50 protein-coding genes and 1 pseudogene (2 of these 51 cut by a window edge) are annotated in these 57,103 nt (G+C 68.6%); 19 read left to right on the forward strand and 32 right to left on the reverse strand.

From position 1 onward, the window contains the following. The 5 genes from Aco04nite_RS41870 to Aco04nite_RS41890 all read left to right on the forward strand — a co-directional run. Positions 1-2,134, forward strand: partial view of a DEAD/DEAH box helicase gene (locus tag Aco04nite_RS41870; RefSeq protein WP_213002723.1) — the 3' portion only. Its footprint begins 869 nt before the window's first position; 2,134 of the gene's 3,003 nt are visible here — the last part of the coding sequence; the start codon falls outside the window, past its left edge; it ends in the stop codon at positions 2,132-2,134. 102 nt (positions 2,135-2,236) lie between these two features. Further along, positions 2,237-3,130, forward strand: coding sequence for an SWIM zinc finger family protein (locus tag Aco04nite_RS41875; RefSeq protein WP_213002724.1), 894 nt, complete (start codon positions 2,237-2,239; stop codon positions 3,128-3,130). 167 nt (positions 3,131-3,297) lie between these two features. Next, positions 3,298-4,902, forward strand: a complete 1,605-nt coding sequence (locus Aco04nite_RS41880) for a beta-1,3-glucanase family protein (protein WP_213002725.1) — start codon at positions 3,298-3,300, stop codon at positions 4,900-4,902. Between the two features lie 1,000 nt (positions 4,903-5,902). Next, positions 5,903-6,859 carry an aldo/keto reductase gene (locus Aco04nite_RS41885; RefSeq protein ID WP_213002726.1) on the forward strand — a complete coding sequence of 319 codons (957 nt, stop codon included), beginning with the start codon at positions 5,903-5,905 and terminating at the stop codon, positions 6,857-6,859. A 2-nt stretch (positions 6,860-6,861) separates the two neighbouring features. Further along, entirely contained in the window at positions 6,862-7,656 is a 795-nt protein-coding gene (locus tag Aco04nite_RS41890; RefSeq protein ID WP_213002727.1) for an inositol monophosphatase family protein, read from the forward strand. Positions 7,657-7,770: 114 nt separating this feature from the next. Here the strand turns inward: Aco04nite_RS41890 and Aco04nite_RS41895 are convergent, their stop codons facing one another. The 5 genes from Aco04nite_RS41895 to Aco04nite_RS41915 all read right to left on the reverse strand — a co-directional run bounded on the left by Aco04nite_RS41895 (position 7,771) and on the right by Aco04nite_RS41915 (position 12,454). Beyond that, the gene (locus tag Aco04nite_RS41895; protein ID WP_213002728.1) at positions 7,771-9,255 is read right to left on the reverse strand and encodes a COG1361 family protein; all 1,485 of its coding nucleotides are present in this window, start codon (positions 9,253-9,255) and stop codon (positions 7,771-7,773) included. A 77-nt stretch (positions 9,256-9,332) separates the two neighbouring features. Continuing rightward, positions 9,333-10,184, reverse strand: a complete 852-nt coding sequence (locus Aco04nite_RS41900; protein WP_213002729.1) for a menaquinone biosynthetic enzyme MqnA/MqnD family protein — start codon at positions 10,182-10,184, stop codon at positions 9,333-9,335. Next, positions 10,181-11,458, reverse strand: coding sequence for an MFS transporter (locus tag Aco04nite_RS41905; RefSeq protein ID WP_213002730.1), 1,278 nt, complete (start codon positions 11,456-11,458; stop codon positions 10,181-10,183). Before Aco04nite_RS41905 ends, Aco04nite_RS41900 begins: the two co-directional genes overlap by 4 nt. A 46-nt stretch (positions 11,459-11,504) precedes the next feature. Next, on the reverse strand, positions 11,505-12,092 hold the full coding sequence (locus Aco04nite_RS41910) for an ArsR/SmtB family transcription factor (protein ID WP_213002731.1): 588 nt from the start codon (positions 12,090-12,092) through the stop codon (positions 11,505-11,507). A gap of 41 nt (positions 12,093-12,133) precedes the next feature. Next, positions 12,134-12,454, reverse strand: a complete 321-nt coding sequence (locus tag Aco04nite_RS41915) for a helix-turn-helix domain-containing protein (RefSeq protein ID WP_213002732.1) — start codon at positions 12,452-12,454, stop codon at positions 12,134-12,136. 497 nt (positions 12,455-12,951) lie between these two features. Between Aco04nite_RS41915 and Aco04nite_RS41920 the strand changes: the two genes are divergently transcribed. Then, the gene (locus Aco04nite_RS41920) at positions 12,952-14,970 is read left to right on the forward strand and encodes a HelD family protein (protein WP_213002733.1); all 2,019 of its coding nucleotides are present in this window, start codon (positions 12,952-12,954) and stop codon (positions 14,968-14,970) included. Here the strand turns inward: Aco04nite_RS41920 and Aco04nite_RS41925 are convergent, their stop codons facing one another. Next, positions 14,971-15,393, reverse strand: coding sequence for a GNAT family N-acetyltransferase (locus Aco04nite_RS41925; protein ID WP_244876684.1), 423 nt, complete (start codon positions 15,391-15,393; stop codon positions 14,971-14,973). Positions 15,394-15,542: 149 nt separating this feature from the next. Here Aco04nite_RS41925 and Aco04nite_RS41930 point away from each other — a divergent pair, with 149 nt between their 5' ends. After that, positions 15,543-16,292, forward strand: coding sequence for a VOC family protein (locus Aco04nite_RS41930; protein WP_213002735.1), 750 nt, complete (start codon positions 15,543-15,545; stop codon positions 16,290-16,292). Positions 16,293-16,297: 5 nt separating this feature from the next. Here Aco04nite_RS41930 and Aco04nite_RS41935 read toward each other — a convergent pair whose 3' ends face one another. The 5 genes and pseudogenes from Aco04nite_RS41935 to mqnE form a co-directional block, all read right to left on the reverse strand. Beyond that, positions 16,298-16,864, reverse strand: coding sequence for a TetR/AcrR family transcriptional regulator (locus tag Aco04nite_RS41935; RefSeq protein ID WP_213002736.1), 567 nt, complete (start codon positions 16,862-16,864; stop codon positions 16,298-16,300). 63 nt (positions 16,865-16,927) lie between these two features. Beyond that, a pseudogene (locus Aco04nite_RS41940) lies at positions 16,928-18,217 on the reverse strand (M14 family metallopeptidase); the annotation flags it as partial. Between the two features lie 249 nt (positions 18,218-18,466). After that, complete coding sequence (locus Aco04nite_RS49335) at positions 18,467-18,874, reverse strand: DUF4229 domain-containing protein (RefSeq protein WP_244876685.1); 408 nt, start codon at positions 18,872-18,874, stop codon at positions 18,467-18,469. Between the two features lie 12 nt (positions 18,875-18,886). Further along, positions 18,887-19,264: a hypothetical protein gene (locus tag Aco04nite_RS41950; protein ID WP_244876686.1), complete on the reverse strand. Its 378-nt coding sequence runs from the start codon at positions 19,262-19,264 to the stop codon at positions 18,887-18,889. A gap of 228 nt (positions 19,265-19,492) precedes the next feature. Continuing rightward, a complete protein-coding gene (gene mqnE / locus Aco04nite_RS41955) occupies positions 19,493-20,662 on the reverse strand; it encodes an aminofutalosine synthase MqnE (protein WP_203836816.1) in 1,170 nt (389 codons plus the stop codon). Between the two features lie 244 nt (positions 20,663-20,906). On the opposite strand from mqnE, the gene Aco04nite_RS41960 reads away from it, so the two are divergent. Then, positions 20,907-22,562, forward strand: a complete 1,656-nt coding sequence (locus tag Aco04nite_RS41960; protein WP_213002739.1) for a C40 family peptidase — start codon at positions 20,907-20,909, stop codon at positions 22,560-22,562. A gap of 995 nt (positions 22,563-23,557) precedes the next feature. On the opposite strand, the gene Aco04nite_RS41965 is transcribed toward Aco04nite_RS41960, so the two are convergent. Both Aco04nite_RS41965 and Aco04nite_RS41970 read right to left on the reverse strand, forming a co-directional pair. Next, positions 23,558-24,475: a hypothetical protein gene (locus Aco04nite_RS41965; protein ID WP_213002740.1), complete on the reverse strand. Its 918-nt coding sequence runs from the start codon at positions 24,473-24,475 to the stop codon at positions 23,558-23,560. Positions 24,476-24,664: 189 nt separating this feature from the next. Continuing rightward, entirely contained in the window at positions 24,665-25,012 is a 348-nt protein-coding gene (locus tag Aco04nite_RS41970; RefSeq protein WP_213002741.1) for a hypothetical protein, read from the reverse strand. Between the two features lie 226 nt (positions 25,013-25,238). On the opposite strand from Aco04nite_RS41970, the gene Aco04nite_RS41975 reads away from it, so the two are divergent. The 3 genes from Aco04nite_RS41975 (at position 25,239) to Aco04nite_RS41985 (ending at position 28,426) form a co-directional block, all read left to right on the forward strand. Further along, complete coding sequence (locus tag Aco04nite_RS41975) at positions 25,239-25,463, forward strand: hypothetical protein (protein WP_213002742.1); 225 nt, start codon at positions 25,239-25,241, stop codon at positions 25,461-25,463. Between the two features lie 241 nt (positions 25,464-25,704). After that, complete coding sequence (locus tag Aco04nite_RS41980; protein ID WP_244876687.1) at positions 25,705-27,651, forward strand: DEAD/DEAH box helicase; 1,947 nt, start codon at positions 25,705-25,707, stop codon at positions 27,649-27,651. A gap of 154 nt (positions 27,652-27,805) precedes the next feature. After that, positions 27,806-28,426: a putative glycolipid-binding domain-containing protein gene (locus Aco04nite_RS41985; RefSeq protein ID WP_213002743.1), complete on the forward strand. Its 621-nt coding sequence runs from the start codon at positions 27,806-27,808 to the stop codon at positions 28,424-28,426. A 6-nt stretch (positions 28,427-28,432) separates the two neighbouring features. Here the strand turns inward: Aco04nite_RS41985 and Aco04nite_RS41990 are convergent, their stop codons facing one another. The 3 genes from Aco04nite_RS41990 to Aco04nite_RS42000 all read right to left on the reverse strand — a co-directional run bounded on the left by Aco04nite_RS41990 (position 28,433) and on the right by Aco04nite_RS42000 (position 31,591). Then, positions 28,433-29,764 (reverse strand): gluzincin family metallopeptidase, encoded by a 1,332-nt coding sequence (locus Aco04nite_RS41990; RefSeq protein WP_213002744.1) that lies wholly within the window; start codon positions 29,762-29,764, stop codon positions 28,433-28,435. Between the two features lie 295 nt (positions 29,765-30,059). Next, complete coding sequence (cds1, locus tag Aco04nite_RS41995) at positions 30,060-31,139, reverse strand: L-cysteine desulfhydrase Cds1 (protein WP_213002745.1); 1,080 nt, start codon at positions 31,137-31,139, stop codon at positions 30,060-30,062. Further along, a complete protein-coding gene (locus Aco04nite_RS42000) occupies positions 31,136-31,591 on the reverse strand; it encodes an Lrp/AsnC family transcriptional regulator (protein WP_203836808.1) in 456 nt (151 codons plus the stop codon). The genes cds1 and Aco04nite_RS42000 overlap by 4 nt, the downstream gene beginning before the upstream one ends. A gap of 232 nt (positions 31,592-31,823) precedes the next feature. Here Aco04nite_RS42000 and Aco04nite_RS42005 point away from each other — a divergent pair, with 232 nt between their 5' ends. Then, positions 31,824-32,105, forward strand: coding sequence for a BldC family transcriptional regulator (locus Aco04nite_RS42005; protein WP_213002746.1), 282 nt, complete (start codon positions 31,824-31,826; stop codon positions 32,103-32,105). Here the strand turns inward: Aco04nite_RS42005 and Aco04nite_RS42010 are convergent. The 5 genes from Aco04nite_RS42010 to Aco04nite_RS42030 are packed head-to-tail and all read right to left on the reverse strand — an operon-like array spanning position 32,078 to position 36,779. Beyond that, on the reverse strand, positions 32,078-32,722 hold the full coding sequence (locus tag Aco04nite_RS42010; RefSeq protein ID WP_213002747.1) for a UbiX family flavin prenyltransferase: 645 nt from the start codon (positions 32,720-32,722) through the stop codon (positions 32,078-32,080). The genes Aco04nite_RS42005 and Aco04nite_RS42010 overlap by 28 nt on opposite strands. A 24-nt stretch (positions 32,723-32,746) precedes the next feature. After that, positions 32,747-33,895 (reverse strand): hypothetical protein, encoded by a 1,149-nt coding sequence (locus Aco04nite_RS42015; protein ID WP_213002748.1) that lies wholly within the window; start codon positions 33,893-33,895, stop codon positions 32,747-32,749. Continuing rightward, complete coding sequence (locus tag Aco04nite_RS42020; protein ID WP_213002749.1) at positions 33,876-34,403, reverse strand: SigE family RNA polymerase sigma factor; 528 nt, start codon at positions 34,401-34,403, stop codon at positions 33,876-33,878. The genes Aco04nite_RS42015 and Aco04nite_RS42020 overlap by 20 nt, the downstream gene beginning before the upstream one ends. A 31-nt stretch (positions 34,404-34,434) precedes the next feature. Beyond that, positions 34,435-35,331 carry a menaquinone biosynthesis prenyltransferase MqnP gene (mqnP, locus tag Aco04nite_RS42025; RefSeq protein WP_213002750.1) on the reverse strand — a complete coding sequence of 299 codons (897 nt, stop codon included), beginning with the start codon at positions 35,329-35,331 and terminating at the stop codon, positions 34,435-34,437. Next, positions 35,328-36,779, reverse strand: a complete 1,452-nt coding sequence (locus tag Aco04nite_RS42030) for a menaquinone biosynthesis decarboxylase (protein WP_213002751.1) — start codon at positions 36,777-36,779, stop codon at positions 35,328-35,330. Before Aco04nite_RS42030 ends, mqnP begins: the two co-directional genes overlap by 4 nt. Before the next feature lie 145 nt (positions 36,780-36,924). On the opposite strand from Aco04nite_RS42030, the gene Aco04nite_RS42035 reads away from it, so the two are divergent. Beyond that, positions 36,925-37,785 carry a hypothetical protein gene (locus tag Aco04nite_RS42035; RefSeq protein WP_244876688.1) on the forward strand — a complete coding sequence of 287 codons (861 nt, stop codon included), beginning with the start codon at positions 36,925-36,927 and terminating at the stop codon, positions 37,783-37,785. A 7-nt stretch (positions 37,786-37,792) separates the two neighbouring features. Here Aco04nite_RS42035 and ccsB read toward each other — a convergent pair whose 3' ends face one another. The 6 genes from ccsB to hemL are packed head-to-tail and all read right to left on the reverse strand — an operon-like array spanning position 37,793 to position 43,801. Continuing rightward, on the reverse strand, positions 37,793-38,773 hold the full coding sequence (gene ccsB / locus Aco04nite_RS42040) for a c-type cytochrome biogenesis protein CcsB (protein WP_213002752.1): 981 nt from the start codon (positions 38,771-38,773) through the stop codon (positions 37,793-37,795). Then, positions 38,773-40,383: a cytochrome c biogenesis protein ResB gene (resB, locus tag Aco04nite_RS42045; protein ID WP_213002753.1), complete on the reverse strand. Its 1,611-nt coding sequence runs from the start codon at positions 40,381-40,383 to the stop codon at positions 38,773-38,775. Before resB ends, ccsB begins: the two co-directional genes overlap by 1 nt. Then, positions 40,380-41,174: a cytochrome c biogenesis CcdA family protein gene (locus Aco04nite_RS42050; protein WP_213002754.1), complete on the reverse strand. Its 795-nt coding sequence runs from the start codon at positions 41,172-41,174 to the stop codon at positions 40,380-40,382. Before Aco04nite_RS42050 ends, resB begins: the two co-directional genes overlap by 4 nt. Then, positions 41,174-41,737 carry a TlpA family protein disulfide reductase gene (locus tag Aco04nite_RS42055; protein ID WP_213002755.1) on the reverse strand — a complete coding sequence of 188 codons (564 nt, stop codon included), beginning with the start codon at positions 41,735-41,737 and terminating at the stop codon, positions 41,174-41,176. Before Aco04nite_RS42055 ends, Aco04nite_RS42050 begins: the two co-directional genes overlap by 1 nt. A 55-nt stretch (positions 41,738-41,792) precedes the next feature. Continuing rightward, on the reverse strand, positions 41,793-42,452 hold the full coding sequence (locus Aco04nite_RS42060) for a histidine phosphatase family protein (RefSeq protein ID WP_213002756.1): 660 nt from the start codon (positions 42,450-42,452) through the stop codon (positions 41,793-41,795). Further along, a complete protein-coding gene (gene hemL / locus Aco04nite_RS42065) occupies positions 42,449-43,801 on the reverse strand; it encodes a glutamate-1-semialdehyde 2,1-aminomutase (protein WP_213002757.1) in 1,353 nt (450 codons plus the stop codon). Before hemL ends, Aco04nite_RS42060 begins: the two co-directional genes overlap by 4 nt. 136 nt (positions 43,802-43,937) lie before the next feature. Between hemL and Aco04nite_RS42070 the strand changes: the two genes are divergently transcribed. Beyond that, entirely contained in the window at positions 43,938-44,264 is a 327-nt protein-coding gene (locus Aco04nite_RS42070) for an STAS domain-containing protein (RefSeq protein ID WP_203836795.1), read from the forward strand. On the opposite strand, the gene Aco04nite_RS42075 is transcribed toward Aco04nite_RS42070, so the two are convergent. Then, positions 44,235-44,831, reverse strand: coding sequence for a TetR/AcrR family transcriptional regulator (locus tag Aco04nite_RS42075; RefSeq protein WP_213002758.1), 597 nt, complete (start codon positions 44,829-44,831; stop codon positions 44,235-44,237). The two genes, Aco04nite_RS42070 and Aco04nite_RS42075, sit on opposite strands and share 30 nt — an antisense overlap. Positions 44,832-44,884: 53 nt before the next feature. Here Aco04nite_RS42075 and Aco04nite_RS42080 point away from each other — a divergent pair, with 53 nt between their 5' ends. After that, the gene (locus Aco04nite_RS42080) at positions 44,885-45,829 is read left to right on the forward strand and encodes a quinone oxidoreductase family protein (protein WP_244876689.1); all 945 of its coding nucleotides are present in this window, start codon (positions 44,885-44,887) and stop codon (positions 45,827-45,829) included. Here Aco04nite_RS42080 and Aco04nite_RS42085 read toward each other — a convergent pair whose 3' ends face one another. Beyond that, entirely contained in the window at positions 45,830-46,378 is a 549-nt protein-coding gene (locus Aco04nite_RS42085; protein ID WP_213002759.1) for a response regulator, read from the reverse strand. It lies immediately after the preceding gene. 2 nt (positions 46,379-46,380) lie between these two features. Next, on the reverse strand, positions 46,381-50,796 hold the full coding sequence (locus Aco04nite_RS42090; protein WP_213002760.1) for a hybrid sensor histidine kinase/response regulator: 4,416 nt from the start codon (positions 50,794-50,796) through the stop codon (positions 46,381-46,383). A 112-nt stretch (positions 50,797-50,908) separates the two neighbouring features. Here Aco04nite_RS42090 and Aco04nite_RS42095 point away from each other — a divergent pair, with 112 nt between their 5' ends. Genes Aco04nite_RS42095 through Aco04nite_RS42105 form a run of 3 tightly spaced genes read left to right on the forward strand, consistent with a single transcriptional unit; the run spans position 50,909 to position 54,175 of the window. After that, entirely contained in the window at positions 50,909-52,924 is a 2,016-nt protein-coding gene (locus Aco04nite_RS42095; protein WP_213002761.1) for a SpoIIE family protein phosphatase, read from the forward strand. A 1-nt stretch (position 52,925) separates the two neighbouring features. Continuing rightward, entirely contained in the window at positions 52,926-53,483 is a 558-nt protein-coding gene (locus tag Aco04nite_RS42100) for a dihydrofolate reductase family protein (protein WP_213002762.1), read from the forward strand. 41 nt (positions 53,484-53,524) lie between these two features. Beyond that, complete coding sequence (locus Aco04nite_RS42105) at positions 53,525-54,175, forward strand: dihydrofolate reductase family protein (protein WP_213002763.1); 651 nt, start codon at positions 53,525-53,527, stop codon at positions 54,173-54,175. On the opposite strand, the gene Aco04nite_RS42110 is transcribed toward Aco04nite_RS42105, so the two are convergent. Both Aco04nite_RS42110 and Aco04nite_RS42115 read right to left on the reverse strand, forming a co-directional pair. Beyond that, positions 54,165-55,058: a phosphotransferase gene (locus Aco04nite_RS42110; protein ID WP_213002764.1), complete on the reverse strand. Its 894-nt coding sequence runs from the start codon at positions 55,056-55,058 to the stop codon at positions 54,165-54,167. The genes Aco04nite_RS42105 and Aco04nite_RS42110 overlap by 11 nt on opposite strands. Then, a complete protein-coding gene (locus tag Aco04nite_RS42115; RefSeq protein WP_213002765.1) occupies positions 55,058-56,233 on the reverse strand; it encodes an FAD-binding oxidoreductase in 1,176 nt (391 codons plus the stop codon). Before Aco04nite_RS42115 ends, Aco04nite_RS42110 begins: the two co-directional genes overlap by 1 nt. 194 nt (positions 56,234-56,427) lie before the next feature. On the opposite strand from Aco04nite_RS42115, the gene Aco04nite_RS42120 reads away from it, so the two are divergent. Continuing rightward, positions 56,428-57,103: the 5' portion of a S9 family peptidase gene (locus Aco04nite_RS42120; protein WP_213002766.1), read on the forward strand. 1,412 nt of this gene lie beyond the right edge of the window; the window shows 676 of its 2,088 coding nt (coding positions 1-676); it begins with the start codon at positions 56,428-56,430; its stop codon lies beyond the right edge, outside the window.

A 57,103-nucleotide genomic window follows, 5' to 3' on the forward strand; every position in this document is an offset into this window, starting at 1 on the left:
TTTCGCCCTGCAGTCCGCCGAGGATCCCAGCCTCTACCTGCCCGCCGACGACCTGTGGACCGGCGAGCGCATGCCCGGGCTCACCGCTCGCGCCGACGAGACGCTGCTGGCCGGGCTCGGCCGCGCCGTGCGCCTCTTCCCCGCGATGCACGCCGCCCTGCTCGAGGCCCAGCCTAGCGCCATGGAGCTGAGCACCGCCGAGGCGCACGAATTCCTGCGTCAGGCGGCGCCGTTGCTGCAGGCCGCGGGCTTCGGGGTCCAGCTGCCGACCTGGGCCGGGCGCAAGGCCGTCGGATTGAAGCTGACCACCCGGACCAAGAGCACCACGCCGTCCGGCAAGGCCGCCGCGAGCTCCGGGTTCGGCCTCGACGAGCTGGTCTCGTTCCGCATCGACCTGGTGATCGGCGAGAGCACGGTCACCCCCGAGGAGCTGGCCGAGCTGGCGCGGCTCAAGGTGCCGCTGGTCCGGGTGCGGGGGCAGTGGGTCGAGCTGGATGACCGGCAGCTCGCGGCGGCGCTCAAGGCGGTGTCCCGGCGGCGCGAGGGCGAGCTGACCGCCGGTGAAGTGCTGCAGCAGGTGGTTGACGGGGGCGAGGAGGACCTGCCGCTCGTCGAGGTGGACGCGGAGGGGCTGCTCGGTGACCTGCTCTCCGGTGACGCTGAGCAACGGCTGGCGCCCCTGGCCACGCCCAGCGGCTTTCGGGGGGTGCTCCGGCCGTACCAGGAAAGGGGTCTGTCCTGGCTGCACTTCCTCACCCAGCTGGGGCTCGGCGGGGTGCTGGCCGACGACATGGGCCTCGGCAAAACCGCGCAGACCCTGTCACTGCTGCTCACCGAGCGCGACAACGGTGGTAAGCCGGGCCCCACGCTGCTCATCTGCCCGATGTCGCTGGTCAGCAACTGGCAGAAGGAAGCCGCACGCTTCGCACCCTCGCTGCGGGTCGAGGTGCATCACGGCGGCACCCGCAAGCGGGACGCGGAATTCCGGGAGCTGCTGGAACAGTCCGATGTGGTCGTCACCACCTACGGCACCGCGCTGCGCGATCTGGGCACTCTCCGCGAGGTCCAATGGGGACGCATCGTCTGTGACGAGGCACAGGCGATCAAGAACAGCGGGACCCGCCAGGCCCAGGCGGTCCGGTCCATCCCGGCGCGGACCAGGCTCGCTCTGACGGGTACGCCCGTGGAGAACCACCTAGCCGAACTGTGGTCCATCATGGAGTTCGCCAACCCCGGCCTGCTCGGCTCCGCGAAACGGTTCCGGAAAAGATTCCAGGAGCCCATCGAGGTACGCGGTGACGCCGACGCGACCGCAGCGCTCAAGCGAGCCACGGGCCCGTTCGTGCTACGCCGCCTCAAAACCGACAAGTCGATCATCTCGGACCTGCCGGAGAAGAACGAGATGAAGGCGTGGTGCCGGCTGACCGCGGAGCAGGCCACGCTTTACCAGGCAGTCGTCGAGGACATGCTCTCGGTGATCGAGGGCAGCGAGGGGATCCAGCGGCGCGGCAACGTGATCGCCGCGATGACCAAGCTCAAACAGGTCTGCAACCACCCCGCACACCTGCTCAAGGACGGATCCCGGCTGCCGGGGCGCTCGGGCAAGCTCGATCGGCTCGAGGAGCTGGCACAGGAGATCATCGAGGACGGCGACAAGGCGCTGATCTTCACCCAGTATTCGGAGTTCGGGACGATGCTCCAGCCGTACCTCGCCGCGCAGCTCGACCGGCCGGTGCTGTGGCTGCACGGCGGGCTCTCCAAGGCCAAGCGCGACGAGCTGGTGGACCGGTTCCAGAACGATCCCGAGCCGATGCTGTTCCTGCTGTCGCTGAAAGCCGCGGGCACGGGCCTCAACCTCACCGCCGCCAACCACGTCATCCACTACGACCGCTGGTGGAACCCCGCCGTCGAGGATCAGGCCACCGACCGTGCGTTCCGGATCGGGCAGTCGCGCAACGTCCAGGTCCGCAAGTTCATCTGCACCGGCACCCTGGAGGAGAAGATCGACGCCATGATCGAACGGAAGAAGGCGCTCGCCTCCTCCGTCGTCGGCACGGGCGAGGACTGGGTCTCCGAGCTGAACACCGACCAGCTGCGCGAACTGTTCTCCCTCGACACGGCGGCGGTGCGCTGATGCCGGCCTCCCTCCACCGCTACGGTGCGCTGATGCCGGCCTCCCTCCACCGCTACGGTCCGCTGATGCCGGCCTCCCTCCACACCGCGGCGGTGTGCTGACATGCCGGTCGACCCGGGCGGACGCTGGTTCGAGGGCGGTAGCGGCCCGATCCGCATCGACGGTGGCATCGCCGTGCGGGCCCAGCGCGGCAAGATCGGCTCCCAGTGGTGGTCGCGGCGCTTCGTCGACCTGCTCGAGAGCATCTGCCAGCCGGGACGACTCGGGCGCGGCCGGGCGTACGCGCGCAAGGGACAGGTCATCGACTTCGAGCTGACCCCGGGCCGGGTGTTCGGGCGGGTTCAGGGCTCGCGGCCGGACCCGTACGAGGTCACCATCACGATCCCCGCCTTCGACGACGAGCAGTGGGCCCAGCTCCTCGAAGCCCTCGGCGCCCAGGCGTTGTACCGCGCGGCGTTGCTGGCCGGCGACATGCCCCACGAGATCGTCGACGTGTTCGACGCCCACGGCATGCCGCTGTTCCCGCCCGACCTCGGCATGCACTGCAACTGCCCGGACTGGGGCGTGCCGTGCAAGCATGCGTCGGCGGTGCTCTACGTGCTGGCCGAGGCGTTCGACGACGATCCGTTCCTGGTCCTGGCCTGGCGGGGCCGCGACCGCGACGGCGTCCTGACCGCACTGCGCGGCCTGCCCGAACCGGAGGACGAGGTCGACCCGCTCGCGGTCGACGACGAGCCCCTCGAATCGCGCCTCGGCGACTTCTACTCTCCGGCGTTGTCACTGGGCCGCCTGCGTGAACGCCCATCCCGGACCACCACGCCCCCGGAGCTGTTGCTGCGGGTTCTCGACGCACCGCCGATCCGGGTACGCGCGATTCCCCTGGTCGATGTCCTGCGCCCCGCATACCGCGACCTGGCCGCCGCCGATTCCACCGCACCCGACCCCACTGCACCGACCCCGCCTGACCCCGGTCTCGCCTCGCCCGACCCCGGCTGACTCGGGTCTCGCCTCGCCCGACCCCGCCTCGCCCGGTCTCTCGGACCCGGTCGCGCTTCGCCAACTGCCTAGACATCAGTTCTTGTCTATTGACACGGAGTCTTAACAGTTCGATCCTGTGAGAGCGCTCTCCCCCTTGCGCGCACCCTCATCCCCGAGGAGTCTCCGTGCGTACAAAAAGAAGGCTCTTGCAGGCCGTCGCCGCCCTCGCGATGACCGTCCCAGCGGCCGTCACCGCCCTCTCATCCCCCGCCCAGGCAATCGGCCCCGCCCTCCTGCCGGTTACCGTCACCAACAACACCGGCCGCGGCGAAGCGACCTACCTCTACGTCATCGGCACCAACCTCAGCACCGGCCGCCTCGGATACGTCAACCAGGGCGGCACGTTCACGGCATGGCCCGCCGGGCAGATCCCACCCTCCCCGGCACCGGACGTGGCAATCGGCGGCCCCGGAAACGGCGGATCGACCACGGTGCAGTTCCCGCGCGGATTCTCCGGCCGGCTCTACTTCTCCTTCGGCACCAAACTGAAGCTGTTCCTCACCCCGGACGGATTCGTGCAACCGGCACCCTGGTCATCGGGAGACGCCAACCACGACATCCTGTTCGACTGGAGCGAGTTCACCTACAACGACGGCGGCCTCTGGCTCAACAGCACCCAGGTCGACATGCTCTCCGTCCCCCACGCCGTCTCCGTGACCGGCGCAAACGGCGCCACCTCCCGCGAGGGCGAACTGGTCAGCGACGGCCGCAACAAGGTCTTCAACGCGATCAAGGCCCAATCCGGCTGGGCGAACACCGTCTACACCCGCGCCGACGGCACCGTCCTGCGCGCCCTCGCACCCGGAAAAGCAGCCGGTGCGGGCCAGTTCAGCACCACTTATTACGACTCGTACATCACTTCGGCATGGAACGCCTACACCAGTAAAACTCTCACGGTGGTGCCGTTCGGCGACCAGCCCAACACCAAATACTTCGGGCGTACGTCCGGCAACGTCATGACCTTCACCAACACCTCCGGCCAGACGGTCACCTCGTTCAACAAGCCGTCCTCATCCTCGGTATGGGGCTGCGACGGCGACCTGTTCGCCCCGAACGACCTCGTCGTCGGCCCGATCGCCCGAACCCTCTGCGCCGCCCTCAACCGCGGCACCCTCGGCACGATCGACACCCAGCCGTCCACCAACGCGGCGCAGTTCTACCAGAACAACCCCGCGAACCAGTACGGCAAAATCATCCACCAGAACATGGTCGACGGTAAGGCCTACGCTTTCGCCTTCGACGACGTCGGCAACTTCGAATCCCTCGTCCACGACGGCGACCCCCGCTCCGCCGCCATCACCCTCACCCCCTTCGGCGCCGGCGGCGGCACCACCCCGCCCCCCAGCAGCGGCGGCGTCCCGGTCATCAACGACTGGAACGGCAAATGCGTCGACGTCCCCAACGGCAGCTTCGTCGACAGCGCACCCCTGCAGATGTGGACCTGCAACGGGTCTGCCGCCCAGGGCTGGAACTTCACCGGCGGGACTGTTCAGGCCGGGGGCAAGTGCATGGATGTTGCTGCGGGGTCGGTTGCCAATGGGGCGGCTATTCAGCTCTACAGCTGCAATGGCACCGGGGCTCAGCAGTTCGTTCTGTCCTCGGCGGGGGATCTGGTCAATGTCGCTGCTAACAAGTGCATCGATGTCAAGGACTGGAATGCTGCTGATGGGGCTCGGTTGCAGTTGTGGGACTGTGCTGGGACTGCTAATCAGAAGTGGCATAAAGGCTGATTGTTTCTCGCTGGTGGACGGGTGAGGGCCGGGGTCCCCAAGACAGGCTTCAAGGGCGTTTTTATGCCTGTCTTGGGAACCCCGGCCCTCACCCTTGCATGCGAGCCATTTCTGCTTTGACGTTGGTTACTGGGCGCTGGGTGCACGGCTGGGCTCTGCGTTCACCTTCTGCTTCTTGGTCTGGCTGCCGCGCTGGGGTTGGCGTCACTGCAGGCCTGGCAGCAGGCCCGGCTGAGTGGTGGGTCTTGCGACGCACCTCGCCGCTTCAGGTAAAGCATTCGGCGCACCCGCCACTGCCCCGCACGCGCCATTGACCAAACCCCGGGACAACTCACTGTGGGTTGCTCGTGCCCATGCCTTCGAAATCACGCGACCAACTCGCCGTGGACCACCCCACGCCCTCCACGGCAATGACGCGCCCACCCCAAAGCCTCACCGCCCAGTACCCCCGGCCCTCCCCCACACCCAAACACAAGCCCCACCTCAAAATTGACCGCCAACCCAAACCCCATACCTGATCGACAAAGAACCCCAAACCCACAACGAGCCCACACAAAGCCGCCACCAAAGAACCCAGAACCACGGCGTCCACGCGCGAGGCTGTCAACGGAGAGCACAGGACCACGGTGGGCACGCGCGAGGCTGTCAACGGAGAGCGCAGAACCATGATGGGCGGCGGCGGAGCGGTTTGCGGACTGCGCGACCGGCGAGGTACGTCGCGAGACCCACCACCCAGCTCGGCCCGCTGGCAGCCACCAAGGCTAGGCCGACCAAAGCGCGGCAGCCAGACCACAAAGCACGAGGTGGACGCGGAGGCCAAGCCATGCATCCAGAGCTCGGTGACCAATATCTGCGAGCGAGAGGCGTAGCGGCAAGGGTGGGGGCCTGGGTGGCCAAGACAGGCATAAAAACGCCCTTAAAGCCTGTCTTGGCCACCCAGGCCCCCACCCGTCCACCGCAACAATCCCACCCTCCAGCACCACGTCATAGGCTCGAAGACATGAGCGAAATGACCCACCGCCGCCTAGGCGCATCCGGCCTGGTAGTCAGCACAATCGGCCTAGGCTGCAACAACTTCGGCCGCAAGCTGGACCTGGACGGCACCCAGGAAGTAGTAGACGCGGCACTGGACGCGGGAATCACGCTGTTCGACACAGCTGACATCTACGGCACCCCGCACGGCGCTTCGGAAGAGCTGTTGGGGCAGGCGTTGAAGGGGCGCCGGGACCAGGTGGTGCTGGCGACGAAGTTCGGGATGGACATGGGGGGTATGAACGGCGCGGACCGGGGGGCTCGGGGGGCTCGGAGTTACATCGTACGGGCGGTGGAGGCTTCGTTGCGGCGGTTGGAGACGGATTACATCGATTTGTACCAGATGCATCAGCCGGATGAGGCGACTCCGATCGATGAGACGCTGGCGGCGCTCGATGATCTGGTGCGGGCCGGGAAGGTTCGGTATCTGGGGAATTCGAATTTTGCCGGGTGGCAGATCGCTGATGCTGACTGGACGGCGCGGGCTGATGGGCGGACTCCGTTTGTGAGTGCGCAGAATCAGTACAGCTTGTTGAACCGGCAGGTGGAGGATGAGGTCGCGCCTGCTTGCGAGCGGTTCGGGTTGGGGCTTCTGCCGTTCTTCCCGCTCGATAGTGGACTGTTGAGCGGTAAGTACCGGCGGGGGCAGAAGCCGGCTGCGGGGACGCGGCTGGCGACCGAGCGGCATCAGCGTTGGTGGGATGGTGCTGACTGGGACAGGATTGAGGCGCTCACCGAGTTCGGGCGGGAGCGGGGCCATTCCCTGCTGGATGTGGCCATTGCGGGGCTTGCCGCTCAGCCTGCCGTCAGCAGTGTCATCGCGGGGGCGACTTCGGCTTCGCAGGTGCAGCAGAATGCCGCCGCGGGTGCCTGGCAGTTGACCGCGGATGATCTCGCGGAGCTGTCCCGGGTTCTGGACGCATAGCGTTGGGCTCGGATCAGGAGCTTGTTGTTGCGGCGGCGGCTGCGGGGGCAGCGGTTGTGCGGGCTCGGTACGGCACGGAGATGGGCCGGGTCTCGAAGGCTGCGGGGGATTTTGCGACTGCCGCTGACCTGGAGGCCGAGCGGGTCATCGTCGACATGATTCGGGCTGCGCGGCCGTCCGATGGTGTTGTCGGTGAGGAGGGCGGACGGCAGGGCGGCGATCACGGGAATGGCCGAGAATGGCTTGTCGATCCGTTGTGCGGAACGCTGAATTACGCCGCGCGGACGATGCTGGTCGGGGTCAATGTCGCGCTGCGGGTGGGTGGGCGGACCACGGTGGCGGCCTGCGCCGATCCGTTCAGCTCCGAGATCTTCTGGTCCGATCAGACCCATGCCTGGGTACGCCGTGACGACCGCGACGAGCCCCTCACGCCGTCCCCGGCCTCGAATCTCGTGGACGTCAATCTGGACCCGCCGTTCCCGAACGATCCCGCGTTCCGCGCCGTTTCGTTGCTCGCCGATCGCCGTTTCGTGGACCGGTTCCGGCCCCGGGTGGTCTCGTCGACGCTGGCGGTGGCGTGGGTCGCGGCGGGCCGGCGAGCCGCTTACGTGACCGACGGCCATCTACGCGACAGCGTGCATTTCGCCGCGGGCATCGCGCTGTGCGAAGCGGCCGGCTGCGTCGTCACCGACATTCTCGGCGAACCGTTCCACGCCAGCTCTCGCGGTGGCTTGTTGGTGGCTGCCGATGCTGACACGCATGCGGCGCTTTTGATTCTCACCACTCCCGCAGAATGAAGGGCCCGGGGATCCGTTCTGGAGCGCTGGCTCCTTGGATCTCCGGGCCCGGCCTCGGCGGGAGCGACGATCTGCACCCCCCACCGAGCTACGACATCTGCATTTTGATTTTGCTCAGGCCACCGTCACGATTCGCCGGCGGCGGGCGACGTAGAACAGCACCCCACCTGCGAGGAGCAGTGCCGCACCGCCGCCTACGACGAAGCCGGTCGGGGCGCCGGTGACGGGAAGGCCGCCGCCCTCGCCGCCGGTGGAGAGCTCGACCTCGATGGCCGCGGTGTTGTTGGAGGCCTTGGTGTCCTGCGGGCCGGGTTCGATGGTGATGGAGCCCGGCTTGCTGGTGCCTTCGACCGTGCCGGAGAAGCTGAAGAACTGCTGCTCGCCCTTGTGGAGGCTTTCGAAGACGAGGCAGAGGTAGACGTGGTCGGCCGTCTTCTCGCAGCTGGGGTCGGTCTCGGTCGGGTCGATGCCGGCGGGGAGTTTGATCTCGGCGGTGGACAGCCAGCCCTGCATGATGCTCGCGGTCGCGGCCGGGCCGTCGTTGCGGATGCCGACCTTGATCGTGCGCTCGTCGCCGATGCCGCCGGTGAAGGTTGCGCCGAGGGCGACGCTGTCCGCCGGGTTCTTGCCGACGGTGATGAGGAACGAGGTGGCGTTGTCCCACTCGTTCAGCTCGTTCTCGTCGATGTCGTCGTTGTCGGCCAGGGCGCGGGCCTGGGCGAGCGGCTCGAGCTCGAGCTTGGTGCCGGCCGAGGTGGCTTCCGCTGCCTTGGCCGCCGAGTCGAGACCCAGCTCGTCGAGGTCGTTCAGGGCGAGGGCGAAGGCTCCCACGGCGTAGAGGCCCGGGCCGGGGGCGTCGGCGGCGACCTTGACCTTCATCGGTGTCCTGTCGGACAGCGTGAAGATCTGGTCACCCTCGATGGGCTGGTCGAAGAGGCAGACCGTGCCTTCGAGCTCGTCGACCTGCTCGCAGTTGGTGTACTTCGCCGGGAACGAGATGAAGTCGGCGCCGACCAGGACCACGCCGACGCCTTCCGCGGTCTTGTTGCCGGTGTTGCGGATCACGATCGGGATATCGGCGCTCTTGCCGGGCGCCAGCTTCATGTCCTTGATCGGGCTCAGCTCGAGGTCGATGCCGGTGCGGGTCGAGATGATCTGCACCTTGGCGGCCGCAGCCAGCGTGCCGGTCGAGTCCTTCGCCACGATTGTCAGCGTCTCGCCGAGTTTCGGCAGGGCGGCGGTCGGGCTGACGGTGAAGCTGAACTTCACCGCGGTGCCGTTCGCGTCGAGGTCACCGACCGGGCAGACGTTGTCGGTGCAGTCCTTCGGGGTGCTGAGGCCGATGCTCGCCGGGACCGGGTCGGCGAAGGACACGGTGACGCCCTTCGCCTTCTCCTCACCGATGTAGACGAGGTCGGCCTCGATCGTCTTCGACTTGCCGTCGACCGCGACGACCCGCTCGGGGACGTTGAGGAACATGCCGCCCGGGTCCGCCGGGATCGGGTCGTCGGCATAGGCGGGCAGGCCGGCCCCGGCGGTCGCCAGGGTGACGAGGACGAGGGGCAGCGCGAACCGACCCAACAAGCTGTGCAGACGCATGATCACCGGTTTCGATCAGGTGAGAGGTCCGCAGAGAGTAGGGGACGGGTCCGTATCGGCGCTACCCCGTTCCGGTCCTATACCTGGGCGAAAAGCGGGCCGTCGTCGGGGAGAGCAGGCGCTTCGCCCCGTTCCGCGGCGCGGCGGGCGAATTCTCGCAGGCCGGCGATCTGCCGCTCGCCCAGCGAGAAGTCGAGGGCGCGGAAGTAGGTGGCGAGGGTCTCGGCGTCGAAGGGCTCCCAGCGGGCGGCCGCCTCGGCGACGTTGTCCAGCTCGTCGAGGCAGAGGTCGCGGGAACGCTGGAAGGCCTCGTGCACGTCCTTGACCACGCCGGGGTTGGCCGCGGCGAAGTCCTTGCGCACGGCCCAGACCGCGAAGACCATCGGCAGGCCGGTCCACTCACGCCAAGCCTCGGCGAGGTCGGTGACCTCCAGCCCCATTCCCGGCGCTTCGTAGAGGGCGCGCAGGGCCACGTCGCCGATCAGCACGGCGGCGTCGGCCTCGAGCAGCATCTGGTTGAGGTCCGGCGGGCAGCGGAAATACTCCGGCTCGGCCTTGAACCGCTCGCTGAGCAGCATCTGGGCCAGCAGCACGCCGGTGCGCGACGTGGCGCCCAGAGCGACCGGCCGGCCGTCGAGCTCGTTCAGCGGGCGGGTCGAGACGATGTTGACCGAGAGCACCTTGCCATCGCTGCCGACCGCGAGATCGGGCAGGAGCAGCAGCTCGTCGGCGTGCCGCAGGTATTCGACCAGGGAGATCGGCCCGATGTCGAGGTCACCGGCGACCAGCAGCGCGTTCAGCCGGTCCGGGGTGTCCTTGTAGAGATCGACGTCGAGCAGCGCACCCGAGCGCATGAGGCCCCAGTAGATCGGAAGACAGTTGAGGAACTGGATGTGCCCGACCCGCGGTCGTTGTACTGCGTCGCTCATGACCCGACGCTATCCCCGGCCGGTTGCGAGACACCTTGCTCCATCGGTCGCAAGCGAGGTATCTCACGTTCGGCCCGGCCAACCGACGCCGCTCCGGCCCGGCGAGCCGACATAGCTTCGGCCCGGCGAACCGGCACTACGCAAGCAATGACGGCGGCCAATCCGGCTAAGCCCGCGGCGGCCACCAGCGGCCGCGGCGCGAACAGCTCCAACAGCGGCCCACCCACGACAAATCCAATCATTCCGCCCGTCTGGGTTGCCGAACTGATCGTCGCCCACGCTCGCCCACGGACCGCTTCCGGGATCCGCTCGGCCACGACGACAGCCGTGCAGACATTGAGCCCGCCGTTGAAGGCGCCTCCCACCAGCCACAACGGCACCATCAACCAAGCGTTGGGTACGCCGGCCGCGGCCACCACCGCAAGACAGCACCCACCCATGAGGACGAGCGCCATCCGCACGTCGCCGCGCTTGGTGAGCCGCCCGAACACCAGGCTCCCCACCACGACACCCGCCGCCCAGGAGCCACTGATCAGACCGAACGTCGTCGTGGAGGCGTGCAGGGTCTCCCGGATGAAGAAGACCTCGATCACGTTGATCGCACCGACCCCCGCAACGGTCGCGGCCACGGCGAGAGTCATGACCGCGACGAGCCGGTCGTCACGCAAGCGCCATCGCGCGCCTGCGGTCCGTGGTGCCGCCTTCCCTCTCCGGGTACGCAGAAAGAGCCCGGCCGCCACCAACGACAGATAACTAGCCGCATCGATGAGCAGCGGAACCCGCACCCCGAACCTGCCCACGAGCACCCCGGCAAGCGCCGGCGCGATCAGCACCCCGAGGCTGAACGCGGTCTGGTTGATACCCCCGGCCCGCCCGACATCCTCGCGCCGCACCATCGCGGGCAGCAACGCCGCGAGGGTCGGCTGCGTGACCGCGAGCCCGCAGGAGAGCAGCGCCACCAGCGCGATGATGAGGATCGGCGTCCCGACAAAGGCGAGCACGGTGCAGACCGCCGCCTGAGCCACCCCTGCGACGATCAGCACGGTACGGCTGTCAACCCGATCGGCGATCCGCCCCGCGACCGGCGCGAGCAACGCAATCGGCGCGATCGCCGCCAGCATGAGCCCGGAGACGACGAGCCCGCCGGCACCGGCCTGCTGCAGCGCGAGCGCCAGAGCGGTCGCCGCGAGGAAGTCACCACAGACCGTGATCCCCCGCGCGGCAGCCGCGACGTAGACATCACCCCATCGCGAAGGCTCAGATGTGAAGGACATACTTCGAAGTTATTCCTTCACATCTGCGTACGCAAGAGGCCCGCGGCTACTCCTTCGGCGCCTCATCCGTCGGGAACGCCGCATATTGCAGAGCCACCACCCGGGCTCCCGGCGGCGGGTCGGCATTGCGCTCCCGCCGCAGATAAGGCTCGATCAACGCCTTGACCTGCGCGTTGATAGCCGTCAACTCCTCTAGGGTCACCAACAGCGTGGGCAGGTTGAGCTGAGCAGCCTCCCGCCACTCCCGCGGCTCCTCACCCTGCCGCTCCCACCACTCCTGCAACTTCGCAGCACTGCGCGCCACCCACACGTCAACCAGCGCCCGCTCGGCGGCCACGCTCTCGGGCTCATCGAAATCGGCATCGATGGACACCCCGCGGGCATTGCTCCGCCAGACCCGCTCCCGCCCGTCCCCCCGGCTCGGCGCCTGCTCCACCAGCCCCACCTTCGCCAACTCCCGAAGGTGATAACTAGTCGCACTAGGTGACAACCCCACCAGATCCGCACACTGCGTAGCGGTCACCACATCACCCGTACTCGTCAGATACTCCAAAATCGAGATCCGCGCCGGATGCGCCAGCGCCCGCATAACCTTCGGATCGGTGATGCGCGAAGTCCGCTGCTGCTCAGCCATCTCAGAATGATCCCCCGCTCCGCCCCGGCACCGACCCGGGGCTACGCCACTTTGAGCTGCTCATCGCCGAAATCGGCGATGAGCATCAGCGTCCCGCCGAGCGCGGAGATGTACCGACTGAGAACCTCCTGGGTCGAAACATCACCGGACTCGATCTGAGAAACCCTGGCGACCGAGATCCCCATCCGCGAGGCCACCTGTTCCTGCGTCATCTCCCGCCGCTTACGCAACTCCCCGAGGCGCCACCCACGGGCCTCATCCAGCATTTTGCCCACACCGGCCTCGAACCCCGCCGGCCCGCCTGCCGTCTCCACGGCACGAGCAAGATGATCCGTATCCCGCCACCGCTTGACACCACTCATCGCTGACGTCCGTCCAGTGATTCGCGCTCTGCCAAGTATGTGCTGTAGAGCCGCTCCGCCTCAGGAACAGCCTCCCGGTACCACCGTTTCCACTGGCCGGATTTATCCCCCGCCAACGGTGTCGACCAGCGGCCGACCTTCACCTGGGCCGTTCTGTTCCAGTACGAGAATCGCTTGATTGACCAACTGATGACTCTTCCTGTCCGCCTCATAGAGCTCATCGAGAAAGCGCTCCACCTGCGACGTCAACACGATCTCCCACTCCCACGCGGGCACCCTCCCCTCACTTAAGAATATTCTTAACACAGGGGGTTGTCGTGGAGCAAGTATGGTAAACGGGTCGCTGGGGTGGGTAGAGGCGGCGTACGCTGGTGGGCTCGCCCGCGGGGAACGCGCGCTTTCTCGTAACCGGGCACTGCCGACACCGCACCTTGACGGAGCGCCGGGCGGCCCAGGTCAGCTGAACCATCAGATACCGATGCCGAAAGGTTCCTCGGATGACGCTGCCTGCCCATACCGATCTCGATGATGATTTAGCCGCCGAACGCCGTCATCTCGTCGACTCCCGTGCCGCGTTGGGGCGCATGCGCGGGCGTGCCGAGTCACTGTTCTCCTCCGCCTCCGATGTAGCCGGGGACCCGTTCGCCGCGGAGACGCTGGGGCGGGCTCTGATGCGGCGGGTGGCGGATCTGGCCGATGATCCGACGACGCCGTTGTTCTTCGGCAAGCTCGATGTTGCCGAGACGGTGTACCACATCGGGCGCCGGCATGTGACCGACGATGCCGGGGAGCCGATGGTTCTCGACTGGCGGGCGCCGCTGTCGCAGTCGTTCTACCAGGCCAGTGTGAAGGATCCGCAGGGTGTCGCGGTCCGGCGCCGGTTCGGCTTCGTGAAGGGCGAGCTGACCAGTTTCGAGGACGAGCATCTGGACCGCGGTGAGGAGCTCGGCACGAGCAGCCGCATTCTGACGGCGGAGATCGAGCGGCCCAGGGTCGGGCCGATGCGGGACATCGTGGCGACGATCCAGCCCGAGCAGGACGAGCTGGTCCGGGCCGATCTGGAGACGTCCATCTGTGTGCAGGGCGCGCCCGGGACCGGCAAGACCGCGGTGGGTCTGCACAGGGCCGCATTCCTTCTGTACGCCCACCGCGAACGACTCCGTCGCACAGGAGTCCTCATCATCGGGCCGAACACCGCGTTCCTCTCGTACATTTCGGCGGTTCTTCCTGCCCTTGGCGAGGTGGAAGTCAAGCAGTCCACGGTGGACGGGCTGATTTCGCGCGTACCCGTCAAGGGGTTGGACAGTGAGGCAGCCGTCCTGCTGAAGCACGATCCCCGGATGGCCGCGGTGTTGCATCGGGCCCTGTGGGGGCGGCTGGCCGAGCCGACCGTGCCGATCATGGTGTCGGACGGCTCCTACCGCTGGCGCATCGACACCGAGCCGCTGCGCCGGATCGTCGACGAGGCGCGCCGGGAGGACCTGCCGTATGCGGTGGGCCGGGATCGGGTGCGGGCGCGCGTGGTCGCCCTGCTGCAGCGGCAGTCGGAGTACCGCACCGGTAACTCGCCGAACGAGACGTGGCTGAAGAAAATGGCGAAGATCGCGGCCGTACGCGAATTCCTCGACGCCGCCTGGCCCGCGGTGACCCCCGAGGCGCTGGTGGTCGACCTGCTCACCGACGCCGACCTGCTGGCTGCCTCCGCCGAGGGCATCCTGACCGCCGAGGAGCAGGCCACGCTGGTGTGGGCGAAGGTGCCGAAAACCGCGAAGTCGGCCCGGTTCAGCGCCGCCGACCTGTTGTTGCTGGATGAGGCGGCCGGGCTGCTGGAGCGGGAATCGAGCTTCGGGCACGTGGTCGTCGACGAGGCGCAGGACCTGTCCCCGATGCAGGCCAGAGCGATCGCCCGGCGCAGCGAGCACGGTTCGATCACGCTGCTCGGGGATCTCGCGCAGGGGACCGCGCCGTGGGCTGCCGCGCGATGGCAGGACACGTTGGAGCACCTGGGCAAGGCGGGGGCTGCGGTGGTGCCGTTGACGGTCGGTTTCCGGGTGCCGGATGTCGTGGTGGCGTTGGCGAACAAGTTGTTGCCGGCGCTCGGGGTTGACGTACCCGAGGCTGTCTCCCTGCGTCGCGACGGTGACCTGGCGATGGTGGCCGTGCACGACGCAGCCGAGGTTGACGCCGCGATGCTGGTGGAGGTGACCGCGGCGCTGGAACACGAGGGATCCGTCGCCGTCATCGCCGCCGACGCCTCGGTGGAGCGGGTGCGTGCGCATCTGCGAGCCGCCGGGCTGGAGGCCGCGACCCCCGAGGACGTCGACTCCGAGGCGCGCGTCACCGTGGTGCCCGCCACGATCGTGAAGGGCCTCGAGTACGACCACGTCGTCGTCGTGGAACCGGCCGAGATCGTGGCGGCCGAGCCACGCGGGCTGCACCGGCTCTACGTGGTCCTGACCCGTGCGGTGTCGGGGCTCTCCGTGGTCCACGCCGAGCCCCTGCCGTCGCCCCTCTAATTAGAGCTTCTTCACCCAGCGGGACCATTCCGGTTGCTGGTGGTAACCGTTGGCGGCCCAGATGCCGTGGGCGGCCGCGTTGTCGTCGAGGACCATGGCGTCGGCGCGGCTGCCACCCAGATCACGGAACCGCTGCTCGGCCGCGGCGATGAGCGCGCGGCCGATGCCCGCCCTGCGACGCGACGGGTCCACGGCGAGCCGGTAGAGGTGACAGCGCCAGCCGTCCCAGCCCGCGATGACCGTCCCGACGATGGTGTGATCTTCGACGGCAAGGATCAACGCCTCCGGGTCACGCTGGTGGATTGCCGCAAGCGCCGCGGGGGTGTCGGGCGGGCGGCTGTCGTTCTCGGCAGCCTCCCGCCAGAACGTCAGGACGGCGGGCAACTCGCCCATTTCGGCTGGTCGTAGCTTCAGATCCCGCACAGGGAATGATCTTAGGCTTGGGGTGTACAGATCGGCGGTTCGGTTTAACTTCCGACTGAGCCGCCCTCGGGCTCGCATCGTGGTGCGACGATCTACCCGTTCACCCCCGCATGCCGGGAGGAGCCCCGTATGCCTGAAGGAGCGAGGTTATGACCCAACCGATGCCCGGGGTCCCGAACTGGGTTGATCTGGGCACCTCCGACCTCGGCGACGCGATCCGGTTCTACACGCAGCTCTTCGGCTGGGAGGCCGAGATCTCCGGCGAGGAGTACGGCGGCTACACCACGTTCTACCTTGACGGACGGGCCACCGCGGGAGCCGGGCCGCTGTTCGGTGAGGGACAGCAGACGGCGTGGAGCACGTACATAGCCACGGACGACGCCGACTCGGTCGCGCTGCGGGTCGAGGCGGCCGGCGGCAAGGTCCTGGTGCCACCGTTCGACGTGATGTACCAGGGCAGGATGGCGGCGTTCCTCGACCAGTCCGGGGCACCGTTCAGCGTGTGGCAGTCCGGCACCATGAAGGGCGCCGACGTCTTCGACCTCCCGGGCGCGCTGACCTGGAACGAGCTGATCACCCGGGACGTGGAGGGCTCGGCCGCGTTCTACGGCGAGGTCTTCGGCTGGGTCGCCCGCGAGAGCAACGCCGGCGACTACATCGTGTGGGAGCACCGCGGCCAGACGATCGCGGGCCTGCAGCCGATGGACCACGCGTGGCCGCACGACCTTCCGCCACACTGGATGATCTCGTTCGCGGTCATCGACTGCGACGACTCGGCGGGCTACGCCCAGTCGCTGGGCGGACGTCTCGTCACGCCACCCGTGGACCTGCCCATCGGGCGCTACTCGATGATTCAGGACCCGCAGGGCGGCATGTTCTCGATCCTCCAGGCGGGCTGACGCCCCTATCTCGGCAGGCTCGCCGTGACCATGTCGATCAGCTGGTCGTAGCTGACGTCGATGTTCTCGGCCATCCCGAAGCCGCCGCCCGATTGCAGCGCAGCGAAGCCGTGCACCGCGGCCCTGAGCCGCCGCATCGCATGGACGGCCTGGGACTCGTCGAGTCCGTAGCCGCGCAGTACGGAGATGAAGACCTGCAGGAATTCCATGGCCGCCTCGGCCACTTCCGACGATTCTGCGGGAGTGTGCAGCGGGTCCAGGGGCAGGAGCGCGTACCAGCCGGGGTGTGCCAGGACGAAGGCGCGGTATTCACGCATCAGGGCTGCGACGGCGTCGTCCCGGCTGAGACCGAGGGCTGCGGCGCTCGCGGTGTGCGTCATCTTGCGCATGATCCGCGTCGACATCAGGTCGCGCAGCACCGCGAGGCTGCCCACGTGCTTGTACAGCGACGGAGAGGCGACTCCCGCGCGCTCCGCGACCGCTGCCAGGCTCAGCGCGTCGAGCCCTTTCTCGTCGACCAGGGCGAGCGCCAGATCCACCACGGCGTCGCGGTTCAGGCCGGCCTTAGGCACGGAGGTGACTACCTGTCATAGCCTTGAAGCTACGACAGGTAGCCATCCGCGTGCAACCTGTCAGCAGTACTGGGACTGCTTTCCGATCACCTTGTACGGGCAGTCGGCCGTCTCTGCCAACAGCAGCGCGGCTTCCTTGTTGCGGGTCGTCTCGCGGGTGATCACACTGCCCGGCGGGTAGAAGCCGCCGCCCGAGGAACTGGTCGGGTACATCTCGAAGGTGTAGGCGAAGATCTTGTGCGTACCCCAGAGATAGTCGAGCAGGTCACCGTCGGTGATGTAGAGAGCGCTGGACTGCTCCGGGGTGTAGTTGTTCGTCGCCGCCATCTGCCGGCCCAGCGTCGCGAACGTGTTGTTCTGATCGGCCGTCATGCCGGTCCCGGTGGGGGAATTGGTATACCCAAAAGGCCACAGGACCAGCTCTGAGTACGTGTGGAAGTCCATCGCCGCCTTGATCTGCTGGACACCGCCGACGACCCGACTGAGCACGAAGTCGCGCACCACCTTGGTCTCCGGGGCGGAGAACGCAGCCGTGCCGCGGTAGGTCTCCGACGAGGTGCTGCCCGAGGAACCACCGCAGCAGCCCCAGTTGTAGCCGTAGTTGCGGTTCAGGTCCGTCCCCACGTACGACGAACCGCTGTTGGGCTGCCGATTCTTCCGCCACGACCGGTAACTGCCCGTCGCGATGTCGTACTCCGCACCGTCCGGGTTGACCGACGGAATGATCCAGATCTCGCGACTGTCAACGACGCTCTTGACCCGGCTGTCGCTCGCATAGCTGCCCGTGTAGAGCTTCAGCAGGTAGAGGGCCATCTCCACCGTCAAATGCTCACGCGCATGATGATTCGCGTCGTAGAGGACCTCGGGCTCGCTCTCATCCGTCCCGACGTTGTCCGAGATCTTCACGGCCACGATGTCCCGGCCCTCGTACGTTTTACCCAGCACCCGCTTGCTGGCAATACTCGGATACTGCGCCACCACCGAGTTGACGTCGGCGATCATCTCCGCGTAGTTGTGGTAGGCCGCATCCCGGCTCGGGAAGTCCAGGATGGAAACGTCATCCACCTTCTGCACGGTGAAGCCGAGCGCCCGCAACGTCCGGACCTCACTGAGCGTGGCGGTCACTTCGACCACGGCGTGTTCGATACCGTCGATCGAAACACCGGTGCCGGCGATCAGGTTGCGCTGGTCGAGCGTCCGGACATCATAGATTTCGTACGCGGCCGAGCTGCCCGCCGTAGCGTTCGCGCCCGGGGTTGGCTGGGCCACCGCAGGCTCGGTGGTGGATGCTGCGATCAGGGCCAGACCGGCTGTAGCGGCGGCAACCAGACCGGTGACGCGTCGTCGTCTCACGAACGACCTCCGGGGGTGTCAGAGGAGTTCCATCCCCGTCACCACACCATCACGCATCGACGTCTGCCAATATGCCAATCTGCCCCGTACCCCGGCGTGATGCCCCCACAGCCCAGCTCAGCTTGTGCGGCTCAGCTTGTGCGACTCGGGTTGCGCGGCTCGGGTTGCGCGATTCGGCGTCGGCCGGTCAGCTTTTACTGCCGGGCGTGGCCGTCAGCCGCTCAAGCTGTGGGGCTCGGCGTCAGCTGCTCAGCTTTTGCTACCGGGCGTGGCTTCATTCTTGCTGGCCGGCGCGTCTTCGAGAACGTCGACTGGAGCGGCTTCGACTCTGTCGGCCGGCGTGGCTTTGAGTTTGTCGGTTTTGTCGGCCGTTGGTGCTGGCTCGGCAGCGCGGTCGCCTGCGGCTGCGGCGGCTTCATCACCGGCGAGCGCGGCTCGCAAACGGTCCTTCTCCGCCGTGCGCCGCTCCGCGACCGTGCCGAGCTGCTCGGCCATCTCGTTGCGCCACTTGGCGAGCAGGAAGTACGAGAAAGCCGCCGACGCGAGCAGCGCGATCATCGCCTTGACCAGGAAATTCAGCGGCACCGGCGTGAGCAACCCGAACACCACGACGAACAGTCCGAGACGGCCGAGCGTGTACTTGACGGCGGGACTCATCACCAACTCCTGTCAGCCCACGCGGTGGCTCAACCACCGCAGGCCGTAGAACCAGACCACGCAGTAGACAACCGTCAGCCCGAGCGCCCCGACGCCACCGCTGACAAGGTTGGGAAAAATCGGCGCCGTGAGCCCGGCCAGCGTCATCCCGACCGCAACCCCGAACCCGGCCGCGAGCACCGCGACAATGATCCGGTAAGCCCCGAACCCCGCCGCCCGGAACTCCTCGGTGAACAGCCAGACGGGCAGCACAATCGCGATCCACCCGCTGGCATCCCCGAACTCGGACGCCCGCACCAGCGACATCGCGCCCTCGAAGATCAGCAGAATGACCAGACCCGACACCAGCCCGGCCAGCGCCACCCCGAGCAGGTCCTGAACGGTCGCCAACCGACCATCCGCATCCCGGCGCGGTCGACGCGCACTCTCAGTCTCGGCCATGACCCCCAAAGGGTACGCCGCCCCCCCCACCAGCCCCGTCAGCCCCTGCCCCACGCCCGACGGCCCCTGCCCCACGCCCGACCGACCTTGCCCCACGCCCGACGGCCCGGAGTCCATGGGGACGCAAGGCCCCTGGCGCCGCCACCTCACGAGTGGCAGCGCCAGTGTTACCCCGCGTCAGGCCCAGACCTGCTGGGGTTCGCTACGGCGCTCGGCGAGGGAGATCGGCTTGTCGTACTCCCTGACGATTTCGTAGCGGGTGTTGCGCTCCACCGGCTGGTAGCCGGCGTCCCAGATCAGGTCGAGCAGGTCGCTGCGGTGCATCGTGTTGGGGGTGCCGTACGAGTCGGCGTCGTGGGTGATCTTGTATTCCACGACCGAGCCGTCCAGGTCGTCGACGCCGAAGTTGAGCGAGAGCTGGGCGACGGACAGGCCGTGCATGACCCAGAAGCATTTGACGTGCGGGACGTTGTCGAACATCAGCCGGGAGACCGCGAACGTCTTCAGCGACTCGGCCGGGGCCGCCATCGTCGTCTGCGCCTGGATCCGGTTACGGATCTTGCCGTCCGCTGAGTCGACGAAGTCGTGCTGGTAGCGCAGCGGGATGAAGACCGCGAAGCCGCCCGTCTCGTCCTGCAGCTCGCGCAGGCGCATAACGTGGTCGACCCGGTGGCGCGGCTCCTCGATGTGGCCGTAGAGCATCGTCGAGGGGGTCTTCATGCCCTTCTCGTGGGCGAGCCGGTGGATCCGCGACCAGTCTTCCCAGTGGGTGTTGTGGTCGACGATGTGCTGACGGACCTCCCAGTCGAAGATCTCCGCCCCGCCACCGGTCAGCGACTCCATGCCCGCGTCCATCAGCTCGTCGAGGATCTCGCTGGCCCCCAGGCCGCTGATCTTCTCGAACCACTGCACCTCGGTCGCGGTGAAGCACTTGAGCTTGACGTTCGGCAGCGCCGCCTTCAGCTCGCGCAGCACCTTGGGGTAGTAGCGCCAGGGCAGCGTCGGGTGCAGGCCGTTGACGATGTGCAGCTCGGTGAGCTGCTCGTCCTCCATCTCCTTGGCCTTGCGGACGGCCTCGTCGATGCGCATCGTGTACGCGTCCTTCTCGCCCGGCTTGCGCTGGAAAGAGCAGTATGCGCAGCTGGCGGAGCAGACGTTGGTCAGGTTGAGGTGCCGGTTGACGTTGAACATCACCCGGTCGCCGTTCATCTCGGTGCGCTTGTGGTGCGCGAGGCGCCCCAGCCAGGCGAGATCGTCGGAGTCGTAGAGGGCGATGCCGTCCTCGCGGGTCAGCCGCTCGCCGGCATAGACCTTGGCCTCGAGCTCGCGCTTCAATCCGACGTCCATCCGGTCCCCTTCTCACGCTCACGGTCCGATCCACGATCGCGGTGGAACCGGTGGATCGAGCCTACGTCCTACCTCCGACAGAAACATGGTCCCGGAGCTCGATGGGCGGCGCAGGTCACGTAAGTAGGGCAGGATTCTCAGGGTCCTTTCATGTTGAATCAATCGACAGCGGTACAGGTGTTGGGGTAAGACCTTTATGTGGCCGACCGTGCCGGTCGGCTGCCGGTTTTCGGGCAGGGAGCTCATGGCGATCAAGTGGCTGGGCCGACGCGGCATCGCGACTCGCGTGCGCCCCTGGTGGCGGCCCCTGGCGCTGTCCGCGGCTACCGCTGCGGCCATCGCTGCGCTGTTCAACCCCGTGCCCGCACTCGCTGCCCCGACCACACCACCGGCCATCCCCGGCGCTGTCCCCGACACCGGCACCAACCCGTTCGCCGCCGGCGGCACCATCACGATGCCCGGCGAGCAGACCAGCAGCACCACCCCGTCGACGACCACCCCGATCTCAACCGGCCTGGTGACGAGCCCCACGCTGAAGAAGATCGAGGCCGGTCGCACGGAGATCGCCCGGATGGGCGAGGAGCTCGCCAAGCTCCAGGAAGACCTCACCCTCGTCACGCAGCAGCTCACCACGGCCACCACCAAGGTCACCGACACCCAGACGGCCATGGCACAGGCCGAGGCAGAGGTCCGGGCCGCAGCAGCCACTTCTGTGCGCGACGCAGCAGCGCTCCCGCCCGGTGCACTCGGCTCCGGGTTGCAGGACCTCGACTCCCTCGCCCGCATCCAGCGCGGCGACTCGGCGAGCCAGCAGGCCGCCGCCCGGCAGCTGGACATCGTCAAGTCGGCGCATGAGAACGCGCTGCTCGAGCAGCAGGCGCTCCTCGCACGGCAGACCCAGGTCACCGCCGACCAGTCGGCGAAGCAGACCACGCTCACGCAGAAGAGCGCCGCCCAGCAGAAGCTCGAGCAGGACAACGCCACCGAGATCAACGCGGCCGACGCCGCCGAGGCAGCCCAGGACGCCGCGGTCGGCGCCGACTACCTCGCCGGCGAGGACAAGGGCCGCGGCGCAGACCCCCGCGCGCTCGCGGCGCTCAAGATCGCGCTGGCGCAGCGCGGCGACCCGTACGTCTGGTCGGAGGAAGGCCCGAACCAGTTCGACTGCTCCGGGCTGATGTATTACGCCTACCGCTCGGCCGAGGCGGGCAACTTCCCGCTGGTCCGGGTCTCCCGCGACCAGTACAACCAGACCAACGACAAGACCGTGGACCGCTACTCGCTGCTCCCCGGCGACCTGCTCTTCTTCAGCTCGTCCAACAGCTGGACAGAAATTCACCACGTCGCCATGTACGCCGGCGACGGCATGATGGTCGAAGCGCCGCGCACCGGCCTGGACGTGCGCCTGACCCCCGTGCGTTGGACCCGGCTCTTCGCGGCGACCCGCATCTACGGCTCGGTCGACGGCGCGGTCGAGGGCCCGGACCTCGGCCCGGCCGACCCGGAAACCCCGAGCGACCACACGCCGACGAAGCCCGGCACCCCCGCACCGACCACCTCGCCGACGAAGCCGCCGTCGACCACCCCGACGAAGCCGAGCACGTCGCCCACGCCGACCAAGACCAGCAAGCCCCCGACCACCCCGTCAACGTCACCGTCGACCACGCCGCCGTCAACGACACCGTCAACGACACCATCGACGACGCCGCCGACAACGACGCCGCCCCCGACGACAACACCGCCGACCACCACCGCGCCGTCGCCGGAGAAGTCGGAGACCACATCGCCGGCCGCCAGCTCCGAATCCACCAAGTCACCATCGGCGGAGACCTCCGAGTCGAAGGACACATCGCCGTCCGCCTCAGCCATCGAATCGGCGCAGGCAAAACAATCGAGCTGATCGGCCGACCACACTGCCGCTGGTCAGGCAGCAAATAGACACCTGATCTTCAGGCATGGACCGGTTGACGCCGGATGCGCACACGAGCGCTCATGTGGCACGGTAGTGACGAGCGCCCGGCATCCAGCTTGCCCGGCGTCCGATATATGACGTCGGCGCGCCACGTGGCGGCGATCGGGAGGACCCATGGACGAGCAGCAGACGAATCCGGACAGCGACGGCACAAAGTCACCCGCTGCAGGACCGTCCGGCTCCCGGCCGCAATCCGATCAGGGGTACGAATTCCCGCCACCCCCTGCCCCCGGAGCGCTCTGGGGCACCCCAGCCACACCCAGCACCACCAGCCCCACCCCCGCCGCGAGCACCGCCTACAACGCAGCGCCCAGCTCGGCCCCGGTGTCAGGCTCCGCCCGCGTGCCCAGCCCACCCCCCGCCTCGGGCCCGACACCTGCCAGCAGCTCGGCCCCGGTCTCAGGGTCAGCCAGTGTTGCCAACTCGGCCCCCACCCCCGGATCAGCCGCTATCGCCAGCCCCGCCCCCGCCTCAGGGTCAGCGACTGTCGGCAGCGCGGCGCCCACCTCAGGATCAGCCACCGTTGGCAGCGCGGCGCCCACCTCAGGATCAGCCACCGTTGGCAGCGCGGCCCCCGTCTCTGGGTCAGCCAGTGTTGGCAGCTCCGTGCCTGTCTCCGGGTCGGCTGGTGTTTCGAGTTCCGCGCCTGTCTCAGGGTCGGCTCGCGTGAATGCGCCGACGAGCCCGCCGCGCGCATCCAGTGGTTCTTCGCGGCCGACGAGCCTCGCGGGCATGTCCAAGCCACCCGCCGCTCCGAAGTCTGCTCCCTCGCTTCCGGCGTCGGCCTCTTCCGCCCTGTCCCTCTCCGCTTCGGCCCCGGGCGCCCCAGTCTCACCATCGCCCGCCGAACCGGTCCCGGGTGCGACCGCGTCGAAGACCCCCGCGACCCGGACCAGCGGTTCGGTCTACGGCGCCCGCCCCGCTCAAGCCCCGGAACCGGCAGCCTCCGAACCAACGATCCTGCAGCCAGCAACGGGAACCCCGTCGACCTCCCAGCCTGCGACCCCCCAGCCTGCGACCTCGTTGCCTGCGACCTCGTTGCCTGCGACCTCGTTGCCTGCGACCTCGTTGCCTGCGACCTCGTTGCCATCGAGCCCGAAGCCTGCGACCTCGTTGTCGAGCGCAGAGGTGTCCAGCCCGAAGTCCTCGAGCCAGGATTCCTCGAGCCAGGAGCTCCCGAACTCGCAGCCGCGGAGCTCGCAGTCCTCGACCCCGCAGTCTTCAAACCCGCAGCCGGCCGGTTCACAGTCGGCGGGTTCGCAGTCGTTCAGTGCCGAGGGGTCGCAGCCGGAGAAGCCCGAGCCGACCCGGCCCGAGCCCGGTAGTCCCGCTCCGGGGCATCCGCACCCGATCAGCCCGGAACCGAAAACTCCGGACCCAACCGAGCCCCCGACGCCACAGCGACCGGAGCCGAGCCCACCCGCGCCCACCCCGCCGGGTCCCGGGCCGTCGCCCGTGCCGACCCCACCCGTGCCGACCCCGCCCGTGCCCACCCCGCCAGGTCCTGGGCCGTCTCCCGTGCCGCCCGGCCCGAACCCGCCGAGCCCGCTTCCGCCCGGTCCGGGGCCGTCGCCTGTGCCACCGAGCCCGACGCCGCCGAGCCCGCTTCCGCCGGGGCCGGGGCCGTCGCCTGTGCCACCGATGCCTGAGCCGGTTCCTGCGCCGCGTCCCGGGCCCTCGCCGGTGCCGCCGGTTCCGACGCCTTCGCCCGTACCTCCCGGTCCGGGTCCTTCGCCCATCCCGCCGATGCCGTCCTTCCCGTCGACGGCGGCGTCGACGGCGCCGGCGACATCAGCGGCGACATCAGCGGCGGGTGATTCCGGGTCTGGTTTTCCGGCCAACGGCACCGGGCTGCCTTCCAGCGCGAGCCGTTCGTCCGGCCTGCCTTCCTACACGGTTCCGCCCACGGCGGCGCCGGCCAGTGAGGCGACCATGCCGTTCTCGGCGGCACCGTCGCAGGCGGGCCGGTCCAGTTCGGCGAACTACCCGTCGACGCCGTCCGATTTTCCGAACTCGGCACCGCCTTTCGGTCAGTCGCGAGCTGATTCGGCGCCGCCGGTTCGGCCTGCGTCGTCGCCGGTGTCCGGTCGGCCGTTCTCGCCGGCGAGTCGTAACTCGGTGCCTTCTGCCGAAGAGACCGCTGCGGCCTGGTCGCAACTCACCGCGGCCCAGTCAGCCGGGCAGGGCAGCGGGCAGAACAGCGGGCAGCAGTCGCACAGTTCGGCGGACTTCGCCGATCGCACCTCTGTGCTGCCGCCGTCGGCGTCCTCCACGCCCGCGGCCGATCGGACCATGGCGCTGCCGTCGGCTGCGGCGGGTGCTGACACCACCATGCCGATCTCGGCGGCGGGTCTGTCCGTGCCTGGCGACCGGACCATGCCGTTGTCGGTGGCCGGGGGGCACTCCGGGGACGAGACCGCTCCGTTCGGGTTAAATGCATCGGGCGGCTCTCGGCAGCCGTTCGGACAGCAGTCCGGGCCGGGTGGCGGCCCCTCCCGGGGGTCGACGACGTACGGGTCGGGTTCCGGACAAAGCGGGTCGGTGCCACAGCAGCGTGGCGATGCTCACGTGTACGGCGGCCTCGCGGATTACGCGCCCGCTGACATGACGATGCCACTGACGATGAACCCGGTGGACAACTCCGGCTCGCTGACCGGGCACATCCTGGCTCAGGGCTGGCGGGACACCCCGGATACGCAGCGCAAGGGCAACGTCAAGGTGGTCGTGGCCATGGTGGTTGTGCTGCTGGTGCTGGTCGGTGTGAGCCTGGCTTTCCTCTTCACCGTGGGCGATGCGTTCAGCGACATGATCGGTGGAGTTTTCTCGTAACCGGTTGTCGCGGGGGCGCTGTGCCCCTAAGCTGGCGGGATTGCGCCGAGGGTGAGTCTGCCCACTACCGGCGCGGAATGCGGGCAGTGTCCACGACGTTGACCCGTACACTGATGACAGTAATTGACCTGGCGTGCCCACGAGGCGCACGCCACGGGCGTTCTTGCGGGCAATTCAGCGGCGAGCTTCTCGTAGCCGCGGCGGGCCATTCGCGAGCATGCGCCCCCGTAGAGAGGTTCTCTTGACCACTTTCGCTGATCCCAGCACGTTCCCGTCCGTTTTCGACCAGTCCGACTCCCCCGCTGCCGACCCGACGACCGCAGACGTCGAGATCGTTGCCACCGAGGTGGAGACCCCCCAGACTTCCGGCGCGCAGACCGCCGACGCCCCCAAGACCGAGGACACCGCGCCCGTGACTGCTGAGACTCCGGCCGACACGACCGTGACCGCCGAGGTTGCCGAGGACGCTGCCGAGATCGAGATCGTCGAGGCCACCAAGAGCTTCGCCGACCTTGGCCTGCAGCCCGAGCTCGTGCGCGTGCTCAGCCGCGAGGGCATCACCACCCCGTTCGAGATCCAGGCCGCGACGATGCCCGACGCGCTCGCCGGTCGCGACGTGCTCGGCCGTGGCCAGACCGGCTCCGGCAAGACCCTTGCCTTCGGCCTTCCGCTGCTGGCCCGGGTCTCGCAGGGCGGTCGCGCTCTGCCGCACTACCCCAAGGCCCTGATCCTGGTGCCGACGCGCGAGCTGGCGATGCAGGTCGCCGACGCGCTGATGCCGCTCGGCCGCTCGGTCGGCGTCTTCCTGAAGACCGCCGTCGGCGGCGTGCCGTATGACCGTCAGATGGACGCGCTGCGTCGCGGCGTCGAGGTCATCGTCGCCACCCCGGGCCGCCTCGGCGACCTGATTGAGCGTGGTGCCTGCAAGCTCGACAGCGTTGAGGTCACCGTCCTCGACGAGGCCGACCAGATGGCTGACATGGGCTTCCTGCCCGAGGTCACCGAGCTGCTCGCCAAGACCCCGGCGAACGCTCAGCGGCTGCTGTTCTCGGCCACCCTCGACGGCGACGTCGACCAGCTGGTCAAGCGCTTCATGCACGACCCGGTGACGCACTCCACGGACCCGTCCGAGGCGAGCGTCTCCACCATGGAGCACCACCTGCTGCTGATCCCGCCGCACGACAAGTTCCCGATCACGTCGTGGATCGCCAACCGGGAGGGCAAGACCATCGTCTTCGCCCGCACCCAGATGGGCGTCGACCGGCTGGTCGAGCAGCTCGCGGCGGTCGGTGTCCGCGCCGGCGCTCTGCACGGCGGCAAGACCCAGCGGGTCCGCACCCGCACGCTGGCGGAGTTCAAGGAAGGCCGCACGAACGTGCTGGTCGCCACCGACGTCGCCGCCCGCGGCATCCACGTCGACGGCATCTCGCTGGTCATGCACGTCGACCCGCCGAAGGACCCGAAGGACTACCTGCACCGTGCTGGTCGCACGGCGCGCGCCGGCGAGTCCGGTGCGGTCGTGACGCTGGTTCTCCCGAAGCAGCGTCGCAGCACGCAGGCCATGATGCAGAAGGCCGGCGTCACGCCGGGCGAGGTCCGGGTCCGCCTGGGCGACGAGAACCTGGCCGAGATCACCGGTGCCCGCGAGCCCAGTGGCATCCCGGTCAAGATCGAGCCGGAGCGCAACGAGCGGGGCGACCGTCCCCGTCGTTCGTTCGGTGACCGTCCCCAGCGTGGTGGCTACGGCGACCGTTCGCGCGGCAGCGAGCGTGGTGGCAGCAGCTACGGCGACCGCCCGGCCCGCCCCTACGGCGACCGTGACCGTTCGTTCGGTGGCGACCGCCCCCAGCGCACCTACAGTGACCGTCCCGCGGGCGACCGCACTTACGGTGACCGCAATGCCAGTGACCGTCCGTCAGGCGACCGCGGCTACGGTGGCCGTCCGTCCGGCGAGCGCAGCTACAGCGACCGTCCGGCGGGCGAGCGCAGCTACAGCGACCGTCCGGCGGGCGAGCGCAGCTACAGCGACCGCCCCACCGGCGAGCGCACCTACGGTGACCGTCCGACCGGTGACCGTCCGGCTCGCAACATCAGCGACCGCCCGACCGGTGGCTTCCGCCGCGAGGGTGGCCGCAACGAGCAGGGCAACGGCCGCTTCCAGACGGGCCGCCCGGCACACACCCACTGAGCACCAGCACTGAACACCAAGCACGAGCACTGGGCACCAAGCGCTGAGCGCAGCAGCTGAGCGTTGATCCACAGAGTTATCCACAGGACGGCCTCCGGCAGCACGCCGGGGGCCGTCCTGCGTTAGACGGGCGGGATCGGGGTATGGGCAGGGCATGGTTGCCTTACCCACCTCGTTGTTCTGGGAGCGCCGCGACACCGTCGGTGCCGAGCACGCCCTGGTCGATTCGCGGACGGGGCTCGCCGCCCGCGGGACCGTGCTCGCGGTGGATCCGATCGGCTACACGGCCCGCTATGAGCTTCGGACCGATCCTTCCTGGGTGACCACGTCGCTCGAGGTCAGCACCGAGGGCGGCGGGTGGGGGCGGACCCTGCGGATGGAGTCCACGGGTGGCCAGTGGCGGATAACCACCTCCGAGCGGGGTGATCTCGATGCCGCGCTGACCGCCGCTGGGCACGCCGGCGCGGGGCTGCCCGGCACCGAGGACACGGATCTGCTGGCCGGGGCGTACGACGTCGATCTCACCGGGTCACCGTTGACGAACACGTTGCCGATCCGCCGGTTGGGACTGCTCAAAGCCGAGCCCGGGATCGCGCACCGGATCAGTGTCGCCTGGGTGCTGCTGCCCAGCCTGGAGGTCGTCCAGGCGGACCAGATCTACACGGCGGTCAGTGAGGGCACCGTACGATTCGCAAGTGAGACCTTCAGCGCCGATCTGACCGTCGACGATGAGGGTTTCGTGCGCGACTATCCCGGCCTGGCGAAGCTTCGGTAGAGCGGATCAGGCTTTGCTGCGGATCCACGCCACGCAGGCCTTGTCGACCGTGCTGAACGGTTTGCCGAAGGCTTCGCGGGAGGCCGGGTCGAGGTCCTTGTCCTCGCGCAGATACAGCCGCACGAACGTGAACAGCGCCTGCTGGCCGTATTTCTTCGCCATGCAGTCGGCGGCGAAGTGGCCGAGGCCGTAGAAGGCGTCGCTCTCCTCGACGCTGGCATTGTCCTTCAGGGCGTTCACGGCGATTGATTTCGGGCGTTTGCTGCCGTGCACCGCCTTGCTCACCGAATAACGTCGCCAGCTGGCCGTGGCGGGCTGGGGATACCAGCCGATGTATTCGGCGATGCCTTCCTTGAGCCACATGTCGCCGGCTGTCCAGGACGTCCGCTCAGCAGCGCCGAGGGTGACCACGTGGCCGAGCTCGTGCCGGACAGTCGTTTCGAGCAGGCGGGTGTCGGACTTCAGCTCGGGCATGTTGAGCACGACGTCCATGCCGGCCTCGTTGAGCGGGATGGCGTAGCCGATGACCCATTTGTCGTCCATGCCGCCGTACCACTGGGTCCATTGTTTGGCCCCGGCCAGGTAGATCCGGTAGCGCTTCTGCGGGTTGCCCACCATGCCGGCGAAACGGTCGTTGACCACCGCGGCGGCCTCGGCGATCGGGAGCAGCTTCTTGAAGTACTTCTTCTCGCTGGGCAACGCGACGAGGGTGACGCGCTTGCCCTTGGAAAAGACGAGGTCTCCGCTCTCCCAGGGGGTCGGGAGTGCGTCGTCCTCGCTCTTGGTCGGCGCCGAGGACGAGATCACCCACTGCCCGCCGACCGGTTTGAGCTTGAGTTTCGCGGCGATTGTCGGCTTGGCGTCGACGTCGGCCGGGCAGACGTTGTCGGTGAAGCAGTAGCTGATCGTCGCGTCCAGGTCGACGCCCTTGGCCGTGTCGGCGCCGTCTGGGTCGCGGAAGGCCCGGTAGTCGAACGCGGTCACGCCGAGGGAACGCAGCGACCGGAACATCGTCTTGTAGCGGGCGCGCAGCTTTGCCTGCCCCGGGTCGACCGCCGCCAGCCAGGCTTTCTCGTCGTTGCGGATCAGGGCGGCGGCCTGTGTCTTCAGCGCCGCGGTCGCGGACTCGAGCGTCGTCGGCGGCCGGGTCCTGGTGGGTGCGGCGGCTTCCGCGGGCGCCGCGAAGGAATCCCGGTTGGCCACGAAAACCGCGCCGCCGGCCACCGCCAGCGCCGCGATCAGCGCGACGATGCCACCGATCAGCAGGCCACGGCGGCGCCTGGGCGCCGGGGGCAACGGCAACGGGACCGCACCCGGCACAAGGGCAAGCGGCGGCATCTCATGCAACTCAACAGGCCCCCGCACCTCGACAAAATCCGAGACAGGCGCAGGCCCAGCCACAAAGTCCGAGACAGGCGCAGGCGCAGGCGCAGGCGCAGCCACAAAACCTGGGACCGGCGCAGGCGTCTCTATGGAGTCAGAAACAGGAGCGGGCCCGGAGGAGAAGATGGGCGCCGCGACAAAAGGCGCACGCTGCTGAGGAACAGGGTTGGTGACGTCGTCGCCATCGCGCACGGATGCTCCTCGAAACGTGAATCCCTTTGCGCGACGATCCTCCCACGAACCCGACCGGTCAGGCTGCCCCCGCCCAGATCCCTGTGGACAGAAAATCGCTGATCATGGCTGCGGGGGCAGCCAGCTCCAGCCCCTGCGCGGCCACCCAGTCGTCCGAGTAGTACGTGTCCGCGTACCGTTCGCCGCCGTCGCAGATCAGCGTCACCACCGAGCCGCGCACCCCCTGCGCGCGCATCTCCGAGATCAGTCCGAAAGCTCCCCACAGGTTGGTCCCGGTGGAGCCCCCGACACGGCGTCCCAGCACCGCCGAGCCCGCGCGCATGGCCGCCAGGGACCCCGCATCCGGCACCTGCACCATCCGGTCGACCACCGCAGGCTGGAAGGACGGTTCGACCCGGGGCCGGCCGATCCCTTCGATGCGGGAGCCGCGACCGGTCGAGAGATTCCAATCCTGATTCTGGTACGCCGGCCAGAACGCGGACCCCTCCGGATCGACAACGCACAGTCTCGTGTCGAACCGGCGGTACCGCGCGTAACGCCCGATGGTGGCGCTGGTGCCGCCCGTGCCCGCGCCGACCACGACCCACGCCGGTATCGGGTGCCGTTCGAGGCTCAGCTGCGCGTAGATCGACTCGGCGATGTTGTTGTTTCCCCGCCAGTCGGTGGCGCGTTCGGCGTACGTGAATTGGTCCATGAAATGCCCGCGTAGTTCGGCGGCCAGGGTGCGGGCCGTCGCCACAACGGTGGTGGAGTCGTCGACCAGGTGACATTTGCCGCCCTGGAATTCGATGAGCGAGATCTTCTCCGGCGACGTGGAAGCGGGCATGACGGCGATGAATTCGCAGCCGAGCATCCGGGCGAAGTACGCCTCACTGACGGCGGTGGAGCCCGATGATGCCTCGACGATCGGGGTGTCGGGGCCGATCCAGCCGTTGCAGAGCGCGTACAGAAAAAGGGAGCGGGCCAACCGGTGTTTGAGCGACCCGGTCGGGTGTGAGGATTCGTCCTTCAGATAGAGGTCGACGCCCCAGGAGGGTGGCAGCGGGAACGGCAGCAGATGGGTGTCCGCGGAACGGTTGGCGTCAGCCTCCACGAGGGAGATGGCGTTGCGTTCCCAGTCGCGGTCGACCGGTTTCACGCGACCTCACGACCCGGTTGGGGCCTGTTCTCCCATTTTGTGGAAAGCGCGATCGCGGTGCGGGTCGAAGCGACGCCCGGTGTCCGGTTGATACGCACGATCAGCTGCTCCAATTCCGCGATGGTGCCGACCCGCACGGTGAGCTGGTACGACTCCACTCCCGCCATGAAATGACAGGATTCGATCTCGGGCATGACGCGCAGCGCGGCGAGAACGTCGTCGGTGTCGGCACCGGAGTCCTCGATGATGCCGATCAGCGCGGTGACGCCGAGCCCGATCGTCTCCGGCTCCACTTCGGCGCGGTAGGCCCGGATGGTTCCGGCGGTTTCCAGCTTGCCGACCCGTTCGTGCACGGCCGGCGCGGAGAGGCCCACTTGCCGGGCGAGCTCCGCGTAGGACGAGCGGGCGTTGTCCCGCAACAGGTCGATCAGGCGCAGGTCGATGGCGTCCATGGCTTGAAAGGTTAGTGGGCGGCCCCGAGGACCCGTCCGGGTGGTTCACGCCCAGTAGCGATCGGCAACCACCCGGCCCGGCAAGGATAATGGTCAACGTCGCAATCGGGGCTTTTTCCGCATTTCAGCGACTTGCTGTTTTGGCCGATGCTCTAATGGCTTTACGTCCCGATCGAGCAAGCCGACACTCACCGTGACCACCGGCGCTCCAACACGACGCGAGGAGAGGGCCGTGGACACAGGAGATCGACTGCTGACGCCTGGGGAGGTTGCCGCGCTGTTCCGGGTGGACCCCAAGACCGTCACGCGTTGGGCGGCCGCGGGCCGCATCGGCAGCATCCGCACTCCGGGTGGCCACCGCCGGTTCCGTGAGTCGGAGGTGCGAGCCCTGCTCGAGGGTGAGGGTGCCGCCGTCGTCGAGGAGATGCGCGAGGACGACGCCAACAACCGGCCTCGTAACGCGGGTCCGACCAACCCGGGCACCAGTTACGGTCCACCCAACGGGCTGCGCTGAGCATTCAGTTCTCCGCGCCAGCGCGCGGAGAGGCTGTGCGGCACTTCGAGGGCGTCGAGCACTTTCCCCGCCACGAAATCGATCAGCTGCTGAGCGGTGGCCTCGGCCCCGGCGCCGTAGAAGCCGGGCGAGGCCGGTAGCACCACCGCCCCGGCGTCATGCAGGGCGATCAGGTGCTCCAGGTGGCTCCGGGTCACGGGCGTCTCCCGCGGCACGACCACCGTGCGGCGGCGCTCCTTGAGGTTGACCTCGGCAGCGCGTTGCAGCAGATCCTTCGAGAGCCCGATGGCGATGCCCGCACACGATGCCGTGCTCGCGGGCACCACTGCCATGCCTTTGGCGGGGTACGAGCCACTGCTCGGCCCGGCTGCGAGGTCGTTGGCCGGCCAGTAGGTCAGATCCGCGGATCCGAGGTCACGGCCGAGCCAGGCGCCGACGTCGTCCTTCCAGTGCGCGTCCCGCACGCTGGCACCCGTCTCGTCGAGCAGGGTGAGCCGGGCCGCCTTGGAGATGACAAGGTCCACGGACTCGCCGGCGTCCAGGAGCGCGCCCAGCACGGCCTTGGCATAAGGCGTACCGGAAGCTCCTGACACACCGACGATCCATGGCGTACGCATGCCCTAAAGCATGCCCCAGGTTTGTCAGCCGATGGCCGACGTGGCGTCGAACCAGGTGGCCGAGTCCTCGACGTTGGCGAAGGTCACATTGTTCAGGACCTTGCGCAGCTCGTCGTCGGACACGAAACCGCCGCCGCTGGCCTCGATGAAGTACTTGCCGTCATCGGTGTAGCGGTAGCAGATGCTGTCCTGCGGGCAGTACGGCGTCTTGCCGGGAGCCTCGTACTTCTGCTCCCACGCCGGGTAGACGGTGAACGAGAGCACCGGGAGCTGCTGGTCGCCGACGGCGTACGGGTCGATGACGGTGTCGGTCAGGTTCTTGTACGGGAAGTCGCCCTTCAGCAGCCGCACGTACGACTTGCCCACCATCGGAGCGGTGAGCCCGTCGTCGGTGCGACCGGCGGCCGACAGCGTGTAGCCCTCGGGCACGTAGCCGAGCTTGAAGTTGACCTTCGTGGGCTCCGTCGGGCCGGCGTTCAGGCCCGCACCGAGCTTGGCCAGGTCGGCCGCGGTGACCTTCGCGGCGCCGGAGACGGAAATGACGGCCCAGGAGTCGTCGGCGTACTCCCAGGACAGGGTGGTCTCGGAGTAGGACGCACCCTTCTTCGGGTCCGTACCCTCCTTCTCGCCGGCCACGAAGTAACCGGAGTGCGAGCCGACGCTCTGCGCGGTGCCCTTCTCGGCGACCTTCGGGTCGAAGGCGTCCTTCGCATAGGTGACCAGGCTGCCGAGCTGGTTGGGCGAGGAGTGCGACTTGCCCTTGAGGTCGATCGTCTTGGTGCCCTCGCCCGCGCCGAGGACGCTGGCGACCTGGTAGCCGGGGGTCACCAGGACAGTGTCCGAGACGGTCAGCTTGCCGACCTTGTAGCTCTCGATGTTCCCGGTGAAGGCATCCGCCGGGTAGGCGAAGGCCTTGGGCGCGGCAGGCTTACCAGCGGTGACGGGCGCGGCGGCGGGCGCGGGGGAGCCCTTTTCGTTGCTGGGCAGCAGTTGCGGGATCGCTGCGACCCCGGCCACGGCGAGTACCACGGCGGCGGAGCCCGACACCGCCCAGAGCGCGCGACGCTGCCGCTGCCGCTTCTGCCCGGCGGCCAGCGCGTCCTCAACCGTGTAGCGAGGGGCCGGCGCATCCGACTTCGCGTCCTGCAACATGTCAGACAGCTCGTGCTTCACGATGGTTCTCCTTGTTGACGAAGACCTCGGCACCGAGGACGTTGCGCAGGGCCTCGAGGCCGCGCGAGGTGTAGCTCTTGATGGTTCCTTCGGGGCAGCCCAGGGCCTCGGCGGTCTCCTGGACGCTGAGCCCCTCGAGGTAGCGCAGGGTCAGCACGGCACGCAGGCGCGCCGGCACCTTCTGCAGGGCTGCCCGGATCCGCAGCCGCTCGTCGACCGAGCTGGTGGCGTCGACGGGATGAGCCCGGTCGGGCATGGCGTCGCTCTGCGCGTGCTCACGCCGCCACCAGGGACGCCGGGTCTCATCGATGGCAGCGCGCACCACGGCCGTACGCGCGTAGGCGCCCGGATTGTCGATGCGCCGCCACTTCACATACAGCTTGGCCAGCACCGTGAGGACCGCGTCCTCGGCTGCCTGCCAGTCACCGCACGTGAGGTAGGCAAGCCCGCGCAGCGGCTCCATCTGCGCGGTGACGAAGTTTCTGAACTCCGTATCTCTGTCGCTCACAGCAACTAGACGGAGCAAGTGGTGCCGGGGGTTACAACAAACTCAGGTCGAGGAGCGCGAAGACGAAGAGCGCGATGCCGACGAAGCCGTTCGCGGTGAAAAATGCCCGGTTGACCTTCGACAGGTCGTTCGGCGTGACGACGATGTGCTGGTAGACGAAGGCGGCGGCGGTGAGCGCCAGACCGATCCACCAGAGCCAGCTCAGGCCGACGAGCTGGCCGAACCACACGAACAGCGCGAACGTCACCACGTGGGTGACCGTGGAGATGTGCAGGGCGGTGCGGACCCCGAACCGGGCCGGAGTGGAGTGCACGCCGATCTTCCGGTCGATGTCGACGTCCTGGCAGGCGTAGATGATGTCGAAGCCGCCGATCCAGAGGCCGACCGCGACACCGAGCAGCCACGCGGGGCCCGAGCCTGCGAACGTGCCGGTGATCGCCAGCCAGGCACCGACCGGCGCCACGGCCTGCGCCAGCGCCAGCACGTAGTGCGGGAAGTTGGTGAAGCGCTTCGCGTAGGGGTAGACGATCAGCGGGATCACGGCGAGCGGCGACAGCACCAGACAGAGCCAGTTGAGCAGGCCCGCGGCGAGGAACAGCACCACCAGGGAGACCACGGCGCCGGTCCAGGCCGTCCGCACGCTCACGGCCCCGGTGACCAGCTCACGATTGCGCGTACGCGGATTCTGCGCATCGATCTTGCGGTCGAGGATCCGGTTGGCGGCCATGGCGAACGTGCGCCCGGAGACCATCGCGATCGTGACCAGCAGCAGATCGAGCCAGTGCACCCCGGTCGCCGCGCGGTCCATCGCGACCAGCGCGGAAAGATAGGCGAACGGCAGGGCGAAGACCGAGTGCTCGATCGCGACGAGCCGCAGGAAAGCCTTGATCTTGCCGGGTTTCTCGGGCGCGGAGGCCACCGCCGTCATATGCCGTATTCCTTCCAGCGCTTGTCCACCAGGGCGGTCACCTCGGGCGACATGGTCATCTCCTCCGGCCACCCGCGTGAATACCCTTCACCGGGCAGCTTACGGGTGGCGTCGAGCCCCGCCTTACCGCCCCAGAACTGCTGGTAGGAAGCGTGATCCAGGTGGTCGACCGGCCCCTGGGTGACCATGAGGTCGCGGTCGTAGTCGACGTTGCCGAAGGCCCGGAACGCGACCTCGTTGTAGTCGTGGACGTCGCAGTCCTCGTCGACCACCACGATCAGCTTGGAGAGCGACATCAGGTGCGCGCCCCAGATCGCGTTCATGACCTTCTGGGCGTGCTTGGGGTAGCGCTTGCGGATCGACACGATCACGCAGTTGTGGAAGACACCGGCGGCGGGCATGTCGTAGTCGGCGATGTCCGGGATCATCATGCGCAGCAGCGGCAGGAAGATCCGCTCGGTGGCCTTGCCCAGGCCGTGGTCCTCCTGCGGCGGCTTCGACGTGACGATCGAGTGGTAGATCGGCTTCTTGCGCATGGTCATGCACTCGATGTGCAGCACCGGGAAGGGCTCGACCGGGGTGTAGAAGCCGGTGTGGTCGCCGAACGGCCCCTCGGGCGCCCGCTCCCCCGGCTCCAGGTAACCCTCCAGCACGATCTGCGCCTCGGCGGGGACCTGCAGCGGCACGGTCAGGCAGTCGACCATCTCGACCCGCTCGCCGCGCAGGAAGCCGGCGAAAAGGTATTCGTCGATGTCACCGGGCAGCGGGGCGCTGGCCGAGTAGGTGACCACCGGGTCACAGCCGATCGCGATGGCCACGGGCAGCCGCTGCCCGAGCCGCTCGGCGACCGCGTGGTGCGCGGTGGAATCCTTGTGGATCTGCCAGTGCATGCCCAGCGTGTTCTTCGAGTGCTGCTGCAGCCGGTAGAGGCCGAGGTTGCGCTTACCGGTCTCGGGGTGCTTGGTGTGGGTCAGCCCGAAGTTGTGGAAGATGCCGCCGTCGCCGGGCCACACCTGCAATCCGGGCAGCAGGTCGAGGTCGACCTCGTCACCCTTGAGCACGACCTCCTGGCAGGGCGCGCCCTTGACCTTCTTCGGCGGCAGCGACTTGAGCTGCAGGACCTTGCCGAGGCCCTCGCGGATCCCGGACCAGCCGACCGGCAGCTCCGGTTTGATCAGCGAGCCGATCCGGTCGCCGACGTCGTCGAGCGAGTCGACGCCGAGCGCCATCGCCATCCGCTTCTCGGTGCCGAAAAGGTTGATGACCAGCGGCATGTCGCCACGGGTGGGACGCTCGAAGAGCAGGGCGGGGCCGCCGGCCCGGACCGTGCGCGTCACGATCTCGCTGATCTCCAGCGTGGGATCCACCGGCACCTTCACCCGGCGCAGCTCGCCGGCCGCTTCCAGGGCCGAGATGAAGCTCTGCAGATCGTGAAACGGAGCAGCCATGTCCCCCAGTCTTCCACTCGCACGCGCCGCGGGACCGTCAGGCGGGGTAGACGTACGTCGCACTTCCAGCCGTCACCCGAAGATCGCTTTGCCCGTTGAGCCAAGGGTTCGGTTTCGAAAGCCACGGGAGGGCGAGGTGGACGACGTGAAGTTCCGTTCTCTGGCACGGTGGTGCGCCCTCACAGGCCTCGTCGCGGCCCTGGGAGTGGCGGTCCCGGCGACGGCCGCCCCCGGGAAGCTGCCGACGTGCAAGACCGGCTCCGCGTCGACCAAGGCGCCGACCAGCGCGCCCAGCACCAAGGCACCGAAGGCGTGCCGGGCCACTCCGCCGCGGGTCGAGCTCGGGCGGATGAGCCGGGCGGCGGGGGCGAGGACAACGGCGGGTTACCACCACCTCGGTGCGGGCACGGCCGGCGTCTGGCGCGGGGTCTACGGCCGGATGCAGGTCGTCAACGGCGCCGTCCGGCCCGGCACGTACGACTTCCTGGCCAGCCGCTTCCTCGTCAAGCGCGACCTCGGCGGCGGCAAGCTCGCCTGGCTGGAGGCCGGCTGGGCGGAGACGGGCTGGTCCGGCAAGGGCCGCCAGCGCATCTACACGTTCAACACGAACACGAACACCTGGCAGTTCTACGACCAGTACAAGCTGAAGTCGGGCAGCCGAGTCTGGATCGATGTGCACACCGACGGCGACAACGTCTGGCAGGCCTGGCTCTGGTGGAACGACAGCTGGAACCTGCTGACCACCCAGAAGCTGCCGATCGGCTCCAGCGCGTACGTCGAGCAGTACGTCGAGGTGCACGTCGACGAGGACAACCCGGTCAGCCTGCGGGTCCCCCGGGCCGAGGTGGACAACGTGAAGCTCCGCGACCCGGGCGACGGCGACATCCGCTACTGGCGCAGCGACGTGGCCACGGTGACCGGCGGCAACACCCAGCGCTCCAGCGAATACTGCCTGGACTGGGTGAACCAGTTCGACACCTGGAGCGTCGAGGGCTGCAACCCCTGACCCCCGGTCAGCCGCCCGCGTTGGCGTAGGAGTGCAGGCCCGAGAAGAACAGGTTGACGCCGAAGAGGTTCATCAGCATCGTCGCGAAGCCCAGGATCGCGATCCAGGTGGCGACGGTGCGCTTGACGCTCGGGGTCGCGCGGGCGTGCAGGTAGCTCGCGTAGACGATCCAGGAGATGAACGCCCAGACCTCCTTGGGGTCCCAGCCCCAGTAACGGCCCCAGGACGCCTCGGCCCAGATCGGACCGGCGATCAGCGCGCCAAACGTGAAGAGCGGGAACGCGAAGGCGTGCAGCCGGAAGGTCAGCCGCTCGAGCAGCGCGGCCTCGGGGACCTTGGCGCCGAGCGAGTAGGGGAAGCGGCGCTTGCCCTCGTCGTAACCGGCCCGGACCAGGAACATCGCGGCCGGCACGGCACCGATGAGGAAGATGCCGCTGGCCAGGATGATGGTCGAGACGTGGATGATGAACCAGTACGAGTTGAGCGCGGGCACGAGCGGCCCGACCGGTGCGTACGCGATGAGCCCGTCGGCGCCGAGCAGCATGACCAGCGCGAGCGCCGCGAAGAGCCCGAGGTGGCGCAGCTCCGGCTTGCGGGTCAGCACACCGAGCCACACAGCCGAGCCGACCAGCGTGACGGTCAGCGTGAACTCGTACATGTTGCCCCAGGGCATGCGGTCCGCCGCGATGCCGCGGGTGACCACCGTGCCGAGGTGCAGCGCGAACGCCAGCCAGTTGAACCCGACCGCGATCCGTCCGAGCAGGACGCCACGGTCGCGCACAGCGGGGGCCGGGGCCTCTTCAACTTCAACATCATCGGCCGAAGGAGGCACCGGAGCCCCGGAACCCACCAGCTGCCGGGCCGGCCGCTGGGCCGCACGACCGATGTGGCTCTTGTTGCCGAACGCATACTCGGCGGCGTAAAGGACCATCGCTGCCAGGTAGGACAGCACCGTGACGGCCATCAACTGATTGGACAACTCCGCCATCAGGGCGTCCCTCCATCCGGACCGCGAGCGGCCCCCACGATCTGGCCGAACTCCTCAGCGAAGCCCGGGTAGTCGGTGCGGGGCAGGCCGCCGGCCTCCATCAAACTACCGGACCCGTCCCGTGGCGAAATCCGGAACCACAACCTGCGGCGATGCCCGCCCAGCGACAGCATCAGGCCGAGCAGCCCGACGACCGCGCCGGCCAGCACCAGCGTCGCGGTGGGGTCGTAGCGGACGGCAAGCGTCGCGAACGGGCGGGTGGCCAGGAACTCGACCTTGGTGCCGTCGTCGAGCGTCCATGACTGGCCCGGCGTCAGGCGCTGCGGACGGTCGCCGCTGACCTTCTTGAGCTCGCCGTTGGCGATCTGGCCCTGGTCGAGCGAGTAGACCGAGCCGGGGTTGCCGACCTCGACGCCCAGGTCACCGCGGTAGGCGGTGAGGAAGAGGGCGGGGTTGTTCTCCGCCGGGAAGACCGAGGTGGCGCCGCCCGCCGGGTCGACCGTCGGCACGAACACGCCTTCGAAGCCGACCTGCAGGTTGACATCGCGCTTGTTCGTCTTCGGGTCGATGTTGACGTCCGGGAACGAGCCGACACCCGAGCTGGTGAACAGCCCGTCGGTGGGGAGGAACGGCACGACCTTGGTCTGCTGCGCGCCGAAGCGGTCGGTGTAACGCAGCTCGACCGCGTAGCCGTGACCGAGCAGATGCACGTTGGCCTGCGACAACCGCAGCGGATTGTTGACCGTGAAGTGCCGGGCCTTCCACGGGCCGTCCTGCTTCGTCTGCACCTCGACGTCGGCGTCGAAGCTCTTCGGCTGGCCGGTGGTCTGGTACGCCGCCTGGAAGTCGGTCAGCCGCAGGCAGAAGAACGGCAGATCAGCGGCGTCGACGCGGGGGCCGAGCGAGGACTCGTCGTACTGCGTGACCGAGTTGCAGAAACCCTGGTCGTTGCCCTCGACGAGGATGCGGTTGCCGTGCCAGCCGTACCAGTGCCCGAATCCGACCCCGACCAGCACCGTGAGCAGCGCGAAGTGGAAGAACAGGTTGCCGGTCTCCTTGAGGTAGCCCTTCTCGGCGGAGACCGTCCAGCTGCCGTCGCCCTGCTCGCGGACCCTGGTCCGGAACCGCCGTTTGCGCAGTTCAGAAGCCGCGGCTTGCGCCGCTTCGGCCGGGTCGTCGGCCCGCTCCTCGACGACCGCATGCTGTGGCAGCCGCTCGAGCCGCTTAGGAGCATCCGGGGGTACGGTACGGAGCGCGCGGAAATGGTCACGCAGCCGCGGCACCACGCAACCCACCAGCGACGTGAACAGCAGCAGATAGATCGCGGCGAACCACGGCGACGCGTAGACAGCGAAGCCACCGATCTGTTCCAGTTTCGGGGCCAGATCGGGGTGCTGGGTGTAGTAGGCCGTGACCTTCTCCGGCGAGACCGCCCGCTGGGGCAGCACCGAGCCGGGGATCGCGGCGACGGCGAGCAGGAACAGCAACACCAGCGCCGTACGCATGCTCGTCAGCTGGCGCCAGGAATTGCGCAGCAGGCTCCAGGCGAAGTTGGGCTTGCGCGGCGGCGGTGGCGCGGCGGGCACGGGGCGCTCCTCGACAACGGTCACAGCAGGGTCCCCGCGTCGAAGTTGAACGTCGTGAGCAGCCAGATCAGGAAGCTGTTCCAGCCGCCGGTGACCAGCGCGACGCCGACCAGGATGAGCAGCCCCCCGCCGACGCGGGTGACCCAGCGGCTGTTGCGCCGGATCGCCTTGAAGACCCCGAGCAGCCGGCGGAAGAAGAGCCCGAACAGCACGAACGGGATCCCGAGCCCGAGGCTGTAGGCCAGCGCGAGCACCACCGCACGCCCGGTCGACCCCTCGCGCGTGGCCAGCGTCAGGACCGCGCCGAGGGTCGGGCCGGTGCACGGCATCCAGGACAACGCGAAGAGCGCACCCAGGACCGGCGCCCCGGCCAGCCCGACGCTGGGCAGTTTGGCGATCCGGAACTCGCGCTGCATGCCGGGGACCACGCCGAGGTACGCCAGGCCCAGCACGATGACGATCACGCCGAGCACGATGTCGAGGGCCCGCTTGTGGGTCAGCATCGTCGTGCCGATCCCGGCCACCAGCGTCGCGATGAGCGTGAACACCACCGCGAAGCCGAGCACGAACAGGCTCGTACCGGCGAGAATCCTGCTCTTGGTCCTGGTGCGCTCCAGGACGGCGACACCACCACCGGTGTCGGGGGCCTTGTCGTCCAGGTCGGAGCCGGCCAGCCCGGTCACGTACGACAGGTAGCCGGGCATCAGCGGCAGCACGCAGGGCGAGAGAAAGCTGACCAGCCCGGCGGCCGCGGAGACGAGGATCGCGAGCAGCAGCGGACCGCTGAAAGCGACGTCGTGGAAGGTCTCACCCATCAGCCGGTCCCCTCGGCGGCGATCCGCTCGACGACCGGCTTCAGCTGGGCGATCGTGGTGGACTTGCGGATCGCGGCGGCGATCCGGCCCTGCCGGTCCAGGATCAGCGTGGCCGGGGTGCTGACCTGGGTCACGTCGAACTTCAGCGCGACGTTGCCGTTGGGGTCATAGATGCTCGGGTACGTGACCCGGCCCTTCTCGAACGCCTTCGCCGAATCCCGGTCGTCGCGCGAGTTGACCCCGATGAACGTGACGTTCTGCGCCTTGGTGGCCTGATAGGTCTGCTCGAGGTCGTCCGCCTCGGCCCGGCACGGGTTGCACCACGAACCCCAGAAGTTGACCACGACAACCTTGCCCCGGTCGGTGGCGACGTCGTACGTGCCGCCGTCGAGCAGCTCCCCGGTCACCTCGCGGGCCTGGGGGCGCTGCTCGGGCGTGCACTCGATGACGCCGTCCTTGCTGGTCGTGCAGTCCTTCTCCCAGCTCTTGCTGCCACAACCGGTCAACGCACCGGCCGCGACAGCGGCGGTGACCAGGACTGCGGCGAGCCGGCGCACGGTCATGCTGAGCAGGCCTTCGGCATGCCGTCGCGGCCCTCGCTGCGCTCGGTGCACTCCGTCATGCCCCCTTGGCCGTCCGAGCACCCGGCGACATGGCCACCAATGCTGCGGCAGGCTCGGAGTAGTCCACTCCGACGATCTTGGCGCCTTCGAAGCGGAACGAGGTGAGGCTCGCGAGCCCGCACTGACGCTTGCGGGGGTCGTGCCAGAGCCGCTTCTTCTCGACGTAGCGGCGCAGCGTCCAGATCGGCAGCTGGTGCGAGACGCAGACCGCTTCGTGGCCCTCGGCGGCGACCCGCGCGGCCTGCAGCGCGGCGAACATCCGCTGGGCGATGACCAGGTAGGGCTCACCCCAGCTCGGGGTGATCGGGTCGCGCAGCACCCACCAGTTACGCGGGTTGCCGAACGCGCCGTCGCCGACCGCCACCCGTTTGCCCTCGAAGAAGTTGGCGCTCTCGATCAGCCGCACGTCCGTCGCCGTCTCCAGCTCGAACTGCGCGGCGAACGGCTCGGCCGTCTCCTGCGCGCGCTCCAGCGGGCTGGCCACCACGTGCGTGACGTCGCGGCCGGCGAGCGAGTCCGAGGCGGCCACGGCCATCTGGCGGCCGAGTTCCGAGAGGTGGAAGTCGGGCAGGCGGCCGTACAGAATCTTGCTCGGGTTGAACACCTCGCCGTGCCGCAGCACATGCACCGTGGTCTTTGTCGGCTCTTCGCTCATGCTTTTGCCTTACTCCCCGCAGCAGCCGCCGCCCGAGCCGCGAAGGGCAGGGCGGCACCGATCGTCTCCATGGCGGCGTCGTCCAGCGCCGTCGACACGAACCACGACTCGAAAGCGCTCGGCGGAAGATATACGCCCCGGCTGAGCATTTCGTGGAAGAACGCTTTGAACGCCCCGGCGTCCTGGGTCTTCGCGGAGTCGTAGTCCACGACGTCGACCTCGGTGAAGAAGATCGAGAACATGTTGCCGGCGAAGGACAGCCGGTGCGCGACGCCCGCGGTCGTCAGCTCGGCGGACGCGAGCGCGCCGATGGTCGCCGACAGCTCGTCGAGACGCTTGTAGGCGGCATCGTCGGCGAGGCGCAGGCTGGCCAGCCCGGCGGCGCAGGCGAGCGGGTTACCGGAGAGCGTGCCGGCCTGGTAGACCGGACCGGCCGGGGCCAGGCGGGACATGATCTCCGTGCGGCCGCCGAAGGCCGCGGCGGGCAGGCCACCACCCATGACCTTGCCGTACGTGAACAGGTCGGCGTCGACCGGCTCGAGACCCGCCCAGCCGCCCGCGGACACCCGGAAACCGGTCATGACCTCGTCGACGATGAGCAGGGCGCCGTTGGCGTGCGCTACCTCGGCGAGACGCTGGTTGAAGCCCTCGCGCGGTGCGACGACGCCCATGTTCCCGGCGGCGGCCTCGGTGATGATCGCGGCGATGTCGTCCTGCTCCGCGAAGACCCGCTCGACCGCACCAATGTCGTTGTAGGGCACCACGATGGTCTCGCTGGCCGCCGCGCCGGTGACGCCGGGCGAATCAGGCAGCCCCAGCGTGGCGACCCCGGAGCCCGCCGAGGCGAGCAGCGCGTCGACGTGACCGTGGTAGCAGCCGGCGAACTTCACGATCTTGGAGCGGCCGGTGAAGCCCCGGGCCAGCCGGATCGCGGTCATGGTCGCCTCGGTGCCCGAATTGACCAGGCGGACCTGCTCGACGGGGGTCCGCCGGACGATCTCCTCGGCCAGGTCGACCTCGCCCGCGGTGGGCGTACCGAAACTGGTCCCGCGAGCCGCCGCGGCCTGGACCGCGGCGATGATCTCGGGGTGTGCCTGGCCGTGGATCATCGGCCCCCAGGAGCAGACCAGGTCGACATAACGCCGCCCGTCGGCGTCCAGGAGCCATGCTCCGGAGCCCTCGGTCATGAACCGGGGCGTGCCGCCCACGGCATGGAAGGCACGCACGGGTGAATTGACCCCGCCGGGAATGATGACCTTGGCGCGGTCGAACAGTGCCTGGGAAACCGGAGCATCCTGCGGATAAGGCGTGCCCTCGGTGCGGTATGAGGTGGTCACAGCGCCTCTCATTCTGTCAGCGCCGGTACGGGCGCGTCCCGTCAGCCCCCGCCACGGGTTGGCTAGGTCACGGTCAATGCCCTCTAGTCAACACCGGCCTCATCGCGCCCAGCAGGCCGGATCACCCAGCTCGCGATAGGGTGACAGGGTGGAGCGACCGGAGCTGTCCATCACGGTTGAGAGTGCTCCCGACGAGGCTGTCTTTCACCTCGCCGGGGAAATCGACGTGCTCACCGTGACCAAGCTCTCGGCAATGGTCAACGAGATCCTGGCGGAACCCCCGTCCCGGATCATCCTCGACATGTCGGGGGTCACCTTCTGTGACTCGCAGGGCCTGGGCACCCTCGTGGTCCTGAGCCGCAAGGCCCAGCACGCCCGCGCGGTCCTCGCCCTGACCAACGTCGGCGACTTCCTGCTGCGCGTGCTCGACATCACGGGCCTGCGCTCAGCCCTGATGATCTCCTCCACTGCGTAGGAGTGCCGTCGCGGTAACGCGCAGACCTGCGGCGACCCGCTCGGATTCACCTCGTTCCAGCATGGTGAGGATCGCGTCGCTGGAGAGCGGTGCCAGCAGCAGGTCGGCAAGGAGTGCGGTGTCCAGGTCGGGGCGCGCCTCGGTGAGCAGGCCGGCGATGTGGGCGTGCCAGAAACCGTAGACCGGGTGGGCCTCGCGGTCGTCCGGGTCCAGCCGGTGCGCGGTGGTGACCGCGTGGCCGAGCGCCGCGAGCAGGCCTTTGTTGCGGGCGACCACGGCGACCACGGCGTCGAGGAAGGCGAGCAACCGCTCCTCGGGCTCGGCGCCGGGGCCGAGCGGGGGTGGACCGCTGCTCACGGAGTCGCCGAGGGCCATGGCCCGCTCCTGCATGAGCGCGATCATCAGGCCCATCCGGGAGCCGAAGCGGTGGAAGACGGTGCCTTTGCCCACCCCGGCCGCGGCGGCGACCTGTTCCATCGAGATCTGCTCGGGGCGCAGGCGGGTCAGCAGGTCCTCGGTGGCCAGCAGGATCGCGCTTCGGTTGCGCAGGGCGTCGGCACGCGTCACGGATCCATCTTCCCCCTTGCTAACTGGACCGGCGGTCCAGTACGTTCCGAAAGATGCGACGGATGCGCTACTTCGAGTACGGGGAACCTGACGTTCTGACGTTCGAGGAGGTGGAGATCCCCGAGCCCGGGGACGGCCAGGTACGGATCAGGACGCAGGCCATCGGTGTGAATTTTGTCGACACGAGATTCCGGCGCGGGCCGTCCAGCGGAGCGATCTTCGAGCGGCCACTGCCCGGCAAGCTCACCGGTGACGTGGTGGGCATAGTGGACAAAGGCGACGAAGGCCTGGTCGGGCGGCGGGTTGTGGCGCTTTCCGAGGATGCGTACGCGGACTACGTGGTCGTCGACGCGCAGTGGATCACGCAGGTGCCGGACGACATGGATGTCGCTGCGGCGAGCATGCTGCCGACGTCGGCGCCGGTCGCGTTGCGGGCGCTGCGGTCCGGAGTGGTCACGGCGGGTGAGACGGTGCTGGTGCACTCGGCGGCCGGCGGAATCGGGCAGCTGGCGGTGCAGCTAGCGCGGATGGCGGGTGCCGGGCTGGTGATCGGGACCTCGAGCACCCCGGAGAAGGTCGACGCGGATGTCGCGATCGATTACACCGCTGCGGACTGGCCCGATCGGGTTGCCGAGGCCGCGCCGGGCGGTGTGGACGTTGTCCTCGATGCGGTCGGCGGGGATGTGCTTCGGCGTAGTTTCGGGGTGCTCCGGGCGTACGGTCGAATTGTCACTTATGGGGCCGCTTCGGGTGACCTGATCGACGTGCCGATGACCGATTTTTTCGCTCTCCGGTCTTTGATCGGATTTTCGCTGCTCGCCTGGCGGGCGGCGCGACCAGAGCAGGCGCGGGCCGAGATGACCGAGCTGGCCGGGCTGTTCGCGACGGGGCAGCTGCGGGCCGGACCGGCCGTGACGTTGCCGCTCAGTGAAGCGGCCGAGGCGCATCGCCTGCTCGAAAGCAGGGCACACCCCGGCCGGATCGTGCTGATTCCCTGATCAGGTGCCCCAGCGGGCCTTCTCCAGCAGCTCCAGCGCCTCGGCGGAGGCGTCCTCGCCGCCGGCGCGCAGCGTGCGGGTGGCCTCGTCGACGAGCTCGGTGAGGCGTTCCCACTGGTTGTCGCGTTCGCGGGTGACCTCGGCCTGGGCCTTGAGCTGCTGGGTCTTGGTCCAGAGCTCGACGAAGATGGAGACCTTGGCGCGCAGCACCCACGGGTCGAAGGGCTTGGTCAGGTAGTCGACCGCGCCGACCGCATAACCGCGGAGGGCGAGCTGGGCGTCACGGTCGGCCGCGGTGAGGAAGAGGATCGGGACGTGCCGGGTGCGCTCGCGGCGCTTGATGTGGGCGGCTGTCTCGAAACCGTCCATGTTGGGCATCTGCGCGTCCAGCAGAATGACCGCGAAGTCGTCGGTGAGAAGCTGTTTCAGGGCTGCCTCTCCGCTCTCCACCGCCACGGCCTGCACCGGGAGGCCCTGCAGGATCGCTTCCAGCGCGAGCAGATTGTCACGCCGGTCGTCGACCAGCAGCGCCTTGGCTCGCTCGGCCACACTCACTCCCCACTGCTCTCTGCGGCGTTCACCCAGCGGGCCATGAGCTCGATGAGCTGGTCCAGGTCGACGGGCTTGGTGATGTAGTCGCTCGCCCCCGCCGCCAATGCTGACTCACGGTCACCAGGCATCGCCTTGGCTGTCAGGAACACTACCGGCAGATCCTGAAAGCGCTGATTGCGGCGGATTCCCCGGGTCGTCTCGTAGCCGTCCTGGTCGGGCATCATCGCGTCCATCAGCACGATGTCGACCTCGGGGTGCTCGGCCAGCAGGCGTACGCCGTCGACCCCGTTGTCGGAGTAGACAACGTTCAGGCCGTGCATCTCCAGCGCGCTGGTCAGGGCGAACACGTTGCGTACGTCGTCGTCGACGATCAGCACGGTGGCGCCGTCGAGCTGGCGGGAAGCCTGGGTCGACGGGGGCACCGGCTCCGGCTCCAGCTGGTCGGTGATCAGCGGGAAGTCCAGCGAGTTGAACGACGCCGGCCGCGGTGACACCGGGGTCTCCACCGGTGGCAGCAGTTGCGGCAGCCCCGAGAGGCCGGGCATGAGCGGCCTCGGGATCGAGTCGGGCACCGGGGAATCCGGCATGTAGAGCGTGAACGTCGAGCCCTCGCCCGGCGCGGACGACACCACGATCGTGCCGCCGAGCAGCGCCGCGAATTCCCGGCTGATCGACAGGCCCAGGCCGGTGCCGCCGTACTTGCGGCTGGTCGTGCCGTCTGCCTGCTGGAACGCCTCGAAGATCAAGCTGAGTTTCTCGTCGGAGATGCCGATGCCGGTGTCGGTGACCGCGAACGCCACCACCTGATCGGCCGCCGCCAGCGCCGGGATGTCGAAGTAGCTGTCCTCCGGCGCCGGGTAGATGCTCAGCGTCACCGAGCCGCTGTCGGTGAACTTGACCGCGTTGGAGAGCAGGTTTCGCAGGATCTGCTGGAGCCGCTGCTCGTCGGTGACGATCGAGTCGGGCAGCTCCGGCGAGACCTCCACCCGGAATTCCAGGTCCTTCTCGTCGGCCTGCGGGGAGAACGCCTGCTCGACATAGCTGCGTACGCCGTCGAAGTCGACCTGGTCCGGTTCGACGTCCATCCGGCCCGCCTCGATCTTGCTGAGGTCGAGGATGTCGTCGATCAGCGAGAGCAGGTCGGAGCCGGCACTGTGGATCGTGCGGGCGAACTCGATCTGCTTCTCGGTCAGGTTGCGCTCCGAGTTGTCCGCGAGCAGGCGGGCCAGCAGCAACAGCGAGTTGAGCGGCGTACGCAGCTCGTGGCTCATGTTGGCCAGGAACTCGGTCTTGTAGGCCGAGGCGCGGGACAGCTGCTGCGCCTTCTCCTCCAGGCCGAGGCGGGCCAGCTCGATCTCGCGGTTCTTGGTCTCGATGTTGCCCTTCTGCTCGCTGAGCAGCTGGGCCTTGTCCTCAAGCTCGGCGTTGGTGCGCTGCAGCTCAGCGGACTGGTCCTGCATCTCGCGGGCCAGTCTCTGCGACTGCGAGAGCAGTTCTTCGGTACGCCGGTTGGCCTGGATCGTGTTGAGCGCGATCCCGATCGTCGCGACCAGCCGCTCGAGGAACGTCAGGTGCAGCCCGGAGAACGTGGCGACCGACGCGAACTCGATCACGCCGAGCATCTCGCCCTCGAAGAGCACCGGCAGCACGACCAGGTCGTTCGGCGGCATCGACATCAGACCGGAGCGCATGGTCAGCACGCCGTCGTGCGTCGCCCGCACCCGGATCGTGCGGCGTGAGACTGCCGCCTGACCCACCAGACCTTCGCCGGGGCCGAACGTCACCTCGTGGTTGCGGGCGACGTATCCGTAGGACGCGGCCAGTCGCAGCCGCATCACGGCTTCCTCGTTGTCGACCAGGAAGAACGCGCCGAGCTGGGCGTACACCAGCGGCGTCACCTCGGTCATGATCATCCGGCAGACCTCGCCGAGATCCCGCTGGCCCTGCAGCAGCCCGCCGATGCGGGCCAGGTTGGAGTCGAGCCAGCCCTGCTCGGCATTGGCGGTGGTGGTCTCCCGCAACGCCACGATCATCTGGTTGATGTTGTCCTTGAGCTCGGCGACCTCGCCCTGCGCCTTGACCGCGATGCTCTGGGTCAGGTCACCCCGGGCCACCGCGGTGGACACCTCGGCGATCGCGCGCAGCTGGGTGGTGAGCGTGGAGGCGAGCTGGTTGACGTTGTCCGTGGTCTCGCGCCAGATGCCGGAGACGCCCTTGACCTCGGCCTGACCGCCGAGCTTGCCTTCGATGCCGACCTCGCGACCGACCCGGGTGACCTCGGTGGCGAACGACGACAGCTGGTCGACCATCGTGTTGACGGTGTCCTTGAGCTCCAGAATCTCGCCACGCGCGTCGACGGTGATCTTCTGCGACATGTCGCCCTTGGCCACCGCCGTGGTCACCGAGGCGATGTTGCGGACCTGGGCCGTCAGGTTGGACGCCATGTAGTTCACGTTGTCGGTGAGGTCGCGCCACGTGCCCGCGACACCACGCACCTGGGCCTGGCCGCCGAGCTTGCCCTCCGAGCCCACCTCGCGGGCCACCCGCGTGACCTCGTCGGCGAACGACGACAACTGGTCGACCATCGTGTTCACGGTCATCTTCAGCTCGAGGATCTCGCCCTGGGCGTCGACCGTGATCTTCTGCGACAGGTCACCGCGGGCGACGGCGGTGGAGACCTGGGCGATGTTGCGGACCTGGGCCGTCAGGTTGGACGCCATGGAGTTCACGTTGTCGGTGAGGTCACGCCACGTGCCCGCGACCCCGCGGACCTGCGCCTGGCCGCCGAGCTTGCCCTCGGTGCCCACCTCGCGGGCCACCCGGGTGACCTCGTCGGCAAAGGAGGACAGCTGGTCGACCATCGTGTTGACCGTCGACTTCAACTCGAGGATCTCGCCACGAGCGTCGACCGTGATCTTCTGCGACAGGTCACCCTTCGCCACCGCTGTGGTGACCGAGGCGATGTTGCGGACCTGGCTGGTCAGGTTGGACGCCATGTAGTTGACGTTGTCGGTGAGGTCGCGCCACGTCCCCGAGACGCCCTTGACCTGGGCCTGACCGCCGAGCTTGCCCTCCGAGCCCACCTCGCGGGCCACCCGGGTCACCTCGTCGGCGAACGACGACAACTGGTCGACCATCGTGTTCACGGTCGACTTCAACTCGAGGATCTCGCCACGAGCGTCGACCGTGATCTTCTGCGACAGGTCACCCTTCGCCACCGCCGTGGAGACGGAGGCGATGTTGCGGACCTGGCTGGTCAGGTTGGCGGCGAGCTGATTGACGTTCTCCGTGAGGTCGCGCCACGTTCCCGAAACGCCTCTGACCTGGGCCTGACCACCCAGCCGGCCCTCGGTGCCCACCTCGCGGGCCACCCGCGTGACCTCATCGGCGAACGACGACAACTGGTCGACCATCGTGTTCACGGTGTCCTTGAGCTCCAGGATCTCGCCCTGGGCCGCCACGGTGATCTTCTGCGACAGGTCACCCTTGGCAACCGCCGTGGAGACCTGGGCGATGTTGCGCACCTGGCTGGTCAGGTTGGACGCCATTGAGTTCACCGAGTCGGTGAGGTCCTTCCAGGTCCCCGCGACGTTCGGCACGTCGGCCTGGCCACCGAGCTTGCCCTCGGTGCCCACCTCGCGGGCCACCCGCGTCACCTGCTCGGCGAAGAGCCGCAGCGTGTCGGTGAGGCCGTTCATCGTGTCGGCGAGCTCGGACACCTCGCCACGGGCGGAGACCGTGATCTTCTGCGACAGGTCGCCGCGCGCCAGCGCGGTAGCCACCTGGGAGATCGAGCGCACCTGGTGGGTGAGGTTCGAGGCCATCGTGTTGACGGAGTCGGTGAGGTCCTTCCACGTGCCGGCGACGCCACGCACGTCGGCTTGCCCGCCCAGCTCCCCCTCAGTGCCCACCTCGCGGGCCACCCGGGTCACCTCGTCGGCGAACGACGACAACTGGTCGACCATCGTGTTCACCGTGCGGCCGATCCGCAGGAATTCACCCCGCAGGGGTCGCCCGTCCATCTCCAGAGCCATGTGCTGGGAGAGATCGCCGTCGGCAACCGCCACGATGACCCGGGAGATCTCCGTGGTCGGGCGGGCCAGATCGTCGATCAGTGAGTTGACCGAGCGCACGCTGTCGGCCCAGGCCCCGTCGAGCCCCTCGTCGTCCAGTCGCTCGGTGAGCCGGCCCTCGCGGCCGACCGTACGGCTGATCCGGCGCACGTCGAGGTTCTGCTGCTCCTGCAGCGACACGACCTCGTTGAACGCGTCCACGAGGTCGCCGAACGACCCGTTGCGACGGGCCAGCCGTACCTTGAGATCGCCCCGACGGACCCGCCGCAGAGCATCGGCGACCTCATCGAGCAGGGCGGTCTCGTCGGTCAGACCGACGGTGACCTCTTTGGCCGCAGTCATGCTGTCCTCATTCGCTGTCCGACGCCTTGGGCGATCCATCATCCCTCGCCCGGCCGGGTCTTTGCGAGATGTGGCTTTGTGCATCCGGGCGTCGGCAGGAGAAGATGCATGCGTGCCGGTGGAGGTGGGACACGCGACGGGCGCCCTGGTGCGCCGGGTACGACTGCCCAACGACCGGCGTACGCCCGCGGCTGCCCGCGCTCTCGTACGCTCGGTCCTGGAAGAAGCAGGCCTGGAGCCCCTCGTGAACGAGGCGCTCCTGCTGACGACCGAGTTGTCCACGAACGCGGTGGTGCACGCCGGCACCGAGCTCGACATCGAGGTCGCCGCCGACCCGGCCGGGCTGACGGTCACGGTGACCGACTTCGCCCCGGGCCCGGTCGAGGAGCTCGCGGTCGGCCCCAGAAACGATAAAACGGACATCGGCGAGGTCGCCGAGCGTGGCCGCGGGCTGCTGCTCGTCGACCATTTCGCCAGCCGCTGGGGCACCGTGCACGAGGGCACCGGCAAGGGCGTGTGGTTCCGGCTGGAGAACCGCGACACCACCACGACGACACAGGCCGCGCTGCCCGTCACCGAGGGTGACCCCACTCCCAGCGTCGGCGAGCTGACCGCGCTGCTGGAGGTCGACCCCGGCCGCGGCACCGACGACGCGCTGGCCGAGTTCGCCGCGGAGTTGCTCACCCGCCTCTCCCGGCTCACAGGCGCGACCGGTGGCGTGGTCCGCCTCGACCGTGGCGAGGGCGCCGGCCGCCAACTGCTCGCCCGGCACGGCCGCGCCCCCCGTGACGACGCCGCCACCATCAAGGTGCCGCTCTCCGTGCATCGCCCCTACGCAGGCGAGTTGGAGCTCGACGCCTCGCCCGACGGCTACGCCCAGCCGCTCGCCACGATCGTCGCCGAGCGGCTCTCGCTGCACCTCGAGAACGACCGCCTGCGCCGCACCGACCTGCGCCGGCAGACCTGGCTGACGTTCCTGGCCGAGGCGAGCGAGCTGCTCGCCCAGAGCCTCGACGTCAACCTCACCATGGCCCTCATCCCGCAGCTCGTCGTCCCGCGCCTCGGTCAGTGGTGCGCCGTGCACACCACCGACGCCTGGGGCCGGCTCCAGCTCGCCGCCGCCACCCACGCGGACGAGGCGGCGGTGAACGAGCTCTACGGCACGCTGTCGGAGACCGGGCCCGACTCGATCCTGTCGCGGCTCGAGGAGGCGTCCCGGCTCGGCCAGCAGGTCATGTTCGGATCGCCCTCCGACGGCTTCGCGGTGCCGCTGGTCGCCCGGGGCCAGCGCCTCGGCACCCTCGCGGTCGGGCGGCACCTGCGGCATCGCCACGACGCCGACGAGGTCGCCGTGCTGGAGGACGTGGCCCGGCGGGCGGCGCTCGCGATCGACAACGCGCGCATCCACGACGAACGGCACAAGGTCGCGCGTACGTTGCAGGCCTCGCTGCTCCCCCCGGCCCTGCCGCACGTCGAGGGTGTCGGCTTCGCGGCGGAGTACGTCCCGACCGGCTCGGAGGTCGGCGGCGACTTCTACGACGTGGTCCCCTCGGGCGACGGCTGGATCGTGGTGGTCGGCGACGTCTCCGGCAAGGGCGTCCAGGCGGCGACGGTCACCGGCCTGGTCCGCGACGTGATCCGCATCCTGGTCGACGATGCCAAGCCGATGACCGAGATCCTCTGCCGGGTCAACCGCACCCTGGTCCAGCGGGGCGGCGGTCGCTACTGCACGCTGGCGATGGCCTCGGTGACCCGCAACGACAAGAACCTCGACGTCCGCCTGCACCTGGCCGGTCACGACCGCGCCGTGCTGGTCCGCGCGGACGGCCAGACGTCCTTCGTCGGCGAGGGCGGCACCGCACTGGGCCTGCTGGAGAGCATCTCCTCCCCGGACGCGCTGGTGACGCTGTCCCCGGGCGATTCGCTCATCTTCTACACCGACGGCGTCACCGAGCGCCGCCGCGGCCGCGAGCTGTTCGGCACAGCCCGGCTGCGCGAGGCCGCAGCGCCGCTGGCGGGATACCCCGCGGACGTGATGGCGGCCCGGCTGCGCTCCACCACGATCAACTTCTCCGTGGAAGAGCCCCGCGACGACATCGCGATCCTCGTGCTGAGAAACGACGCCTGACATGGCCAGGACCCAGTACTACACGGCCACCAGCATCGACGGTTTCATCGCCGATCAGGACAACTCACTCGACTGGCTCCTGCAGATCCCCGACGACCGCGCGAACGCCAACCCGTTCGGCCGCTTCTTCGCCGAGGTCGGGGCGTTCGCGATGGGTGCGACGACCTACGAGTGGGTCCTGGAGCACGAGGGGATGATCGGCGAACCCCTGAAATGGAAGAACTACTACGGCGACATCCCGGCCTGGGTCTTCACCCATCGCGAGCTGGAACCCATCCCGGGCGCCAACCTGACCTTCGTGCAGGGCGACGTGCGACCGGTGCACGCGGCGATGACCGCGGCCGCAGGCGACAAGAACCTGTGGGTGGTCGGCGGCGGGGAGTTGGCCGGCGACTTCGCCGACGCGGGCCTGCTCGACGAGCTCATCCTCGGCGTCGCACCGGTGACGCTGGGAGCGGGAGCCCCGCTCTTCCCCCGCCGCTTGCTCTCGTCGCAGGTCACGCTGGCAAAAGTCGAACACCTGGGACAGTTCGCCTACCTAACCTATGCACTCGCCTGATCCGACCTTTTTGTCGGCAAAGTCGTGGCATCGTGTTGGTCGTGGCGACGACTCAGTACTACACGGCGGCCAGCATCGACGGCTTCACGGCGGATCTGGACAATTCGCTTGAATGGCTGTTCGAGGTCGATGAGGGCACGGACAACCCGTTCGGTGCGTTCTTCTCCAACGTCGGCGCGTTCGCGATGGGTGCCACCACCTACGAGTGGGTGCTCAAGAACGACAACGTGCTCGAGGAGCCCGAGAACTGGCACGAGATGTACGGCGAGGTCCCCTGCTGGGTCTTCACCCACCGCGAGCTGCCCCTGGTGCCTGACGCCAACATCTTCATGGTCAGCGGCGACATCCGCCGGGTCCATCAGGCGATGACGGTCGCCGCCCAGGGCCGCAACGTGTGGCTGGCAGGCGGCGGTGACCTGGTAGCCGAATTCGCCGACGCGGGCCTGCTCGACGAGCTCATCCTCGCCGTAGCCCCGGCGATCCTCGGCGCGGGCACCCCGCTGCTTCCCCGCCGGCTACACGCCCACCAACTGGCGCTGACCCACGTGGCCCAGATGGGGCAGTTCGCCTACCTCACCTATGCGGTGGGCAACCTGGCGAACCTCGGCCGGCACCTGGCCGCCGAGACGCTGAGCCGCACCCACCCGACCCTGCTGACCGCCCACGACCAGAACATCCGGGTCAGCTCCTGAGCAGGTGCCGGATCTTCCCGGCAGCCTGATCGGCGATGGCGTGCCCCACCGGGCGGGTCACCAGGTCACTGAGCGCGAACATGTCGAGCACGTTACCGACGTGGGCCCAGTCGTCGACCAGGGGCAGGTCCGCGGGCTGATGCTCGGCGAAGCCCGCGCGGAAGCCGTCGAGGAATCCGTCGGGATGCTCGGCACTGAACCGGGCCATGTTTGCGGCATCGGCATACGGGCTTCCCGAATAGCTGAACTCCCAGTCGAGCAGCGCATTCACCCGCCAGCCACCGCCCGCCCGGGAGACCAGGATGTTCTTCGGGTTGATGTCGGCGTGCACCAGCCGGGTGTGGCCGTCGATGCCTTCCAGCGCCGGCGCGTGCGTCGCGCACAGCTTCACCCAGGCCCGCCGCGTCTCATCGTCGAGCCGGTCCTCGGGAACCGCGGCCATACAGCCCTCCGCGACCGCGACCAGCTGCTGCGACCAGGGCTGTTCCTCCCTGACGGTCAGGTTGCCGTCCTTGAAGAACCCTCGCCGGTCGAACGTCACGACCGAGACGCCCGCGACGACCCGCCCGACCTCGGCTCCCAGCGCGGTCGCCTGCCGTCGATCAAGATCGTGCACCTGGCTCAGCACGAGGCCGTCCACAAATTCGAGGACCATCGCCGCGGGCGTCACCAGCAGGACTTCCGGGACCGGCACGTGCGGGCGGGCGGCCGTCATCACCGCCGCCTCGATCACCGGGTCTCCCCCGCCGAACCGGGCGACGACCTGCCCATCGGCGAGCGTGAGCAGGCAGGTCTCGTGCGAGAAGCCACCCGCCAGCACCGATGTCGACACCACCGGGCTGCCGAGCGCTGCCGCGATGTCGTGGAGCTCGTCCTCCCGCATCAGAACAGGTCCCGGGTCTGGGCCATGTCGATGTGGGCGCTGATCTCCGGTGGAGCAGCGATCGCCACGCAGCGACCGTCGCGGGCCAGCAGGACCCCGCGCACCGCGTCGAGGATCCCCTCCACCCGCTGGGCCGTCAGGGTCCCCGGCAGCACCGCGTGCATGGCGCCGCCGCGGCCCGCGGAGCCACGGATCGGCACCGGGATGCCGGTCGCGTCGCCCAGGGCATAGACCGCGGCCTGCAGCTCGGCGATCGGGACGGTCACCCGCAGCGCGACAGCCCCTCGCGCGAACGGGTAGCGCCCCCACCAGGGCGGTGCCACCGGCGCCACTGCCGCGTTGGCACCGAATCCCGTCGCGAGACGTTTCGCCCGCTGAAGGACGTCGGCCGGGTCTCCCTCGAGGAGCACGGCCAGGATGCCCGGAGGACGGCGACCTGCCGGGGTCGGGAGGTCGACCTCGATCGCGCTGGGTTGCACGTCCAGAGCCCGGATCTCGGCGACCCGGCCGGGCACCTCGCGGGCCGCACTCACCGGCACCGTCACCCAGCGGCGGGCCGCCGGCAGCGGCTCGAGGCGGACCAGCGCCGACAGCAGGACGCCGTCGATCTCGCCGATGCCCGGACGGCCCTGCTCGCCGTCGGACTCCGCGCGGTCACCGGCGCTCGTCACATAACTGATCCGCTCGATCTGGGCCGCGGGCGTGCCGAAGCGGTGCCGCAGCGGGCCCGACTCGTTCCAGGCGAGCATGCCGCCGAGCGTGGCCGTCGCCGAGGGCGGGTCGACCGCCAGTCGCTGCCCGCTCAGGGCCAGGGCTGCCTGCACGGCGCGGATCGGGGTGCCGACCCCGATCTCGGCGGTGGCCGCTTCGCGGTCGTGATGCCAGATGCCGTCGAGCCTGCCCGTGTCGAGGAGCAGGTCGACGCCGAGCGGACGCTTGCCCCAGTCCATCTTGGAGCCGGAGCCCCGCGGGACCACGGCGAGCCCGCGCTCGGCGGCGAGCCCCACGGTGTCCACGACGGTGTTGGTGGTGGCCGGTGCCGCGACGAAGGTTGCCCGGCGCCCCGCCACCGCATCGGCGGCGCCTGCCGCACGGGCGAAATCCGGGCCGCAGATGTCCACCAGGGCCCTGAGCACCGGCTCGCGTGCTGGAAGACCCGGCCTCGTCGAGTCCATTCCGCCCCCGCCCCTCGTCCACGCCGAAGACCGCCGTAAAGACCATATTCGCCGATCGGCAACGAAGATCACCCGCTGTGGATCCCAGCGGAGATCGTCCACTCTGCACATCGTACACATGTTCGAATAAAGCGGGGAGACCCGAGCGGCGTACGCACCCGCGCGACCCCCGGGCGCCCGGTAACGTGGCAGGCGTGACGACTGAGATGCCCACGACACCGCCCACGGTGCGCCAGGTGCCCGCCGAGCGCACCTTCCACGGCGACACCGTCACCGACGAGTTCTCCTGGCTGGCCGAGAAGGAGAACCCGGAGACCATCGCCTATCTCGAGGCGGAGAACGACTGGACCGGTAAGGCCACCGCCCACCTGGACGGGTTGCAGACCACGATCTTCGAGGAGATCAAGGCTCGTACCCAGGAGACCGACCTCTCCGTGCCCCAGCGCAAGGGCTCCTTCTGGTATTACACGCGCACGGTCGAGGGCAAGCAATACGGCATCCAGTGCCGGGTCGCGGCCGCGCCCGACGACGTGAGCCCGCCCGCCACCGGCGACGGCGCCCCGCTCGCTGGCGAAGAGGTCCTGCTGGACGGCAACGAGCTGGCCGAGGGTAAGAATTTCTTCGCGCTCGGCACCTTCGACGTGACCCCGGACGGCAACCGGCTGGCCTACTCGGTGGACTTCGACGGCGACGAGCGGTTCATCCTCAAGGTCAAGGATCTCGTCACCGGCGAGACGCTGGCCGACGAGGTGCCCGACACGTTCTACGGCAGCGCCTGGTCGTCGGACGGTTCGACGCTGTTCTACATCACCGTGGACGACGCGTGGCGGCCCTACCGGGTGTGGCGGCACGTCGTCGGGCAGCAGGCAG

This window comes from Winogradskya consettensis, assembly GCF_018332715.1.
Classification (GTDB): Bacteria; Actinomycetota; Actinomycetes; order Mycobacteriales; family Micromonosporaceae; genus Actinoplanes; species Actinoplanes consettensis.

Excerpts from the sequence above, each read along its gene's own strand:
- Aco04nite_RS42030 (WP_213002751.1), bottom strand. The coding sequence starts at position 36,779 with ATGGCTGCTCCGTTTCACGATCTGCAGAGCTTCATCTCGGCCCTGGAA.
- Aco04nite_RS41905 (WP_213002730.1), bottom strand. The coding sequence starts at position 11,458 with ATGTCCTTCACATCTGAGCCTTCGCGATGGGGTGATGTCTACGTCGCG.
- Aco04nite_RS42115 (WP_213002765.1), bottom strand. The coding sequence starts at position 56,233 with ATGGACTCGACGAGGCCGGGTCTTCCAGCACGCGAGCCGGTGCTCAGG.
- Aco04nite_RS41975 (WP_213002742.1), top strand. The coding sequence starts at position 25,239 with ATGACGATGCCACTGACGATGAACCCGGTGGACAACTCCGGCTCGCTG.
- Aco04nite_RS42110 (WP_213002764.1), bottom strand. The coding sequence starts at position 55,058 with ATGCGGGAGGACGAGCTCCACGACATCGCGGCAGCGCTCGGCAGCCCG.
- Aco04nite_RS42100 (WP_213002762.1), top strand. The coding sequence starts at position 52,926 with ATGGCCAGGACCCAGTACTACACGGCCACCAGCATCGACGGTTTCATC.
- Aco04nite_RS41970 (WP_213002741.1), bottom strand. The coding sequence starts at position 25,012 with ATGGTCCGGTCGCCAGGCACGGACAGACCCGCCGCCGAGATCGGCATG.
- Aco04nite_RS41875 (WP_213002724.1), top strand. The coding sequence starts at position 2,237 with ATGCCGGTCGACCCGGGCGGACGCTGGTTCGAGGGCGGTAGCGGCCCG.
- Aco04nite_RS41985 (WP_213002743.1), top strand. The coding sequence starts at position 27,806 with ATGGTTGCCTTACCCACCTCGTTGTTCTGGGAGCGCCGCGACACCGTC.
- Aco04nite_RS41930 (WP_213002735.1), top strand. The coding sequence starts at position 15,543 with ATGACCCAACCGATGCCCGGGGTCCCGAACTGGGTTGATCTGGGCACC.
- mqnP (WP_213002750.1), bottom strand. The coding sequence starts at position 35,331 with ATGACGGCGGTGGCCTCCGCGCCCGAGAAACCCGGCAAGATCAAGGCT.
- hemL (WP_213002757.1), bottom strand. The coding sequence starts at position 43,801 with ATGAGAGGCGCTGTGACCACCTCATACCGCACCGAGGGCACGCCTTAT.
- Aco04nite_RS42060 (WP_213002756.1), bottom strand. The coding sequence starts at position 42,452 with ATGAGCGAAGAGCCGACAAAGACCACGGTGCATGTGCTGCGGCACGGC.
- Aco04nite_RS42050 (WP_213002754.1), bottom strand. The coding sequence starts at position 41,174 with ATGGGTGAGACCTTCCACGACGTCGCTTTCAGCGGTCCGCTGCTGCTC.
- Aco04nite_RS41920 (WP_213002733.1), top strand. The coding sequence starts at position 12,952 with ATGACGCTGCCTGCCCATACCGATCTCGATGATGATTTAGCCGCCGAA.
- Aco04nite_RS41885 (WP_213002726.1), top strand. The coding sequence starts at position 5,903 with ATGAGCGAAATGACCCACCGCCGCCTAGGCGCATCCGGCCTGGTAGTC.
- Aco04nite_RS42080 (WP_244876689.1), top strand. The coding sequence starts at position 44,885 with ATGCGACGGATGCGCTACTTCGAGTACGGGGAACCTGACGTTCTGACG.
- Aco04nite_RS42000 (WP_203836808.1), bottom strand. The coding sequence starts at position 31,591 with ATGGACGCCATCGACCTGCGCCTGATCGACCTGTTGCGGGACAACGCC.
- ccsB (WP_213002752.1), bottom strand. The coding sequence starts at position 38,773 with ATGGCGGAGTTGTCCAATCAGTTGATGGCCGTCACGGTGCTGTCCTAC.
- Aco04nite_RS41915 (WP_213002732.1), bottom strand. The coding sequence starts at position 12,454 with ATGAGTGGTGTCAAGCGGTGGCGGGATACGGATCATCTTGCTCGTGCC.
- Aco04nite_RS41990 (WP_213002744.1), bottom strand. The coding sequence starts at position 29,764 with ATGCCGCCGCTTGCCCTTGTGCCGGGTGCGGTCCCGTTGCCGTTGCCC.
- Aco04nite_RS42055 (WP_213002755.1), bottom strand. The coding sequence starts at position 41,737 with ATGACCGTGCGCCGGCTCGCCGCAGTCCTGGTCACCGCCGCTGTCGCG.
- Aco04nite_RS42010 (WP_213002747.1), bottom strand. The coding sequence starts at position 32,722 with ATGCGTACGCCATGGATCGTCGGTGTGTCAGGAGCTTCCGGTACGCCT.
- Aco04nite_RS49335 (WP_244876685.1), bottom strand. The coding sequence starts at position 18,874 with ATGAGTCCCGCCGTCAAGTACACGCTCGGCCGTCTCGGACTGTTCGTC.
- Aco04nite_RS41895 (WP_213002728.1), bottom strand. The coding sequence starts at position 9,255 with ATGCGTCTGCACAGCTTGTTGGGTCGGTTCGCGCTGCCCCTCGTCCTC.
- Aco04nite_RS41900 (WP_213002729.1), bottom strand. The coding sequence starts at position 10,184 with ATGAGCGACGCAGTACAACGACCGCGGGTCGGGCACATCCAGTTCCTC.
- Aco04nite_RS41960 (WP_213002739.1), top strand. The coding sequence starts at position 20,907 with ATGGCGATCAAGTGGCTGGGCCGACGCGGCATCGCGACTCGCGTGCGC.
- mqnE (WP_203836816.1), bottom strand. The coding sequence starts at position 20,662 with ATGGACGTCGGATTGAAGCGCGAGCTCGAGGCCAAGGTCTATGCCGGC.
- Aco04nite_RS41910 (WP_213002731.1), bottom strand. The coding sequence starts at position 12,092 with ATGGCTGAGCAGCAGCGGACTTCGCGCATCACCGATCCGAAGGTTATG.
- Aco04nite_RS42090 (WP_213002760.1), bottom strand. The coding sequence starts at position 50,796 with ATGACTGCGGCCAAAGAGGTCACCGTCGGTCTGACCGACGAGACCGCC.